The sequence below is a fragment of the Acidovorax sp. 35-64-16 genome, from assembly GCF_002281195.1.
GTDB classification, from domain to species: Bacteria; Pseudomonadota; Gammaproteobacteria; order Burkholderiales; family Burkholderiaceae_C; genus Acidovorax; species Acidovorax defluvii.
In genome coordinates, this window is the sequence record NZ_NCFM01000004.1 from 56,424 (window position 1) to 112,890 (window position 56,467).

Sequence of the window (56,467 nt, forward strand, 5' to 3'; positions counted from 1 at the left end):
TGGGCTATGAGCTGTTCAACCGCTCACGCACAGGCGCAGGGCATACGGCCGCCACCGATGTCATTTTGGTGTTCACCGCGCTCTCCCATGCCGGAACCGAAGAGCTGGTGGGCAAGAAGCTCATCTTCGTCAACTGCACCCATGAAAGCCTGGCGGGTGGTCACCTCGAACTGTTGGACCCCGACAAGGTCGTGCTCGAAATCCCCCCCTTGGGCCATGCCGCCAGCGCCGAGGTGGTGGCCCGCCTGCCCATTCTGGCGGGGTTGCGCGAACGCGGCTTTCACCTGGCGTTCAACCACACCGTGCTCGAATCCGCCTACGCGCCCTGGTTGCCGCTGGCCGACTACATCAAGCTGGATCTGTCGGTGCTCGCCCCCGACCAGCTGGCCGTGCTGATCAGCTATGCCGGCCGGCATTCGCAGGCCGAGCTGATTGCCGAGAAAGTGGAAACCGCGCAGCAATACGACATGGTTTCCAGCCAGGGCATTGATCTGTTCCAGGGCTACTGGTTCGCCCGCCCCGCGCTCGTCGAGGCCAAGCTGCTCCCGGCCTCGCAGGCCAGCATCATCCAGCTCATCAACCTGGTGCGCAAGCAGGCCAGCACGGACGACATCGAGGAAGTGCTCAAAAAAGACGCGGGACTGGCCTTCAACCTCATGCGGCTCATCAACTCCTCGGGCTTTGGCCTGAGCCGCGAGATCACATCCTTCCGCCAGGCAGTGATGCTCATGGGCCTGAAAAAATTGTTCCGCTGGGCGGCCCTGCTGCTGACCGCCTCGCGCTCCAGTGGCACGCCGTCGCCGGTGGGCCACACCGCCGTCGTGCGTGGGCGGCTGATGGAACTGCTGGCCCTGGAAACCCTGCCCCCTGAAGAGGCCGATCTGGCGTTTGTGGCGGGCATTTTCTCGCTGCTGGACGTGATGCTGAACATGCCCATCGAATCAGCACTCGGCCTGCTGAGCGTGCCCGATGAGGTCGCGGACGCCCTGCTGCGGCGCGAAGGCTTCCTGGGCGACCTGCTCACGCTCGCCGAGGCCTGCGAATCCAGCGATGACGCCGTGTTTGACCGTGCAGCGGGCACCCTGCACCTGTCCAGCCAGCAAATCAACTTTGCCCATCTGCAGGCACTGGCCTGGGCGGACCAGCTCACGGACTGACCTTGCGGGCAGAGCCTCCGGTCTAGAATGGGCCGGCCCCCCCGCAACACCCTTACCAGCGTATCCATGTCGAGCACCAACGAACAAGACATTCCGCAAGCCGAAGTGGCTGCCCCAGACGGCACAGAGACCGACAATCTGGCCATCATTGCACGCCAAGCCATCGTGGACGCCAACCGAGCAGTCTATGGTTACGAGCTGTTCGACCGCTCCACGGCGTCGGACTCACATACCGCTGCCAGTGATGCCGCACTGCTGTTCAATGCCCTGTCGTATGCCGGCACCGAAGCACTGGTGGGCAAGAAGACCGTATTCATCAACTGCACGCATGAAAGCCTCGCCGGCGGGCACCTGGAACTCATCCACCCCGACAAGGTGGTGCTCGAAGTGCCCCCACTCGCCGACAGCGCCACGGCCGAGGAAATTGAAGCCCGGGTGGCCACACTGGACGCCTTGCGCACCCGGGGTTTCCGGCTGGCGTTCGATCAACATGTGCTCAAGCGCAGCTATGTGTCGTGGTTGCCGCTGGCGGGCTTTATCAAGCTCGACATGCAGGCCTTCAAGCCCGAGTTGGCGGGCCCGCTGGTCAAATTTGCCGGCATGCACAGCCAGGCCACGCTGATTGCAGAAAAGGTGGAAACCCCCGAGCAATACCAGTTGATGGCGGATCTGGGGGTCAAGCTGTTCCAGGGCTACTGGTTCGCCAAACCCTCGCTGGTGAAGGCCACCACCATACGCCCGTCGCAGGCCACCATCATCCAGCTCATCAACCTGGTGCGCAAACAGGCCAGCACGGCCGAGATCGAAGACCTGCTCAAGAAAGACCCCACGCTGTCTTTCAACCTGCTGCGTTTCATCAACTCGTCGGGCTTTGGCCTGTCGTGCGAAGTCACGTCGTTCCGCCATGCCGTGATGATCCTGGGCCTCAAGAAGCTGTTCCGCTGGGCCGCCTTGCTCATGACCACGTCGCGCGCAGGCGGTCCCCCGCCGGCCGTGGGAACCACTGCGGTGGTGCGTGGTCGCCTGATGGAGTTGCTGGCCGCCGAGTTGCTGCCACCCGAGGAATGCGACAACGCCTTTGTGGTGGGCGTTTTCTCACTGCTGGATGTAATGCTGGGCGTGCCCCTGGAAAAAGCCCTGGAATCGGTGGCCTTGCCCCAACCCGTGACGGACGCACTGCTGCACGGCACCGGCGTTTTTGCGCCGTTTCTCGAACTCACACGCGCCTGCGAAAGCGGCGACGAGGCCGCATTTGCCAAGGCCGCCGAGTCCTTGCACCTGTCCAACCGCCAGGTCAACTGGGCGCACCTGCAAGCCCTCACCTGGGCGGAAACGCTGAACGAAGACTAATCCGGTCACCGTGCCGCCCACATCCAAAGGGGCGGCGCGCGCGGCGTGAAAGGCCCCGCTCCGAGGGAAAAAACGAAGCAGCTTTCGGCTGCCCGCCCCCCCAGAGTCAGTTGGCCTTGATGCCCGCGCTGCGGATGATGCGGGCGTTGCTCTCGGATTCCAGCGCAATCTGGCGGGCAAATTCGGCCGCCGTGCCGCCCGTGGGCACGTTGTCGGTGGCATCGAGCTTGCTGCGGATATCGGGCAGTGCCAGTGCCTTGTTCAGCTCGGCATTGAGCCGCTCCAGCACCGCAGCTGGGGTCTGAGCTGGCGCGTAAATGCCAAACAGCGATGACGTGTTGGCAGCAGGCAGGCCCAGCTCCGCCAGCGTGGGCACGTCGGGCAGGCTGGCCAGCCGCGCAGGGGCACCAACGGCCAGTGGCTTGAGCTTGCCCGCTTTCACATGCTGCTGCACCGCAGGGCCTGCATTGGTGGAAAGCACTTCAAACTGCCCGCCGAGGGCATCGTTCATCTGCTGGCCGCCCCCCTTGTAGGGCACATGGGTGATCTGCACCTGTGCGCTGGCCATGATCTGCTCGAGCATGATGTGGCCCAGCGACGCCGGGCCCGAGGTGGTCCAGCGGATCTCCCCCGGCTTGGCGCGCGCGGTGGCCAGCAGATCGCGAAAATCTTTCGCCTTGCTGGCCGGGGTGCCCAGCAACAGCACGGGCGAATACATGACACTGACTACGGGCGCAATGTCTTTTTGCGGGTCAAACGGCGATTTGCCCAGATGGGGGTTGAGTGCCAACGGGCTGATGGCGGCAAAGCCCAGGGTATAGCCATCGGGCGCTGCCTTGGCCACGGCATCCACGCCGATGCTGCCACTGGCGCCCGCCTTGTTCTCAATGACCACCGGGGTCCCCAGCTGCACCGCCAGCTTGTCCGCCAGCGCACGCGCCACCGTGTCGCTCACCCCACCTGCGGGGTAAGCGACGACGATGCGGATGGGCTTGGCGGGCCAGGCGGCCGGTTGGGATTGGGCATGGGCCAGTGGTGGCACCAGGGCGCTCAGGCACAGGGCGGCCAGCAGGCTGCGACGGCTTTTGAAGGGCATGACGGCTTTCGGTGTTCAGGGAAAGCTGCCGATTTTGGCGCAGATCGCGCGGGCCTGCCTGCACCGTTCAACCGTTATCCCCGCTGCCACCCCGTTACCGCCGTCACCCCCGGGGGTGGTGGCGTGAATGCAGCGCTTTCAGGCGCTCGCGCGCCACATGGGTGTAGATGGTGGTGGTGGAAATATCGACATGTCCCAGCAACAGCTGCACCACCCGCAGGTCGGCCCCATGGTTGAGTAGATGCGTGGCAAAGGCGTGGCGCAGCGTGTGCGGGGACAGCGGCGCGGCAATGCCCGCCACCGCCGCCCACTTTTTGACGATCATCCAGAACATCACGCGCGTCATGCCGGCGCCCCGCTGGGTGACAAACAGGTCCTCGGTCTGCTGGCCGCCCAGAATCATGCCGCGCGACTCCTGCAGGTAGCGCTCGATCCACAGTCGCGCCTCCTCTCCAAACGGCACCAGACGCTCCTTGCTGCCCTTGCCCATCACCCGCAATACGCCTTCATTCAGGCCAAGTTGAAAGGTCTTGAGCGTGACCAGCTCGGTGACGCGCAGGCCGCTGGCATACATCAGCTCCAGCATGGTGCGATCGCGCAGGCCCAGCGGCGTGCCCACGTCGGGCGCATTGAGCAGCGCCTCCACCTGTGCCTGCGACAGGGTTTTGGGCACGCGCAGCGGCTGGCGTGCCGCCTCCAGCCGCACGGTGGGGTCGGCGCTGATGCGGCGCTCACGCAGCGCCCAGTGAAAATACCGCCGCAGCACCGTCAGGCGCCGGTTGGCCGATGTGGCCCGCGTCTGGGCATGGCGCTCGGCAAAATAGGCCTGCAGGTGGTGCTCGGCCGTGTCATCCAGTGCCAGTGCGGGTTGCTGGCCAGCCAGCCAGGTGCCATACAGCGTGAGGTCGCGCCGGTAGGCGGCCAGCGTGTTGCGGGCCAGGCCGTCCTCCAGCCAAAGGGCGTCCACAAAGGTATCGATGGCGGTCAGGCTGGCAGCAAGCATCTAAAAACGATAGCACGTAAAAAAGCCGCCCGGACTGCGGGCGGCTGGCGTGGCAAGCCGCCGGATTATTCCAGCGTCAGCTTCTGCTTGGCCACCACGTCTTTGTACACCGCGTACTCGGCCTTGATCTGCGCGGCAAACTGGTCGGGGGTGTTGCCCACGATGATCGAGCCTGTTTCTTCAATGCGCTTTTTCACGGCCGGATCCTGCAGCGCCTTGCGCACTGCTGCGTTGACCTTGTCCACCACCTCCTTGGGCAGGCCCTTGGGCCCGACGATGCCGTAGTAGGCCATGCGGTTCACTGGCTCCAGGCCCAGTTCCTTGAAGGTGGGCACATTGGGCAGCGCCGCCACGCGCTCGGGTGCAGCCACCACGATGGGCACCAGGCGGTTTTCCTTGATGAAGGGCAGTGCTGAAGGCAGGTTGTCAAAAATCATGGGCACCTGACCGGCCACGGTGTCGTTCAGGGCGGGGCCTGCGCCACGGTAGGGGATGTGGGTCACGAAAGTGCCGGACAGATTTTTGTACAGCTCCATCTGCAGGTGGCCAATGCCGCCCGTGCCCGACGACGCGTATGAATACTTGCCAGGGGACTTCTTGACTTCGGCCACGAACGACTTGTAGTCTTTGGCCGGGAAGCTGGGGTGCACCGCAATGATGTTGGGTGTGGCGGCGATGTTGATAATGGGCGTGAAATCCGTCAGCGGGTTATAGGGCGTCTTCGGATTGATGGCCGGATTGGCCGCCGTGGTGGACACAGTGGCCACACCCAGCGTGTAACCATCGGGTGCCGACTTGGCCGTTTCGTTGGCGCCCACGATGCCGCCGCCGCCCGACTTGTTTTCCACGATCACGCTCTGGCCCAGTGCACGGCCCAGAGGATCTGCAATGACGCGAGCGATGATGTCGGTGGTACCACCGGGCGCAAACGGCACTTGCAGCTTGATGATCTTGTTGGGGTAGCCCTGTGCCGCGGCGCTGCCAGCAGCGGCCGCAAGGGTAAGAGCAAGCCATTGACGACGATGCATTCGGTTCTCCTTTGTGTGGATTGAAACCCGCCTATGGTATGCGCAACGCCGCACTCTCCGACCTGTGGATTCTCCCCATAGGGTCCAACCCGCACACAAACGCCCCTCGGGTATTCTCGGCTCCGTGAATTACGCCCAGCTTCTCCTTCCCGACTTCACCCTCATCCTTTTCGGCTACCTGGTCTGCCGATACACCGCACTCAACCGCTCCGTGTGGCAGCCCGTGGAGAGCCTCGTGTACTACCTGCTGTTTCCCGTGCTGCTGTTCCAGTCCATCGTGAGAAGCCCGGTGGACATTGGTGCCGCCTCGGGCCTGATCGGCGCGGGCCTGCTGTCGGGCCTGGCGGGCATTGCGCTGGCCTACAGCCTGCCGCACTGGCCGTGGCTGGGCAAGCGCATCGACGCCCGCGACCACGCAGCCAGCGCGCAGGTGGCGTTTCGCTTCAACTCCTTCATCGGTCTGGCGCTGGCCGAGCGACTGGCCGGCGCGCAAGGCCTTCTGATGATTGCCGTGCTGATCGGCGTGTGCGTTCCTTTGTTCAACGTGGCCGCGGTGTGGCCCATGGCGCGCCACGGCCAGCATGGCTTTGCACGCGAACTGCTGCGCAACCCCCTCATCATTGCCACCGCCTCGGGGCTGGCGGCCAACCTGCTGGGCTTTCGCATTCCCGACTGGCTGGAGCCCACCGTGGGCCGCATCAGCGCGGCCTCGCTGGCGCTGGGCCTGATGGCAGCGGGCGCGGGCATGCAGTTCGGCCTGCTCACGCGCAGCAAAACGCTCAGCACCGCCGTGCTGGCCATTCGCCACCTGGCGCAGCCGCTCATCGCATTTGCCATGGCGCAGCTGTTTGCACTCAACCCGGTGCAGACCACTGTGCTGCTGGCGTTCTCGGCCTTGCCCACGGCCTCCACCTGCTATGTGCTGGCGGCGCGCATGGGCTACAACGGGCCGTATGTGGCGGGGCTGGTGACACTGTCCACGCTGCTGGGCGTCGTCAGCCTGCCTTTTGCGCTGGGGTTTTTGCGATGAAGACTCAACCACTCCCACCCGAAGCGTACGGCCTCTCCCGCCCCTCGCACACTTCGCGCCCCTCGCGCCGGCGCGTGCTGGCGGCCGGCCTGGTGAGCGCGCTGCTGGCACCGCTTGCCGCCTGTGGCCGCAAAGCGCCGCGCGCCCAGCCCATTGCGCCCGGGGCCACGGTGCTGGCCCTGGGCGATTCGCTGACCTCGGGCGTGGGCGCATCACCCGACGCCGCTTACCCCGCCGTGCTGCAGCGCCTGACAGGCTGGAAAGTCATCAATGGCGGCGTCTCAGGCGACACCGCAGCACAGGCGCTGGAGCGACTGCCCGCGCTGCTGCAAACGCACAGCCCCGCGCTGGTGATCGTGAGCATTGGCGGCAACGATTTTTTGCGCCGCCAGAGCGCATCGGTCACACGCACCCACGTGCGCCAGATCTGCGAGCAGGCCCGCGCCAGTGGCGCGCAGGTGCTGCTGGTGGCCGTGCCCGAGCTGTCGCTGATGGCGGCGGCAGGCCGGTTGAGCGATCACGCCATGTACGAAGAGATTGCCAGCGCACTGAAGATTCCGCTGCACAGCAAAGGCTGGGCTGATGTGCTGGCCAGCGAGCACCTGCGCACCGACAGCGTGCATGCCAATGCGGCGGGCTATGCGCAGTTTGTGCAGGGGCTGGTGGTCACGCTCAAAACCACAGGGCTGCTGGCAAAGGGCTGATAACTCCTGTTTTTATAGCTGCTAGCGCTTATCCATAAAGGGCTATAGGCACTTTTCACTCAAAATCAAGCGCCCACGCCACATGTTCGCGCACCAGTTCGCTGGGGTCTTGCGCCCGTGACTGCAGCGCCGCGCGCACGGCCCCGTCACCCGTGGCACGCAGCGCGTTGCCCAGCGCCACGGCCACGTTGCGCAGCCAGCGCTCGTGGCCAATGCGGCGGATTGGACCGCCCTCGGTCATGCGCAAGAAGGTGGCCTCGTCCCAGGCAAACAGATGCACCAGCTGCTGGCCCGCCAGGCCCTTGCGCTCGTCAAAATCCGGCAGGCGGCTGACCTGCGCAAACTTGTTCCAGGGGCAGATCAGCTGGCAGTCGTCACAGCCATAGATGCGGTTGGCCAGCAGCGGGCGCAGCTCTACCGGTATTGGCCCCGCGTGCTCGATGGTGAGGTACGAGATACAGCGCCGCGCGTCCAGCCGGTGCGGCGCAATGATGGCCTGCGTGGGGCACACGTCGATGCAGGCGCTGCAGCTGCCGCAGTGCGCAGTGACGGGCTCGCTGGGCTGCAGCGCCATGTCCACGTAAATCTCGCCCAAAAAATACATCGAGCCCGCTTCTCGGTTGAGCACCAGCGTGTGCTTGCCGCGCCAGCCCTGGCCGCTGCGTGCGGCGAGTTCGGCCTCCAGCACCGGCGCCGAATCGGTGAAAACGCGGTGACCAAAAGGGCCAATGGCCTCGCCAATGCGGTCGCTCAGCTTTTGCAGGCGCGCACGCAGCACCTTGTGGTAGTCGCGCCCCCGGGCATACACCGACACAATGCCTTCTTGCGGGCGCGCGAGGCGGGCAAACTCCACGGCCTGCCAGCCGCCATGCGCCTGCATGGACATGTCGCGCGGCAGGTAGTCCATGCGCGCGGTGATCACGCTCACGGTGCCTGGCACCAGCTCGGCCGGGCGGGCGCGCTTGAGGCCATGCGCAGCCATGTAATGCATGTCGCCATGGAACCCTTGCGCCAGCCACTGCATCAATCCGGGCTCGGACGCAGACAAATCCACGCCCGCCACGCCAATTTGGGAAAATCCCAGCTCACGGGCCCACTCCCGCACTTGAGGAACGAGTTGACTGTTGCACCACATATCGGCCGGATTGTAGAAACCTCCGCCCCACAAGCCCCTGCCGACGGCGCGCGCGTGCTGAACTGGCGCAGCGAAGACGACACGGCGGCATGGGCCCGCACGCTGGCCGCGCAGCCCTTGCTGGCCAATGCCTTCCTCACGCTGCATGGCGATCTGGGGGCCGGCAAGACCACGCTGGTGCGCCACCTGCTGCGCGCGCTGGGCGTGCAGGGCCGCATCAAAAGCCCCACCTATGCCGTGGTTGAGCCACACGAGGCGCCGGGGCTCGCCCCTCACGCCACGACGGTGTGGCACTTCGACTTCTACCGCTTTGACGACCCGCGCGAATGGGAAGACGCTGGTTTCAGGGACATTTTTGCCAGCCCGGGCCTCAAGGTGGCAGAATGGCCAGAAAAGGCTGCGGCGCTTACTCCGCTTGCCGACCTTGCTATATACATTGAAGCAACTGACGAAACCGACAGGAAGGTCACGCTGCTGGCCCACACGCCCCTGGGCCGCAGCCTGCTGCAAGGAATGAACGCATGACACCCGACCCCGGCCCGCTGCACCCCTCCCTGCCGTCCGCCCCGTCGCGCCGCACGCTGCTGCAGGCTGGCAGCCTGGTGCTGCTGCTGGGCACACAGCAAATTGCGCGGGGCGCCACCATTTTGGCGGTGCGCGTGTGGCCGGCGCCCGAGTATTCGCGCGTCACCATCGAATCCGACGGTCAACTCACCACCAAGCAGTTTTTCGTTACCACCCCGCCCCGCCTGGCGCTGGACATTGAAGGCATCGACCTGAGCCCCGAACTGCGCGAGCTGGTGGCCAAGGTCAACCCCGACGACCCCAACATTGCCGGCATCCGCGCGGGCCAGAACACGCCGGGGGTGGTGCGTCTGGTGATTGATCTCAAGCAGGCTGCGCTGCCCCAGGTGTTTACGCTCCCGCCCGTGGCCGCCTACCGCCACCGGCTGGTGGTGGACCTGTACCCCGCAGAACCCGTGGACCCGCTGGAAGCCCTGATTGCCGAGCGCCTGCGGGATGCGCCCTCTGCAGCAACGTCCCCCACCGCATCCAAAGAGCCTGCAACGCCCGTCGTCCCCCGCTCCCGCGCACCGCAGCCCGCCACAGCCACAGCCCCCGCCGAGCCCGACCCGCTGGGCGAGCTGATGGCCCAGCGCGCCACGCGTGCGCTGCCGCCCGAGGCACCGCCCCCTGCTGCCCCAGTGGCGGTGGCCACTGCCGCAGCCCCGGCGCAGGCCAGCGCGCGCGGCACTGCCAGCACCCGTGCCAGCGCCACGCAGACCGACCGCATCATCATCGTGGCGCTGGACCCTGGCCATGGTGGCGAAGACCCTGGCGCCATCGGCCCGGCGGGCACCCGCGAAAAAGACGTGGTGCTGCGCGTGGCCCACCTGCTGCGCGACCGCATCAACGCCACCACCGTGGGCGGCAACCCCATGCGCGCCTACCTCACGCGCGACGGTGACTATTTCGTGCCCTTGGGCACCCGTGTCGAGAAGGCGCGGCGCGTGCAGGCCGACCTGTTTGTCAGCATCCATGCCGACGCATTCACCACGCCCGCCGCACGCGGCGCCAGCGTGTTTGCGCTGAGCCAGGGCGGTGCCTCCAGCACTGCGGCGCGCTGGCTGGCGAACAAGGAGAACCAGGCCGACCTGGTGGGGGGGCTCAACGTGCAGTCCAGAGACCGGCATGTGCAACGCGCCCTCCTCGACATGAGCACCACGGCGCAGATCAACGACAGCCTGCGCCTGGGCACGGTGCTGCTGGGCGAGATCGGCAACGTGGGCAAGCTGCACAAGCCCCGGGTGGAACAGGCCGGGTTTGCCGTGCTCAAGGCCCCCGACATTCCCAGCGTGCTGGTGGAAACCGCCTTCATCAGCAACCCCGAAGAAGAAGCGCGCCTGCGCAGCAACGCCTACCAGGTGCAGCTGGCAGATGCACTGATGCGCGGCATCTCGCGGTATTTCGCCAAAAACCCGCCGCTCGCCCGCAGCCGGTCGGTGTAAGGGCGTTTTTGCAATGTAATTTCGGCCACTTCACCCCGCTGAACAGGAGACACCCCCATGGCACTTACCCACACCCCTTCTGGCCAGGTCGTCAGTGTCCTTCCGCTGGGTGACCGGCTGGCACAGGCCACCTCCAGCGCCATCCTCAAGGCGGGCCAGCTCGAAGTCATGCGCGTGGTGCTGCCCGCCGGCAAGAGCATGCGCGAGCACCAGACCCCCGGTGAGATCACCGTGCAATGCCTGGAAGGCACGGTGCATTTTCAGTCTGGCGGCGCCACGCATTTGCTGCGCGCGGGCGATCTGGTGCACCTGCAGCCACGGGCACTGCACGCACTGACGGCGGTACAAGACGCCTCGCTGCTGGTCACCATCTGCCTGGTTGCGGGCTGACCGGGCCCGGGGGCCCGAGCCGCCGACACACGGGCTGCAGGCTGCAGGCTGCAGGCTGCAGGCCGCAGGCGGCCATGGGCTGGGCAATGTGGCCACCCCACGCATGCCTTGTCCTACACGCTCTGGCCGGAGGCTCCTACACCGCAGCCGCGAGCAGGGCGCGATAGTGGGCCCATGCCCTTGTGGCGGCCCTGACTGCACCTCCAGTCCCGGCTTGGCCACCCATCTTAAAAGGAACCCCTCCATGAATACCCGTCTTGTCCTTGCCTCCACCTTTTGTGCCGCCGCCCTTGCCCTGGGTGGATGCGCCTCCAATCCCACCAACACCCAGATCGGCACCGGCGTAGGCGCCGTGGTCGGGGGAGTTGCCGGAAACGCCGTGCTGGGCGGCACGCTGGGCACCGTGGGGGGTGCCGCAGCCGGCGCCCTCATCGGCCACGAACTCGGCGAAGACCGCGATCAACGCAAGCCACGCCGTTAATCCAGTCCTGTCAAAAGAGTGCCTGGCACGGGTTGATTCCGCGCCAGGCACTCTTTTTTTGTGGGGCAGTCAGGCCACGGTGGCCTTGCGGCCAGCTCGCCAGGCGCCAAAAATAGCGATCAGTCCGGGTATGAAAATCATGGCCCAAATGATCTTGTCCAGGTTTTCTTTCACCCAGGCAAAGTTGCCAAAAAAGTAGCCGGCAGAGCAGATTCCCAGCACCCACAGCAGGGCTCCGCCCACGTTGAAGGCGGTGAACTTGCCGCGCGACATCTCGGCCACGCCGGCCACAAAGGGCGCGAAGGTGCGAATGAAGGGCATGAAGCGCGCGATCACGATCGTGATGCCGCCATAGCGCTCGTAAAAATCATGCGCCTGCTGAAACGCCCGGCGGTTAAACCAGCGCGAATCCTCCCACTGAAAAACCTTGGGGCCGAAATAGCGCCCGATGGAGTAGTTGCACTGGTCGCCCAAAATGGCCGCCACCACCAGCAGCGTGCAGGCCAGCGGAAAATTCAGCAGCCCGGCACCGCACAGCGCACCCACGATGAACAGCAGCGAGTCGCCCGGCAAAAAAGGCATGACCACCAGCCCGGTCTCCACGAACACGATCAGAAACAGCAGCGCATACACCCAGGCGCCATAGCTGGTGACAAAGGCTTCGAGGTATTTGTCGACATGCAGGATGAAGTCGATCAGAAAGGTCACTAATTCCATGGGGGGTTCCGGCAACACAAAGGCAGCGCGCATTATCCCCACCGCCCGGCGCCGCCCGCCCGATGCCCCTGCAAGGCCCCGCCCTAAAATCGCCCGGGTGAACGACACCCTGCACTCCCCACCGCCCCGCCGCCCCATCCGCGACCTGCCCGACGAGCTCATCAGCCAGATCGCCGCCGGCGAAGTGGTGGAACGCCCCGCCTCGGTGGTGCGCGAGCTGGTGGACAACGCCCTGGACTCGGGCGCCACGCAGATCACCGTGCGCCTGCTGGCGGGTGGCGTGCGCCTGATTGCGGTGGAAGACGATGGCTGTGGCATTCCGCACGACGAACTGCCCATTGCCCTGCGCCGCCACGCCACCAGCAAGATCACCAGCCTGCACGACCTGGAAACCGTTGCCACCATGGGGTTTCGGGGCGAAGCGCTGGCCGCCATCGGCTCGGTATCCGAGATGGCGCTGTTGTCGCGCCCCGCGCACCAGACCAGCGCCTTCCTGCTCGACGCCCGCAGCGGCGAGCTGCGTCCGACAGCGCGTGGCACCGGCACCACGGTGGAGGTGAAAGAACTGTTCTTTTCCACCCCGGCGCGCCGCAAGTTCTTGAAAACCGATGCCACCGAGCTGGCCCACTGCGTCGAATCGGTGCGCCGCCACGCGCTGGCGCGGCCCGATGTGGGCTTTGCCATCTGGCACGAGGGCAAACTGGTCGAGCAGTGGCGCGCCACCCTGGTGCCGGGCGATGCCAACGTGCAGGACGCTTTGGCGCGCCGGCTGGCCGACGTGCTGGGCGACGACTTCGTGGCGCAATCGGTGGACGTGCGCCACACCGAGGGGCGCGTCACCGTCACCGGCCGCGCAGGCCTGCCCGACGCGGCGCGCTCGCGCGCCGACCAGCAATACTGCTATGTCAACGGCCGCTTTGTGCGCGACAAGGTGCTCACGCACGCCGCGCGCAGCGCCTACGAAGACGTGCTGCACGGCCACAAGCAGCCCGTGTATGCGCTGTATGTCGAGATCGACCCCGCACGCGTGGACGTCAACGTGCACCCCACCAAGATCGAGGTGCGCTTTCGCGACAGCCGCGAGGTACACCAGGCCGTGCGCCACGCGGTAGAGAACGCGCTGGCCGCCCCCCGCGTCGCCGCGCTGGCTGCCGCCGAGGCCGCGCACACGCCTGAAACGGCCACGGCGCAGAGCGCCACCGTCGATTTCAAGCAAAAACAGGCGCAAGCCCTTATGTGGCAAGCGCAAGCAGCTATTAAATTTGATGACCGAGGCCACCAGGTAGCAGACCTCCAAGCGCTGTGGGGGCCCCGAAAAGACAGCGAGACGGTGTGGCCCACCGGGCCGACTGCACCCGGGATGAACGCGCCGGGCGCAGCCTACGCGCCAGAGACGGGCACCCTGCGCACGCCGCTGACGCCCCCCGCATTCATCGCCCACCCCGCGGACATGCCTGCCCCGGGCAACGGCAGCGCTGCCGATGGAGCTGCCTGGCCGCTGGGCCGCGACGGCCAGGAGATCGCCTGGCCGCTGGGCCGCGATAGCCAGGAGATCGCTTGGCCCCTGGGCCGCGCGGTGGCCCAACTGCATGGCGTGTACATCCTGGCTGAGAACGCCCAGGGGCTGGTGCTGGTAGACATGCACGCCGCCCATGAGCGCATCGTCTATGAACGCCTCAAGGCCCAGGTGGACAGCGGCGCCCGCATTGCGAGCCAGCCGCTGCTGATACCCGCCACGTTCGCGGCCACGCCCGAAGAAGTGGCCACCGCCGAAGAATCGGCAGAGGTGCTGGCCACGCTGGGCCTCGAAGTGGTGCCCTTCTCCCCCAAGACGCTGGCGGTGCGCGCCGTGCCCACCACGCTGGCACAAGGTGACCCGGTGGAACTGGCCCGCAGCGTGCTGGCCGAGTTGGCTGCCCACGACGCCAGCACGGTGGTGCAACGCGCCCGCAATGAAATCCTGGGCACCATGGCCTGCCACGGCGCCGTGCGCGCCAACCGCAAACTCACCCTCGACGAGATGAACGCCCTGCTGAGGCAGATGGAAGTGACCGAGCGCAGTGACCAGTGCAACCACGGCCGCCCGACGTGGCGGCAGCTCTCGATGAAAGAGCTGGACGGGCTGTTTTTGCGCGGGCGGTAGTGACTCCTCGGGACGCCTGAGGTCACGGCCCCAACGGCCGACAGAGCGATCAAGCGACGCGCAGCGCTCGCACAAGCGCTGCCGAAAGCCAGCGCTCCCGCGCAAGCGGCCGCCAATCGTCCCACGTGCAGGCGCTGGGAGCATCCCCCTTGAGGGGATGGCGCGCAGCGCCTCCGGGGGGCTTCAGTTATCCCGCGCGGCCTTGGCGGTGTCGGGGAAGTCGCTGAACACGCCATCCACCCCCAGCGCATAAAACAGCTTGTACTCGGCCTTGGGGTCGCCCTTGAAGTCCGATGCCAGGCGCTTGGCCTCGCTGCGGAAGGTGTAGGCGTGCACGAACAGGCCGGCCGCATGCGCATTGGGCACCACAGCGGTGGCGGGCATCATCACGCGGTCGCGCTCGTCGATCTTGCCGTCGCCGTTCAGGTCGTCGGCCTTGGCGTCGTTGTTGGCGTCCACTTGCTTGGAAGGGATCAGGTAGGGCTTCCAGGGGCCGATGCCGTCGGCATAGGTTTTCACCTCTTTCAGGCCTTCGGGGGTAAGCAGGCTGGCGAAGGTGCGCTTGTCGCCGGCCACGGCAAAGTCGTAGGGCTTGTCGTAGGGCGCCACGAGCGACATGCTGCCGTCGGCCTTCACGTCGTCGGCATCCACCAGTTGCACCAGGCGGATCTGTGTCTTGCTGCGCAGGTATTTCAGGTTGGACACCTCGAAGGACTGCACGATCACAGGCGATGCCTTGGTGGTGTAGCCATAATTGGCCAGTGTGGCCAGCAGGCGGTCTTCGAGCTTCAGGCCCAGGTTGGCATGGTAAGTGGGGTGCTTGGTTTCAGGGTACACACCCACGGTGCGGCCGACCTTGCTGCCTTCGCTCTTGGCCAGGTCCAGCACCTCATCGAGCGTGGGAATCTGGAACTTGCCGTTGTACTGTGGGTCGCGGTCGGACAGGGGCTGAATGGCGCGCAGGGTCTTGATTTCGGCCAGCGTGAAGTCCGATGCGAACCAGCCTTCCTCTTCCACGCCATCGACCACCTTCTTGGTCTTGCGGCTGGCAAATTCTGCGCGGGTGGAGACATCGGTGGTGCCGGTGATGTTGGGCTCGTGGCGGGCGACGAGCACGCCATCCTTGGTGGCCACCAGATCGGGCTCGATGAAATCGGCGCCCATGTCGATGGCCTTTTTGTAGCCCTCGAGCGTGTGGTCGGGCAGATAGCCCGACGCGCCCCGGTGGCCAATCACCAGCGGCCGATCGCCCGTGAGCGTAGGGTAGCGCGCATCATCGCTGCCACCGCACGCAGCCAGCGCCGCGGCCAGTGTCAGACCCAGAACCCCGGCTCTTGCCGCTTGTTGTTTGTGCATGTTGTTCGTCCCTCTTTGGCGTAGTGAAAGCAGACCACTGTGGCGAGAAACGGTGACAAGCGCATGACATGGCAACGCACCAGAACCGACCGCCAGAGCGCACCAAAACAGCCCTTCAGCGCACCAAAAACTCGCACGGCGCGCGAAATGCCCCACGACTGTGCGCAGTTTGTGCATGAGCGCATGTGTTTTTGACATAATCCGTTGCTGCAACGCCGCATTCTTCGTTTTTTGCACAGAAAGCCCCTTTCCATGAAGTACGACTCCGTAGACAGCTTCCTTGCGCAGGTCGCGCAGCGCAACCCTGGTCAACCTGAATTTCTGCAGGCTGTCACCGAAGTCATGGAAAGCCTTTGGCCCTTCATTGAAAAGCACCCCCGCTACGCCGAACACGGCCTGCTGGAGCGTCTGGTTGAGCCCGAGCGCGTGGTGATGTTCCGCGTGTCGTGGGTGGACGACCATGGCACCGTGCAGGTCAACCGCGGCTACCGCATCCAGCACAGCATGGCCATTGGCCCCTACAAAGGCGGTCTGCGGTTTCACCCCTCGGTGAACCTGTCGGTGCTGAAGTTCCTGGGGTTCGAACAAACCTTCAAGAACGCGCTGACCACGCTGCCCATGGGCGGCGGCAAGGGCGGCTCCGACTTCGACCCCAAGGGCAAGAGCCCCGCAGAAGTCATGCGCTTTTGCCAGGCTTTTGTGTCGGAACTGTTCCGCCATGTCGGCGCCGACACCGATGTACCTGCCGGTGACATCGGCGTGGGCGGCCGCGAGGTGGGCTACATGGCCGGCATGTACAAGAAGCTCAGCAACCGTGCCGACTGCGTGTTCACGGGCAAGGGCCTGTCGTTTGGCGGCTCGCTGATCCGCCCCGAGGCCACTGGCTACGGCACGGTGTACTTTGCGCAGGAAATGCTCAAGACCCGCGGCCAGTCGTTTGACGGCAAGACCGTGTCGGTGTCCGGCTCGGGCAACGTGGCGCAATATGCAGTTGAAAAAGCCATGGCCCTGGGTGCCAAGGTCGTCTCGGTTTCCGACTCCAGCGGCACCGTGTACGACAAGGACGGGTTCACGCCCGAAAAGCTGGCCATCCTGATGGAAGTGAAGAACCACAAATACGGCCGCGTCAACGACTACGCCCAGCTGGTGGGTGCCGAGTTCCAGGCCGGCAAGACGCCATGGCATATCCCCGTGGACGTGGCCCTGCCTTGCGCCACGCAAAACGAACTCAACGCCGACGATGCCGCCACGTTGATCAAAAACGGCGTGCTGTGCGTGGCCGAAGGCGCCAACATGCCCTCCACCATCGAAGCGGCCAAAGCGTTTGAAGCCGCTGGCGTGCTGTACGCGCCCGGCAAGGCATCGAATGCCGGTGGCGTGGCCACCTCGGGCCTGGAAATGAGCCAGAACGCTGCCCGCCTGTCGTGGCCCGCCGAAGAAGTGGACGCCCGCCTGCTGCAAATCATGCAAGGCATCCATGCTGCCTGCCTGAAGTATGGCCAGCGCGCCGATGGCTCCATCAGCTACATCGACGGCGCCAACATCGCCGGCTTTGTGAAGGTGGCCGACGCCATGCTGGCACAGGGTGTGGTGTAAGCCACCCACGCGCATTCGCGCACCAGCATCAAGGGGCTTCGGCCCCTTTTTTTTGGCTGCGGCAGCTTGCAGGCTATGCTTGATGCTTGATACAAATTGCCACAAGTCACGGGATTCACAGTGGAAATATTCAGCTTTCTGAACGCCATGGTCGAGAAGGGTGGCTCCGACCTATTCTTCAGCGTGGGCGCGCCCGTCAATCTCAAGATCGAAGGCGTCACCCACCCCCTGAAAATGCCTGCGCTGCATCCCGGGCAAGTCAAGCAGCTGGCCTATTCGGTGATGAACGAAAAGCAGATCAGCGAGTTCGAGGCCAAGATGGAGATGAACCTCTCCATCTCGGCTGAAAACCTGGGGCGCTTTCGGGTGAATGTGTTTGTGCAGCGCGGCGAGACCGGCATGGTGGTGCGCTACATCAAGAGCAAGATTCCGCCGCTGGCGGCACTGGGCCTGCCGCCAATCCTTGAAAAGCTCGTGCTGCGCAAGCGCGGGCTGGTGCTGGTGACCGGGGCCACCGGGTCGGGCAAATCGACCACGCTGGCTTCCATGATCAACTACCGCAACGAAAACGTGACCGGGCACATCCTCACCATCGAGGATCCGCTGGAGTTTCTGCACGCCCACAAGCGCTCGGTGGTGAACCAGCGGGAAGTGGGTATCGACACCCTGTCGTATGAAGATGCGCTCAAGAACGCGCTGCGCGAGGCGCCCGACGTGATCATGATCGGCGAGATCCGCGACCGCCAGACCATGAAACAGGCCATTTCCTACGCAGAGACCGGCCACCTGTGCCTGTCCACGCTGCACGCCAACAATGCCAACCAGGCGATGGAACGGGTCATCAACTTCTTCCCCGAAGACGCGCACCACCAGTTGCTCCTGGACCTGAGCCTGAACCTGGCAGGCGTGGTGTCGCAGCGGCTGATTCCGGGTCTGCACGAAAAGCTGGTGCCGGCGGTCGAGGTGATGCTCAACTCGCCCTACATCGCCGATCTGATCGCCAAGGGCGAGTTTTCGGGCATCAAGGAGACCATGGGGCGCAGCACCGAAATCGGCATGTGCACCTTTGACCAGGCGCTGTACGCGCTGTACACGGAAGGCCGGATTTCGCTGGAGGAAGCCCTGCACAATGCCGATTCCCGCACCGATCTGGCCCTGCGTGTGCGGCTGGCAGCCGGCGTGAGCACATCGGATGCGGGGGAGCTGTCCATCGACACGTCCACGCCCCTGCAGTCGGCGTCCCGCCTGTCTTGAGCGGCCTCCAACACGGGTTGTGCCCGGGGCCTGGCAAGGCTTTGACTGCTGCCGGCATCTGCTACCCTCCAGCGCATGTCTGACGCTTCCAACGCCCCGGCACACACGGGTGCTGCGGCCATGCCAGCCTGGCTGGTCATTGGCCTGCTGGCGCTGCTGCTGGGCCTGCAGCCGGTCACCACCGATCTTTATCTGCCCGCGCTGCCCACGCTCAAGGCACAACTGCTGGCCAGCATGGCGCAATCGCAACTCACGCTCACGGCCTTGCTGCTGGCGTTTGGCTGCTCGCAGGTGGTTTGGGGGCCGCTGTCGGACCGCTGGGGGCGCCGCCCCATCCTGCTCCTGGGGCTGACCGCCTATGTGGCGGCCGCACTGGGCTGCGCCCTCGCGCAATCGATGGAGTCACTGATCTTCTGGCGCACCGTACAGGGCGCCGCCATGGGCGCCGGCGTGATGGGTGCACGCGCCGTGGTGCGCGACCTGTATGCCCCGGTGCAAGGGGCCCACGCCATGTCGCGTGCGCTCACGGGCCTGGGCATCATTGCGTGCCTGAGCCCGCCGCTGGGCGGCCTGCTGGCGGGGCAGCTGGGCTGGCGCGCCACGATGGCGGCACTGGCGTGCTTTGGCGGCATGGCGCTGCTGCTGGTCCTGCTGCGATTTGAAGAAACCCTGGCCCGCCCCAATCCGCAGGCCCTGCGCCCTGCGCACCTGGCGCGCACCTGGGGGCAGATCCTGCGCCACCCTACCTTTTTGGCCTACTCGGCCACCACGACCTTCACCTATGCGGGGCTGTTCACGTACCTGGCGGCCTCGTCGTTCACCTTCATCCAGGTGCTGGGCTGGAGCCCCACGGCCTATGGGCTGCTGCTGTCGTGCAACGCAGCGATGTACATCACCGGCACGGTGCTGTGCCGGCGCCTGCTGGTGCGCTGGGGGCTGCGCCGCAGCATTGCGCTGGCGGGCCTGCTCAGCGCCACAGGGGGCACGCTGATGGGTGTATTCGCGCTGGCTGGCGTACAAAACGGCTGGGCCTATGCCCTGCCGTTTCTGCTCTACCAGATCGCGCATGGCATCCACATGCCCTGCAGCCAGAGCGGCGCCGTGGGCCCCTTTCCGCATGCCGCCGGCACGGCCGCCGCACTGAACGGCTTTGTCATGATGCTGGTGGCGTTTGGGGTGGGCCAATGGCTGGGCCAGCGCATGGACGGCACGGTGCTGCCGCTCGCCTTGGGCGTGTGGTTCTGGGGCGTGTGCGCCGCCCTTGCCGCGTGGACACTGGTGCAGAAATTCGGGGAGCCGACCAAGGCATGAATACACCGCTACCCATCATCGCCATTGCCGGGCCCACGGCCTCAGGCAAAACGGCCGGCGCGCTGGCGCTGGCGGCCGTGCTGGCACCGCGCCTGCCGGTCGAGATCATCAGCGTGGATTCGGCCCTGGTGTACCGCAGCATGGACATTGGCACCGCCAAACCCACGCGCGCCGAGCTGGCCGCCGTGCCGCACCACCTGATCGACATCCGCGACCCGTTGCAGGCCTACAGCGCCGTCGAGTTTGTGCAGGATGCCGAGCGGCTAATGGCCGAGATCCGCGCGCGCGGCGCCCTGCCACTGCTGGTGGGCGGCACCATGCTGTATTTCAAGGCACTGTTTGACGGCATTGACGACATGCCCCCCGCCGACGCTGCCGTGCGTGCGCGGCTGGAGGCCCAGGCGTTTGACCAGGGCTGGCCCGCGCTGCACGCTGAACTGGCCCGCGTGGACCCCGCCACCGCCGCACGACTGGCGCCCGCCGACAGCCAGCGCATCCAGCGTGCGCTGGAGGTGTGGCATGTTTCGGGCCAACCCATCTCCCACTTTCACACTACAAAAAAGAGAGCTACTAGCGCAGACTCCATAAGCGCTACCGCCCTTTTTTCTTTGGAGCCCGAAGACCGCGCCTGGCTGCACGAGCGCATTGCACGGCGCTTTGACGCCATGCTGGCGGAAGGCTTTGTGGACGAAGTGCGCCAGTTGCGTGCGCGCGGCGACCTGCACCCCGACCTGCCGTCGATGCGCTGCGTGGGCTACCGCCAGGCCTGGGAAGCTCTCGATGCCCAAACGGCGGCCGGCCCCGAAGCACCGCTGGACCTGGCCGGGCTGCGCGAGCGCGGCATTGCCTCCACCCGCCAGTTGGCCAAGCGCCAGATCACCTGGCTGCGCAGCATGCCGCACCGCCACACCATTGCCTGCGACCAGCCCGATGCCACCGCCCGCCTGGTGCAGGCCGTGCTGCACCGCCTGGAGCGCACGGAGCACGGCGCGCCATGAACAGCGTTCTTCACGTCGAGGCCCTGGCCAAGCACTACGGCGGCACGCCGGTGTTTGCCAACGTGCAGTTCACGGTGCAGCCGGGGGAGTTTGTGGCCATCGTGGGCGACTCGGGCGTGGGCAAATCCACCCTGCTCAACTGCCTGGCGGGGCTGGACCACTGGGATGCGGGGCGCATCGTGCATGGCGACACCGACTTGGCGCCGCTGGATGAAGCGCAGCGCGCCCTGTGGCGGCGCGCCCATGTGGGGTTTGTGTTTCAGGCCTTTCATGTGCTGCCCCACCTCAGCGTGGCGCAGAACGTAGCCTTGCCGCTCATGCTGCTGGACCGCACCGAACCCGATCGGGTGCAGCACATGCTGGCAGCCGTGGGCCTGGCCGACCTGGGCGAGCGCCTGCCCCAGCAACTGAGCGGTGGCCAACTGCAGCGCGTGGCCATTGCGCGCGCCCTGGTGCACCGCCCCGGGTTGCTGCTGGCCGATGAACCCACCGGCAACCTGGACCCCGGAACGGCCGCGCGTGTGATGGACCTGCTGCTCGCGCAGACGCGCGAACACGATGCTTCGCTGGTGCTGGTCACGCACTCCGACGCCGCCGCCGCGCGCGCCGACCGGGTGCTGCGCCTCACAGCCGACGGTATCGCCAACTGAGCACGGCACCAGCCATGCCGAGCGACAGACAGTCGCCGGCCCCCGCTTATTCGATGGAGAGCCGCTGCGCGTTGCCGCCCTGCTTTTTGGGCAGCGTGAGCGTCAGCACGCCGTTGTCGTATTTGGCCTTGGCCTGCGCGGCATCCACATCGACGGGCAACTGAAAACTGCGCGCCACCGAGCCGAAATAGCGCTCGGAACGCAGCACCTTCTCGCCCTCTGTCTTCTGGTCATGCTGGCGCACCTCGGCGCGCAGGCTGACCACATTGCCGTCGATCGAGACATGAATGTCCTCCTTGGGCACACCGGGCACTTCGGCCTGCACGGTGTAGCCGCCATCGGTTTCCTTCACATCCACCTTGATCTGCGAGGGCGTCGGTACACCGTCGCCATGCAGTGGACGCACATAAAAGCCGGGGGCGATGTCCTTGAAGAAGTCATCGAACAAACTGCCACGTGTAACCAGAGAATTCATGGTGAAGCTCCTGAACGTAAGGGTTGGACAACCGGGCCGGCAAGGAAGAGCACCAGCCCCAAGTCCAACATACGAACAGGCTGGCCCGATTTCAAGAGCCGCTGCGGTTGCGTTTGATCTGTCTCAATGGCCTGCCCTGTCTGTGCTGGGCCGTCACAATCGGGTCATGCTTGCACTGCTTCGCACCTTCTCCTGGCAAGAGTTGCGCCACCATCCCTGGCGCAGCGCCGCCGCAGTGGCCGCCGTGATGCTGGGCGTAGCGCTGGCCTTTGCCGTGCATGTGATCAACACCTCGGCCCTCGATGAGTTTTCGCAGGCCGTGCGCGCCGTGAACGGCCAGCCCGATCTGGAGCTGCGCGCCATGCAGGGCCCGTTGCCCGAAGCGCTTTATGCGCAGCTGGCCAACCACCCGCAGGTGGCGCGTGCCAGCCCCTGGCTGGAGCTGTCCACCATGGCCCAGGTGGATGCCCCACCGACCACACAGCCCGCCACGCCACCAGCCACCGCACCAGCGGTGGCACCCGCGCCCGCACCCGCCCGCGTGGTGCTGCGGGTGGTGGGGGCCGATGCGCTGCTGCTGCCTGCCGTGGCGCCCGCGCTCATGCCCCGCGCGTTTGCCACCAGCGAGCGGCTGGCCATGCTGGCGCCGGCCACCGTGTTTCTCAACGCGGCGGCCTTGCAGGCCCTGGGCCTGGCGACAGATGGCAGTGGCCCGGCACAGCTGCAGCTGCAGGCCGGCCCGCACGGATCGCACACGGTGCGCGTGGCGGGCACCGTGGCAGCGGGTGGCGCGCCCCTGGCCGTGATGGACATCGGCGCGGCGCAGGACCTGTGGGGGCAAGGGGGTCGCCTCACCCGCATTGATCTGCAACTGCAACCGGGCGCCGACCGCACGGCATTTGCGCAGGCGCTGCAATCACTGCCCGGCTGGCCCGCCAACGCCGTGCTGGCCGAGCCTGGCGATGCCGTGCAGCGAATCGGCAACCTGTCGCGCGCCTACCGCGTCAACCTGACGGTGCTGGCGCTGGTGGCGCTGTTCACGGGGGCATTTCTGGTGTTTTCGGTGCTGGCGCTCAGCGTGGCGCAGCGCGCGCCCCAGTTTGCGTTGCTGGCGGTGCTGGGCGCCACGCCGCGCCAGCGCCTGGCGCTGGTGCTGGCCGAGTCGGCCCTGCTGGGGCTGGTGGGCAGTGCCGCCGGCATTGCGCTGGGCACGGCGCTGGCGGCCACCGCGCTGCAACTGCTGGGGGGCGACCTGGGTGGCGGCTACTTTGCCGGCGTACAACCGACGCTGCACTGGAGCGGCCCGGCTGCGCTGCTCTACGGCGCACTGGGTGTTGTCGCCGCGCTGGTGGGGGGCTGGTGGCCCGCGCGTGCCGCCCGCAATCTGCCGCCTGCGCAAACGCTCAAGGGTCTGGGCGCCACGGCTGGCCCAGGGGCAGGCGCTACTACGGGTATCATTTTGATAGCTGCTGGCGCTTTACTGGCAAGCGCTCCACCCATATTCGGCATTGCATTGGCCGCCTACGTCGCAATTGGCTTGCTGCTGGTGGGCGGCATTGCGCTGCTGCCCTGGGGCATGGCCTGGCTGTTGCACCGCCTGCGCCCGTTGGCGGCCAGCCATCTGCTGCTGATGCTGCCCCTGGAGCGCGCGCGCCGCATGCGCGGCACGGCCGCCATTGCGGTGGGCGGCGTAGTGGCCAGCTTGAGCCTGGCCGTGGCGCTGACGGTGATGGTGGCCAGCTTTCGCGGCTCGGTCACCCAATGGCTCGATGCGGTGCTGCCATCTCCGCTGTATGTGCGCTCGGCCCTGAGTGCGGCAGGGGGCGAATCGGCCCTGCTGCCGCCGGGGTTCGACGAAGCCGTGGCGCAGTTGCCCGGCGTGGACCGCGTGCAACCCCTGCGCATCGGCCCGCTACAGCTGGACGCCGCACGCCCCGCCCTCACGCTGATGAGTCGCCCGCTGGGCAGCGATCCCGCGCGCGCGCTGCCGCTGGTGGCTGCGGCGCTGCCCGTGCCCGAAGGCCGCATGGGGGTTTACATCAGCGAGGCGGTGGTGGACCTGTATGGCCTGCAGCCCGGCATGGAGTGGCCCGCACTTTCAAGGTCTTTTAGCCCTCTGAAGCATGATGGACAAGCGCAATCAGCTCTATTTTTTATAGCAGGCGTATGGCGCGACTATGCCCGCCAGTCGGGCACCGTGGCCATGGACCTGGCCGACTACCTGCGCCTGACGGGCGACACACGTGCCAGCGATCTGGCACTGTGGCCCCGCGATGGCACCGACCTGGCGCAGTTACAGCAGGCGATCCGCGCGCTGGCCGGGCCCGATGCTGGCACAGAGGCCCCCACGGAGGCAGGCGCAGCAGGGCTGGAATTTGTCTCGTCCGGTTCCATCCGCGAGCGCTCGCTGCGCATCTTCGACCGCAGCTTTGCCGTCACCTACTGGCTGCAGGCGGTGGCCATTGGTATCGGCCTGTTTGGTGTTGCGGCCAGCTTCAGCGCGCAGGTGCTGGCACGGCGCAAGGAGTTCGGTTTGCTGGCCCACCTGGGCCTCACACGCCGCCAGATTCTGGCCGTGGTAGCCGGCGAAGGCGCGGCATGGACCGGCGTGGGCGCAGCCGTGGGGGTGCTGCTGGGCCTGGCCGTGGCATTTGTGCTGGTGCACGTGGTCAACCCGCAAAGCTTTCACTGGACCATGGATCTGCGCGTGCCCGCAGCCCGCTTGCTGGCACTGTGCGCCGTGGTGGTGGCCTCAGGCACCCTTACGGCCTGGCTGGCGGGCCGGGCGGCAGCCGGACAGGATGCGGTGCTGGCCGTCAAGGAAGACTGGTAGGTCCGGCCGGATGCCCGCTAAACCCTACAACCGGCCCGAAAGCATTGAAAGACAATTCACGCCATGCCCGCGCAGCCCCCATTTTTTGAACCCCACGGCGGGGCCTGCGGCTCTGGCCACGGCACCCCGACCCACCAGCGCCGGTATGCCAGTCAAGCCTGACATGCCAGCCGCGCAGCTGCCCATGCCCCTCACACCGCCGCCCGGGCGCTTTGCCCTGTGCACGCGCCGCCAATGGCTGGCGCTGATCCTGGGGGCGGGCGCGGCCAATGCGCTGGCGCTGCCCGTGCGAACGCTTCAATTTCCGCGCGACCATGGCAGCCACCCGGACCTGCACACCGAATGGTGGTACCTCACGGGCCATGTGCATGCCGAGGGCAGGCTGTGGGGGTTTCAGGTGACGTTTTTCCGCTCGCGGGTGGATGCCACGCAAGGCATGCAGTCGGCCTTTGCGGCCAGGCAGCTGCTGTTCGCCCACGCGGCACTGACCGACATCCAGGGCCAGCGCTTGCACCACGACCAACGCATCGCCCGCGCGGGCTTTGGCGTGGCGCAGGCCAGCGAGTCCGACACGGCCGTCAAGCTGCGCGACTGGTCGCTTGCCAGAACCGCCCTGCCCGACGGCACCCAGCGTGCAGCGCCCGGCAGCGCTGGACAAAGCCCCATCACCAGCGGCAGCCGCTATCTCGCACGGGTCGAGGGCGACGGCTTCGGGCTCGACTTGCGCTGCGACACAGCCCAGCCGCCGCTGCTGCAAGGCCGGCAGGGCCTGTCCCGCAAAGGCCCTGAGGCTGCCCAGGCCAGCTATTACTACAGCCAGCCACAGCTGGCCGTGAGCGGCGCCATTGTGCTGAACGGGCGCAGTATGGTCATTGAAAGCAGCACCACCGACAACGACACCAACCGCGCCTGGCTGGACCATGAATGGAGCGATGCGCTGATGCACCCCGACGCCGTGGGCTGGGACTGGATAGGCATGAACCTCTACGACGGCAGCGCGCTCACGGCGTTTCGCTTGCGGCGCGCCGATGGCTCAACGCTGTGGACGGGTGGCTCGTTCCGCCCGGTGCGCCAGGAGACCCAGGTGTTTGCCAACAACACCGTGGTGTTTGCCGCAGAACGCCACTGGAGCAGCCCCTTGAGCGACGCCCGCTACCCGGTGCAATGGCTGGTGACAACCCCCGCTGGCCAGTTTGGTGTGCGTGCGCTGCTGGACGACCAGGAGCTCGACAGCAGCAGCTCTACCGGGGCGATTTACTGGGAAGGCCTGTCGGAGTTGCGCAATGGCGCGGGCGAAGCCGTTGGCCGGGGCTATCTGGAAATGACGGGATACAAAAAGCCGCTGCGCTTGTGACGCAACGGCCTATGGCTGCAAAAAATGGGCGACTCCGATCGATTCGGGCGAATCAGCCTTTGTTGCCCGCCTTGCGGCGAACCAGCCAGGCAATGATTTCGCCCATGATGCCGCGGCGGAATGCCAGCACGCAGATCACAAAAATCAGGCCCGTCACCATGGTGACCGACTCACCCAGCGTGTTGAACCATTCCACGCTGGTCAGCGTGGCCAGGAAGCTGCCGATTTCACCCAGCTTGTTCTCCAGCAACACCACCACGGCCGAGCCCACCAACGGCCCCGACAGCGTGCCAAGGCCACCCACCAGCGTCATCAGCACCACATGGCCCGATGCAGTCCAGTGCACATCGCTGAGCGTGGCAAACCCCAGCACCAGGGTTTTGAGCGAGCCGGCCAGCCCCGACAGCGCAGCCGACAGCACAAACGCCAGCAGCTTGAAGCGGTTGGTGTCGTAGCCCAGCGAAATGGCACGCGGCTCGTTTTCCTTGATGGCCTTGAGCACCTGACCATAGGGCGAGTGCACGGTGCGCACGATCAGCAAAAACGCCGCCACCACCACGACCAGCACCACGTAGTACATGGCCAGGTCATTTTGCAGATCAAACACACCAAACAGCTTGCCGCGTGGCACGCCTTGCAGCCCGTCTTCACCACCGGTAAAGGGCATCTGCAGGCAGATGAAGAACAGCATCTGCGCCAGTGCCAGCGTAATCATCGTGGAGTAGATGCCTGTGCGGCGAATGGCAAAGAAACCGACCACCAGGCCCAGCAACGCGCCGCTGGCCGTGCCCAGCAGCAGGCCGATTTCGGGGGTAAAGCCCCACACCTTCATGGACTGGCCTGCCACATAGGCCGAACCCCCCAGAAAGGCCGCATGGCCAAAAGACAGCATGCCGGTGTAGCCAAGCAGCAGGTTGAAGGCGGAGGCAAACAGCGCGAAGCACATCAGCTTCATCACGAACACCGGGTAGGCGCCCAGCAACGGCGCCACCAGCAGGCCGATGAACAACAGGCCGTAGCCAATAGCGGTAAGGTTCTTGGAATTCATGTGAACAGCCCCTTATTTTTCTTTGCCGAACAGGCCGGCGGGGCGAATCAGGAGAACGATGACCATGATGACAAACACCACGGTCGAGGATGCTTCGGGATAGAACACCTTGGTGAATCCTTCGACGATGCCCAGGCCCAGCCCGGTCAGGATGGAGCCCATGATGGAGCCCATGCCACCGATCACGACCACGGCAAACACCACGATGATGAGGTTTTGCCCCATCAGCGGAGACACCTGGTACACCGGCGCTGCCAGCACACCGGCAAAGGCCGCCAAACCGGCACCAAACGCATAGGTCAGCGTGATCATCAGCGGCACGTTGACACCAAACGCTTCCACCAGGCGCGGGTTCTCGGTGCCCGCACGCAGGTAGGCGCCCAACTTGGTCTTTTCGATCACATACCACGTGGCAATGCACACCGTGATGGAAGCCACAACCACCCAGGCACGGTAGTTGGGCATGATCATGAAGCCCAGACTGGTGGCGCCTTCGAGCAGCTCAGGGGTGTCATAACCCAGGCCCGAGACACCGTAGATCGAGCGAAAGATGCCCTCGATCAGCAGCGTCAGTCCCAGTGTGAGCAGCAGGCCATACAGATGGTCCAGCTTGTAGATCCAGCGCAGCAGCAGCCGCTCGATCAAAACCCCGAACACCCCCACCACCAGCGGCGCCAGCACCAGCATCAACCAGTAGTTGATGCCGAAGTAGTTCATGGCCATCCAGGTAATCACGGCCCCCATCATGAACAGCGCACCGTGCGCAAAGTTGATGACGTTGAGCAGGCCGAAAATCACGGCCAGCCCGAGGCTGAGGATTGCGTAAAACGAGCCATTGACCAGCCCCAAAAGGAGCTGACTCAAGAGACCCGGCAATGAGACACCAAAAATTTCCATGGCAGGCGGCAGAAGGCGGGGGGTCAGGTCAGGAGCTTATTTCCAGAGAGCGCACTTGCTCTCGGCCTTGGTCGTGAAGATCTGGTCGCCAGGAATCTTCTTGACGACCTTGAAGTAATCCCAAGGCTTGGTTGACTCGGAAGGCTTCTTCACTTGCAGCAGGTACATGTCGTGCACATAGCGGCCATCGGGGCGCAGCGTGCCGGAGGCGTAGAAGTCATTCATCGGCATGGCGCGCCAGGCGGCCATGACCTTGTCGGCATCCACGCTCTTGGCAGCTTCAACGGCCTTGAGGTAATTCATGGTGGCCGAGTAATCAGCCGCCTGAATCGATGTGGGCATGCGCTTGGTCTTGTCGAAGAAACGCTTGCCGAACTTGCGCGTCTCGTCGTTCAGATCCCAATACCAGCTGCTGGTGAATTGCAGGCCTTCGGTGTTCTTGAGACCCAGGCTGTGGATGTCGGTGATGAACAGCAGCAGGCCCGCCATCTTCATCGTCTTGTCAATGCCGAATTCCTTGGCGGCCTTGATGGCATTGATGGTGTCGCCACCCGCATTGGCCAGACCGAGAATTTGTGCCTTGGAGTTTTGCGCCTGCAGCAGGAACGAAGAGAAGTCCGATGCGTTGAGCGGGTGACGCACAGAGCCTGCAACCGTTCCGCCCTTGGCCTTGACGGCGGCAGAGGTGTCCGCTTCGAGTGCCTGACCAAAGGCATAGTCAGCTGTCAGGAAAAACCAGCTCTTGCCGCCCGCATCCACAATGGCCGAGCCGGTGCCGCGGGCCAGCGCCACGGTGTCGTAGGCGTAGTGCACGGTGTAGGGGGTGCATTGCTCATTGGTCAGGGCCGATGAGCCGGCACCACTGTTGACATAGACGCGCTTCTTTTCCGCAGCCACCTTGGCGGCAGCCAGCGCCGTGCCCGAGTTGGTGCCACCGAACAGCATGGTCACGCCCTGTGTGTCGATCCATTCACGCGCCTTGGAGGCGGCGATGTCGGCCTTGTTCTGGTGGTCCGCGCTGATCAATTCGACCGGCATGCCCAGCACCTTGCCGCCAAAGTCGTCGATGGCCATCTGGATCGCCACGGCACCGTTCTTGCCCTCCACGTCGGCATACAGGCTGGACATGTCGGTGATGAAACCGATCTTGACTTTGTCCTGCGCGTGGACGGCCGAAGTGGCCAGGCCGGCTGCGCCGAGCATCAGTGCGAGTGCCTTGAGCTTGTTTTTCATGAATGTCTCCTGTTGTGGTGATAAATGTTGCAAAAACACGGGACGTGGCAGTCCGCCCGCTCAGACGCCGAGAAGGTTGTTGAGCACCGGCATCTTTTCTTCCAGCTCGCTGGCGCCGAATTTCTCGACGATGCGGCCGTGCTCCATCACATAAAAGCGGTCAGCCAGCGGTGCAGCAAAGCGGAAGTTCTGCTCGACCATGACCACCGTGTAGCCGCGTTCGCGCAGCATGATGATCATGCGGGCCAGCGCCTGCACGATGACGGGCGCCAGGCCTTCAGAGATTTCATCGAGCAGCAGCAGCTTGGCGCCGGTGCGCAGGATGCGCGCCACGGCCAGCATCTGCTGCTCACCGCCCGACAGGCGCGTGCCCTGGCTGTGGCGGCGTTCGGCCAGGTTGGGGAACATGGCATAAATTTCATCAATCGACATGCCCTGCGTGCCCGTCTTGAGAACCGGCGGAAGCAGCAGGTTTTCTTCGCACGACAGGCTGGAGAAAATGCCCCGTTCTTCAGGGCAGTAGCCCACGCCCAGGTGCGCAATGCGGTGCGTTGGCATGTGGATGGTCTCCACACCATTGATCTTCACAGAGCCCTTGCGGGCGCCGGTGAGGCCCATGACAGCCCGCATGGTGGTGGTGCGACCAGCGCCGTTGCGCCCGAGCAAGGTCACGACTTCGCCGGGCCGCACCATGATGTCCACGCCATGCAGCACATGCGACTCGCCGTACCAGGCTTCCAGATGGCTGATTTCCAGCGCAGGGGTGTTGGAGGCAGTGGTGGCCATTTCAGTGGGCTCCCTGCAGTTGGCCATCGGTCGTGCCCATGTAGGCTTCCATCACTTGGGGGTTATTCGAAACTTCGGCGTAAGGCCCTTCTGCCAGCACGGCACCACGCTGCAGCACGGTGATGCAATCGGCAATGGTGGACACCACTTTCATGTTGTGCTCGACCATCAGGATGGTCCGGCCAGCCGAGACCTTCTTGATGAGTTGCGTGACGCGGTCCACGTCCTCGTGACCCATGCCCTGCGTGGGTTCATCGAGCAGCATGAGCTCTGGCTCCATGGCCAGCGTGGTGGCGATTTCGAGGGCGCGCTTGCGGCCATAGGGCAGGTTCACCGTGAGTTCGTCGGCCAGGTCTTCCAGGCCCACTTCGGTGAGCAGCTCCATGGCGCGGGCATCGAGCTGGCGCAGGCTGCGCTCGCTGCGCCAGAAATGAAAGGCGGTGCCCAGCTTGCGCTGCAGCCCAATGCGCACGTTCTCCATCAGCGTCAGGTGCGGAAACACCGCTGATATCTGGAACGAACGGATCACGCCGCGGCGCGCGATCTCAGCGGGCTTTTCGCGCGTGATGTCCTGCCCGTTAAAACGGATCAGACCCGAGGTGGGCTCCAGAAATTTGGTGAGCAGGTTAAAGCAGGTGGTCTTGCCGGCGCCATTGGGTCCAATCAGGGCGTGGATGGAGCCACGGCGCACCGACAGGGTCACGTTGCTGACCGCGGTGAAGCCTTTGAACTCTTTGGTCAGGCTTTGTGTTTCAAGAATGACGTCGCTCATTGCGCCTTGATCGCTCCATGGGGATGCTGAGGAAAGAGCCTTGCCGCAAGGTCTCGGAAGATGCGTTTTGTTGAGTTGCATCGTAAGTCCCGGCATGGGCACGCAGGTACTGGGACAAATGCCTATGTATAAATGCCTACGTAAGAACGCCCACCCCACCGCGCCAACACGCGTTTGCGCAACGGGCGTCGCAATGGTCCGTATGGAGCATTCAAGCGGGCGATGGCGCAGCTTCGGGTCACCAAATGGGGTGCCGCCTGCGGCTTCGTTTTTTGTCGGGTGGACGGGGTGCATCCGGCACCACCGGCCGCGGCCGCCGCTATGCACCACCCGAGCTGCCACCACCGTGTAAAAGCACAGGGCCCAAAAGGCACGCGTGCCCACTGTGCACCACCCTTCGGGGCAGCCTACACTGCCCTGATGGCAACATCTTCTCCCCTGCGCGCGCGCGGCGCTCCGCGCTCTCTGTCTGGCCTGCTTCCTTTTTTGCGGCCCTACCGCGCCCAGATTGGTCTGTCGCTGATTTTTCTGGTGCTGGCGGCGGGGGCCACGTTGGCGTTTCCGCTGGCATTGCGCAATCTGATCGATGGAGGCCTGATGGCATCCGACCATGGCGACCAGACGATGGCGCTGCGCGGGCATTTTCTGGCGCTGTTTGGCGTCGCCATCGCCCTCGGCATTTTTTCAGCGGCACGCTTTTACATGGTGAGCTGGCTGGGCGAACGAATCACCGCTGACCTGCGCAATGCCGTCTACAGCCATGTGCTGCGGCAAAGCCCGCAGTTCTTTGAAACCACGCAGACCGGCGAGGTTTTGTCGCGACTGACAGCCGACACCACGCTGGTGCAGACGGTGGTCGGTTCATCACTCTCCATGGGGCTGCGCAATGCCGTCATGGGAGTGGGCGCGCTGGTGATGCTGGTGTGGACCAACCCGTACGTGATGGCGGTTGTCCTATTGGTGTTGGTACTGGTGGTTTTGCCCAGCATGTGGATAGGGCGGCGCGTACGGCGCCTCTCGCGCGACAGCCAGGACCGCGTGGCCGACTCCAGCGCCATCGCGGCCGAGGTGCTCAATGCCGTTCCGGTGGTGCAAAGCTACACGGCCGAAGCGCGTGAGTCGGCTCGCTTTGGCAAAGCCACCGAAAACGCCTTTCTGACCGCCATCCGGCGCACACGTGCGCGCGCTTTTCTTGTGGCGTTCATCATCATTGCCAACGCCGGCCTGCTGCTGTGGGGCCTCTACCGGGGAACCCAGGCTGTGCTGGACGGACAAATGACAGCAGGCCACCTGGGGCAGACCGTGGTGTATGTCATCTTGCTGGCCGGTGCCGTGGCGGTGCTCGGCGAGGTCTATGGCGACCTGCTGCGCGCCGCAGGCGCGACAGAACGCCTGATGGAACTGATAGCGAGTGAGTCCCCCGTGGCAGAGTCTCGGGCGCCCCAACCGCTGCCCACGGGAAACCAAGGCCTTCGGGTGGACTTTGAAGCGGTTGATTTTCATTACCCGTCGCGGCCCGACCAACCGGCATTGCAAGGCTTCACGCTGCACCTGCAACCGGGAGAAACGGTAGCGCTGGTCGGGGCCAGCGGTGCAGGAAAAACCACCGTTTTTCAACTGCTCCAACGCTTCTACGACGTAGACCAGCGTGCCAATGGCGCGTTGCAAGGCCGCATTGCTCTCAACGGCGTCGAAATCCGGCAGTTGGCACTGGAGGAGTTGCGCGCCAACATTGGTACCGTGCCCCAGGACGCCGTGATCTTTTCGGCTTCTGCTTTCGACAATATCCGGTATGGGTGCCCCAATGCATCTACCGATGAGGTGATCGCTGCTGCCAAGGCGGCCTTCGCCCACGACTTCATTGAAGCCCTGCCGGAGGGATACTCCACCTTTCTAGGAGAGCGGGGTGTGCGCCTTTCTGGCGGACAACGCCAGCGCATCTCCATTGCGCGCGCGATGCTGAAAAATCCTCCCCTGCTGCTACTGGATGAAGCCACAAGCGCGCTCGACGCGGAAAGCGAACGCATGGTGCAGGCCGCACTGGAGATGGCCATGCAGCGACACACCGGCCAGCGGACGACACTGGTGATTGCGCACCGTCTCGCCACAGTTCAAAACGCTGACCGGATCGTGGTGCTGGAAAATGGACGCATCGTCGAACAGGGTACCCACGCCGTGCTGCTGACGCAGGGCGGTATCTATGCGCGTCTTGCAGCACTGCAATTCACCGTATGACCGACTCCGTAGTGACAGCAGTAAGATCGATGCGAAAGGGCCAGCGCAGCCGCACGGCGTGGCCTTATTGCAAGGTTTCTTTGGCTGCCTCTGGCAACAGGAGTGGCAGAACCGCAATGCCTTCGTCGAGCAACTGCAGGGTCTCGTCGGGTGACGCCTGGCCCCGAATCGCCCGCTCTTCAACCTCTCCGCGGTGGATGCGCCTGGCTTCTTGCGCAAATTGTGGACCTACGTCTTCTGTGGTGGCCATGATCTTGCGCGCCAGCGACAACCATGCCGCCTGACGATCAGCGCCAGACGCGTCGACAGTGCTGCTTGCCACCGACGAATCCGCAACGACGGGTGTGGCAGTGGATTGCCGAGCACCCAGATTCAGCCTGGGCGCACTCAGTCTTTTGGAAATGTGGACGTCAGCGCACAACGGGCACTGCACGAGCGAATCGCGCAGCTGCCCCTGAAAATCTTCTTCCGAGGCGAACCACCCCTCAAATACGTGGCCCTGCTGACAATGCAGGTCAAGCACCTTCATGAAGGCAGTCTCTTTGAACCGTGGTCAATCGTGGCGACGCAGCAGATAGCGGTAAACAAAACCCGGAAATGCCAGCGTAAGAAACAAGGTTCCAGTAACGGCATAGAACTCCCACCCCTGTGGTGCAATCTGCCCGGCACGCCGTTCCAGCAGAAGGGCAATGCCGCCGACCAGAAAGTACAGCACCACCAGCTCAACAAGACGAACAATCAACGCCTTCTTGGTCTGGGCCAAGGGCCCGACCACCATCATCCGGTGGTTGATAAACGGCAGGTTGGCCGCGATGAACGCGGCCACGATGACAAGCCAGATCGATCCAGTTTGAGACACAGAAGTACTTTGATTGGGTTCAGGTGGCCAGGGCACGCACGATGGCATCTGCACACAGGGCCATCAAACCACCGGGCAACAAGCCGAGCACCAGCACCAGTGCACCGTTGACAGTCAACACCACGCGAACATCCAGGGGCGCAGACACGCTGGTTGCCGTCAGAGGGGCATCAAAATACATGACCTTCACGACGCGCAGGTAGTAGAAAGCGCCAATCAACGACATGAGGACAGCAAACACCGCCAACGCAATGTAAAGCCCCTGTCCGGACGCCACCAAGGCCTGCAAGACAGACAGCTTGGCATAGAAACCCACCAGCGGTGGAATGCCGGCCATGGAGAATAGGCAGACAGCCATCACGCCCGCATACAGGGGGCTGCGCTGATTGAGACCCGCCAGATCTGCGATTTCTTCGCTCTCAAAGCCTTCACGGGCCAGCAGCAAAATCACGCCGAACGCTGCCAGGGTTGTAAGGACATAGCTCACCACGTAGAACATGGCGGAGCTGTAGGCGCTCTCAACGGCAGCGGCATCCACATTGCCGTTGATGACACCCGACAACAGGCCCAGCAAGACAAAACCCATCTGAGAAATGGTGGAGTAAGCCAGCATGCGCTTCAGATTGGTCTGGGCAATGGCTGCAAGGTTACCCACCAGCAGCGAGCCAATGGCCAGCACTGCCAGCATCTGCTGCCAATCGATGGCCAGTGGTAACAAACCGTCCACCAAAAGCCGAATGGTGATTGCAAACGCAGCAAGCTTGGGCGCGCCACCAATCATCAGCGTGACTGCAGTGGGGGCACCTTGATAGACATCGGGAATCCACATGTGGAAAGGCACCACGCCCAGCTTGAAAGCCAGACCTGCCACCACGAAGACCAATCCAAACACCAGCACCTGGTGGCGGATCTGGCCAGAATTGACGGCCTTGAACACTTGCCCGATATCCAGGGATCCCGTGGCACCGTAAAGCATCGACAAACCATAAAGCAGGAACCCGCTTGCCATGGCCCCCAGCACAAAATACTTCATGGCAGCTTCCGTTGCCATGGCGTTGTCGCGACGCAATGCCACCAGCGTGTAGCTGGACAGGGTGAGCAGTTCCAGGCCCAGGTAAATCACGAGGAAGTTGTTACCGGAGATCATGATGAACATGCCCAGCAAAGCCAACATCGACAGGGTGAACAACTCGCCACCGCGCAGCATTCCACGATCGGCGGCATAAGGACGGCCGTAAACCAGCGTCACCATCACTGCCACAGTGGCGAAGCACTTGAGCCAGTTGCCCATCGCATCACTGACCACCATGTTGCCGAAACCATAGAACGTGTTTCCACTGCTGGCGTACACACCCTGCAGAACAGCAACCACTGCCAGCGTGAGCATGGTGAGCACATAGGTGCCGGTACGGCGAGGACTGTGAACCCCCAGGTCCACAAGCATGATCACGCAGGCCATGGCCAACAGCACGATCTCGGGGTAAATGGCAAGCCAGCTGATGTTGTCAATCATCTCGAATCTCTCAGTTCAGTCTGGTCAGTTCAGCTTGGACAGGGCCACATGCTTGAGCAACTCCGCCACGGAGGTGTCCATCACGTCGGTGAAGGGGCGTGGATAAAGGCCCATGGCCAGAACAGCCAAAGCCAGCAATGCCATCACCAAGAATTCACGGCTGTTGATGTCTTGCAGTGCCTTGACATGGTCGTTACCCACGGGACCCAGATAAACACGTTTGAACATCCAAAGCGTATAGGCTGCACCGAAAATCAGTGCTGTGGCAGCTGCAACACCAATCCAGAAGTTGGCCTTCACTGCGCCAAGGATCACCATCCACTCGCCCACAAACCCGGCGGTTCCTGGAAGCCCGCAGTTGGCCATGGCAAACAGCAAGGCAAATGCCGTGAAGTTGGGCATGGTATTGACCACGCCGCCATAGGCGGAGATTTCTCGCGAGTGCACTCGGTCGTAAAGAACACCGATCGAAAGAAACATGGCACCGGAAACAAAGCCGTGCGCGATCATCTGCACCAGACCACCCGAAACACCCAGATCGTTGAAGATGAAAAAGCCGAGCGTCACAAAACCCATGTGTGCAACGGACGAATAAGCCACCAGCTTCTTCATGTCTTTCTGAACCATGGCCACCAGACCGACATAAATCACGGCCACCAGCGACAACGCGATCATCAACCACGCCCATTCCCGGGAAGCATCCGGGGCAATCGGCATCGAGAAGCGCAGGAAACCGTAGGCGCCCAGCTTGAGCATGATGGCCGCCAAGACAGCAGAACCGCCTGTGGGGGCTTCCACGTGCACATCAGGCAACCAGGTGTGCACAGGCCACATAGGCACTTTCACAGCAAAGGCCGCAAAGAATGCGAAGAAAAGCATCGTCTGCGCCGTGGAGCTGAGGGGCAACTTGTGCCACGCCGCAATATCAAAACTGCCACCCGACTGGTTGTACAGAAAGATGAGCGCAATCAGCATCAGCAGCGAGCCGAGCAGCGTGTACAAGAAAAACTTGAAAGCTGCGTAAATCTTGTTAGGTCCGCCCCAGATGCCAATGATCAGGTACATCGGAATCAGGGTTGCCTCAAAGAACACATAGAACAGCAGGCCGTCGAGTGCGCAGAACACACCAATCATCAATCCTGAAAGGATCAGAAAGGCACCCATGTACTGGTTGACCCGCTCAGTAATCGACTCCCAGGAAGCGATCACCACAATGACCGTGATGAAGGCGGTGAGGGGCACAAACCAGAAGGAAAGGCCGTCCACACCCAGGTGGTAATGGACGTTAAAACGTTCAATCCACGTGGTCTTCTCTACAAACTGCATGGCAGCAGTGCCCAGCTTGAAGCCGTCATACAGAGGCAGCGTTACCAACAAGCCGATGACAGCGCCAATCAGGGCGATCCAGCGGACAGCACGGGAATGTTCATCCCGACCCACCGCCAGCAGCAGAACACCAAAAACGATTGGCGTCCAGATTGCAAGACTCAACAAACCCATTTTGTTCTTTTCCTTATTTGATGAGCTGCAGGAAATAGTCGCGCCAGACAAACCAGGTCATCAGCGCAAACACCCCCAGAATCATCACGAGGGCATAGTGGAAGATGAAACCCGTCTGCATCCACCGCACCACACTGGAAACCCAGCGAACCAGCTTCCATGAACCGTTGACCATGGCACCGTCGATGATGGCCTGATCTCCCACCTTCCAAAGACCGGTGCCCAAGGCACGTGCACCACGCGCCAGGATGTTTTCGTTGATCCAGTCGAGGTAGTACTTGTTTTCCAGCAACGCATACAGGGGCTGCACTCGCGCCTTGATGGCCGTTGGCAATGCGGGATTGACCATGTACATGTAATAGGACAGCCCAACACCCGCCAACGCCAGCCAGAACGGCGCTGTCTGCAGCCCATGCAGGGCCATGCCCATGGGACCGTGGAAGATCTCGGCCAGCTTGGCCATCGCGGGATGCTTGACTGCATCCACAAAAATCACATCCTTGAAAAAATCTCCAAACAGCATCGGCTGGATGAACATGAAGCCCACCACGACTGAAGGAATCGCCAGCAACACCAGGGGCACGGTAACCACCCATGGCGATTCGTGCGGTTCATGGTGGTCATCATGACCGTGGCCATGGTCGCCCGCATGGTGTGCGTCTGGATTCTGGTCATAGCGTTCTTTGCCGTGAAAAACCAGAAAGTACATGCGGAACGAGTAAAACGCCGTGATGAACACCCCGGCCAACACCGCAAAGTGTGCAAAACCTGCAGCCGGAAGTTGACTGAAGTGAACCGCTTCAATGATGCTGTCCTTGGAGTAGAACCCCGAGAACAGAGGTGTGCCGATCAGTGCCAAAGAGCCAAGCAACGAGGTAATCCAGGTAATGGGCATGTACTTGCGCACGCCCCCCATCCAGCGGATGTCCTGGTTGTGGTGCATGCCCATGATGACCGAACCAGCACCAAGGAACAAAAGCGCCTTGAAAAATGCGTGGGTCATCAAGTGGAACACCGCCACAGAGTAAGCCGATGCCCCCAGGGCCACCGTCATGTAACCGAGCTGCGACAAGGTGGAGTAAGCCACCACACGCTTGATGTCATTCTGAATGATGCCCAGAAAGCCCATGAAGAGCGCAGTGATCGCACCAATCACCAAAATGAAGTTGAGTGCCGTATCCGACAGCTCGAACAGCGGCGACATGCGGGCCACCATGAAAATGCCGGCCGTCACCATGGTCGCCGCGTGAATCAAGGCGGAGATGGGAGTTGGGCCTTCCATGGAATCAGGCAACCACACATGCAGAGGGAACTGGGCGCTTTTACCCATTGCGCCGATGAACAGGCAGATGCAGATGACCGTAATGAGCATCCAGTCGGTGCCGGGGAACGCAAGCCCGCCCAGCTCGGCGGTCTTGCCAAACACCTCGGCGTAATTGAGCGTGCCAGCGTAGGCCGCGATCAGGCCAATGCCGAGGATGAAACCGAAGTCACCCACGCGATTGACCAGAAAGGCCTTCATGTTGGCGAAGATGGCAGAGGGCTTATTGAACCAGAAGCCGATCAGCAGATAGGAAACCAGGCCCACCGCTTCCCAGCCAAAGAATAGCTGCAGCAAGTTGTTGCTCATGACGAGCATGAGCATGGAGAACGTGAACAGCGAGATGTAGGCAAAGAAACGGTTGTAGCCGTCATCCTCTTCCATGTAGCCAATAGTGTAGATGTGCACCATGAGCGACACAAAAGTGACTACCACCATCATCATGGCAGTAAGGCTGTCCACCAGGAAGCCCACCTCCATCTTGAGGCCTCCTACGACCATCCAGGTGTACAGCGTCTCATTGAAGCGCGCACCATCCAGTGCCACGCTCTTGAGCGTCATGGCAGACAGGATGAATGCAACCAACACGCCCAGGATGGTCAGCGTGTGGCTGAGGCGACGACCAATCCAGTTGCCGCCAAACGTGGTACCAAATATACCGGCCAGCAATGCGCCTGCCAGCGGTGCCAAAGGAACCGCCAAAAGCGTTGAAGCAGAGAGGGTTTGACTCATTCTTGAGAACCTTGGGAATGTGGGCGACTCAACCCTTGAGGGTGTTGAGATCTTCCGCGTTGATGCTGGAGTTATTGCGGAACAGCAGCACCAGAATGGCCAGACCAATGGCCGACTCGGCAGCCGCCACTGTCAGGATGAAGAACACGAAAACCTGACCGTGCATATCGCCCAGATAGTGCGAAAACGCCACGAAATTCATGTTGACCGCCAACAGCATCAACTCAATCGCCATCAGCAAGACAATCAGATTCTTGCGATTCAGGAAAATACCGATCACTGCAAGGGCGAACAGCATGGCGCCCAGTGAAAGAAAATGGCCCAGCGTCAATGTCATGCTTTTTTCTCCTCGCCCGCAGGCTCGCTGGCGACTTCTGGGCCAGGCTTCTGGGTTGCCGCCAGCTTGACCACTTGCAGACGATCACGCGCCCGCACCCTGACCTGCATCGAGGGGTCGATCGCCTTGGTGTCCTTGCGTTGGCGCAGCGTCAAAGCAATGGCGGCAACCATGGCCACGAGCAAAATGACAGCGGCAATTTCCACGGGATACAAATATTCCGTGTAGAGTAATTTGCCAAGCGTCTTGGCGTTGGAGTAAGGGACCACCTGCCCCGCGGCATCCAGCACCACCGCTGCAGCCTTGGGTTCGTCCATACCACGGAACCCTCCAATGACCACCGCTGCCATTTCCAGGGCGATCAAGGCACCGACAAAGGCGGCCAGTGGAAAATGCTTCCAAAACCCCTTGCGGATCGTGTCGATGTGGATGTCGAGCATCATCACTACGAACAGGAACAGCACCATGACTGCGCCCAGATACACAAGGACCAGCACGATGGCAAGGAACTCCGCCTTGAGCAGCAACCAGATTGCCGCAGCCTGCGAGAAGGCAAGGATGAGGTGCAGCACCGCATGCACTGGATTGCGCGCAGTAATCACCCGGAAGGCTGCAAACAGCAGCACTACCGAGAAGAGATAGAAAAAACCAGTCTTGGCGTCCATGAATCGGGTCTTTGTATAAAGTCTGGCCTAAGGGATTCGCAGCAGTAGCGCGTTAACGGTACTTGGCGTCAGCGGCCTTGGCCGCAGCAATTTCACCCTCGTAGCGGTCACCCACCGCCAAAAGCATGTCTTTGGTGAAATACAGGTCGCCGCGCTTCTCGCCGTGGTATTCGAGGATGTGCGTCTCAACAATCGAATCCACCGGGCAACTCTCTTCGCAAAAGCCGCAGAAGATGCACTTGGTCAGATCAATGTCGTAGCGCGTGGTGCGGCGTGACCCATCGTCACGGACATCGGATTCGATGGTGATGGCCATCGCAGGGCAAACGGCTTCGCACAGCTTGCAGGCAATGCAACGCTCTTCACCGTTGTCATAGCGACGCAACGCGTGCAACCCCCGAAACCGTGGTGACAAGGGCGTCTTTTCCTCAGGGAACTGCACCGTCACCTTACGGCGAAAGGCATAGCGCCCAGTCAGGGCCATGCCCTTGAGCAGCTCCACGAGCATGAAGCTCTTGAGAAAGTCTTTGAACGAAAAAGGTGCAGCAGCAGCAACAGCAGTCATTTGTGTCCCCGCTTATTTCCAGATATTCCAAGGCGAGAGCAACCACCCGCCAACAATGAGCAACCACACCAGCGTGACCGGAATAAAGATCTTCCAGCCCAGACGCATGATCTGGTCGTAACGGAAGCGGGGGAAAGTCGCCCGGATCCAGATAAACATCGACACCACCACAAAGGTTTTGAGGCCCAGCCAGATCCAGCCCGGAATCCAGTTGAACAATGCGCTGTCGATTGGCGAGAGCCAGCCCCCCAGGAACATCAGCGCAGCCAGGATGGACACCAGCCACATGCTGGCGTATTCGGCAAGGAAGAAGATGGCAAACCCCATGCCGGAGTACTCCACCATGTGCCCGGCAACAATCTCGGCTTCGCCCTCGACAACGTCGAAGGGATGGCGGTTGGTTTCTGCCACACCAGAAATCAGGTACACGAGGAAAATCGGCAGCAATGGCAACCAGTTCCAAGACAGAAAGACCAGTCCCTTGTCGGCTGCCATGCCACGCCCCTGCCCCATCACGATCTCCGTGAGGTTCATGCTGCCAGACACCATGATTACCACCAGGAAGCAGAACCCCATGGCAATTTCGTAGCTGACCATCTGCGCGGAAGCTCGCAAGGCGCCCAGAAATGCGTACTTGGAGTTGGATGCCCATCCAGCGATGATCACGCCGTAGACTTCAATGGACGTGATGGCCATCACCAGCAGCAAACCCGCGTTCACATTGGCCAACGCAACATCCGGGCCAAAAGGAATCGCAACCCAGGCCGCCAATGCGGGCATGATCGCCATGACCGGCCCCAGCACAAACAAACCCTTGCTGGCAGCGGTAGGCTGGATGATTTCCTTGGTCAGCAGCTTGAGCGCATCCGCAATGGGCTGCAGCAAGCCCATAGGGCCGACACGATTCGGACCATGGCGAACCTGCATGAAACCCAGCAACTTGCGCTCCCAAAGTGTCAGGTAGGCAACAGCCCCCATCAACGGCGCCAGAATGACCACTATTTTCAAAAGAATCCAGAGAACCGGCCAGACGATGGCTGTCCACCAGCCGTAGCTCAACAGATTCAGACCTGCGTTGTGGATAGCATCAATCATGCCGCGACTCCTTCCTGCGTGCGACGAGCATCCGCCGTCAGTTGCAATGAAGTGGCCCGACGCACGATTCCATCCAGCTGGTAGATGGATGCCACTGCCGGCTCACCGGTCGCAGGACTTGCCGCCTGTGGCAGCAAAGCTTGGGCGTTACTCAGCTGTACGGACGAAACTTCAGCGATGCCACCCGCCGGTGTGTTGGTTGCCCGGGCCAGTACATCCTGAGATGTCTCGAAATCAAAGCCCGGAACATTCAAAAGGTTGGCGAGCACTCGCAACACCTTCCAGGCAGGCCGGGTTTCACCCAACGGCCGGACGACCGCATGGAAACTCTGCAACCGGCCTTCGGCATTCACAAAACTGCCCGAGGTTTCAGTAAACGGGGCAATTGGCAGCAGTACGTCGCTGAAAGCCATGTTGGCCTTGAAGGGACTCAGGGTGACAACCATGTCGGTATTGGCAAGCGCCTGACAGGCCGCGTCACCGCCAGCAGAGTCAAAGGCAGGTTCCGTGTTCAAAAGAATGGCGGCCTTGAGGCTCCCTGCGAGCATCTGACCTGCATTGTGGCCGCCATTGACGGGCACTGCGCCAGCGTACTGCGCTCCGACCGTGTTGGCAGCCTCGGTCAGATAGCCCACCGTGGCACCGGTGTGCTCTCCGATCCACTGCGCCAGTGCCAGCAAACGGCTGGCACTCGCATGGTGGGCGGCTGCGTTACCGAGCAATATTGCCTTGCGCTCGCCGCCCAGCAGCGAGCGAGCAATAGCCAAGGCAGAATCGCCCACCTGAACCGTGTCGTCAGGAGCCTGCACGCCCTTTTCCTGGGCGACCGCTGCGGCTACGCCGGCCAGCGCCTGCTCCCATGCGCCAGACGCCAGCACCAAAGAGTGCGCGACAGGCATGGCCCAGTCAAAAACTTCTGAATTGATAGCGCTGACAGCACAACCATGGCGCGCTGCCTGACGAATCCGCTGTGCAAACAGCGGGTGGTCCTTGCGCAGATTGGAGCCCACCACCAGCACACGCTGCAAGGTGGACAAAGACGCAATCGACGTTCCCAGCCAGCGAATCCCGGAGGGAGCGGGGAATTCGGCATTGCGAAGTCGATAGTCAATGTTTTCACTACCTAGCCCACGCACCAGTGCGCCGGCCAGATAGATTTCTTCGAGAGTGCTGTGCGGACTGACCAAAGCACCAATGGCGCCAGCACCGTGGTCGTTGCGAACGCATCGCAACCCATTGGCAACGTACTCCAGTGCCGTCTGCCAGTCCACTTCGCGCCATGTTCCGCCCTGCTTGAGCATGGGCTGGGTCAGGCGCTCGTCGCTGTTGAGTGCTTCATACGAAAAACGGTCGCGGTCTGCAATCCAGCATTCGTTGACTGCCTCATTTTCAAAAGGCACGACACGCATGACCTTGTGATTCTTGACCTGGACAATCAGATTGGCGCCTGTGGAATCGTGCGGGCTGACCGACTTGCGGCGTGAGAGCTCCCAGGTGCGGGCGCTGTAGCGGAACGGCTTGCTGGTCAACGCACCTACCGGGCAGATGTCGATCATGTTGCCCGAGAGCTCGGAGTCGATCGTTTCCCCCGTCACGGTGGTGATCTCGGCGTGCTCGCCGCGATGAATCATGCCCAGTTCCATCACGCCGGCCACTTCCTGGCCAAAGCGCACGCAACGTGTGCAGTGGATACAACGCGACATCTCTTGCATAGATATCAGCGGGCCCACATCTTTAACTGGTACTACGCGCTTTTCTTCTTCGTAGCGGGACGACGATGCTCCGTAGCCCACCGCCAGATCCTGCAACTGACACTCACCCCCCTGGTCACAGATGGGGCAATCCAGCGGATGGTTGATGAGCAAAAATTCCATGACCGACTTTTGCGCCTGAATGGCCTTGTCGGTCTTGGTTCGCACCACCATACCCTGCGTGACTGGCGTGGCACATGCGGGCATGGGCTTGGGCGCCTTTTCAACGTCCACCAGGCACATGCGGCAACTGGCCGCAATCGAGAGCTTCTTGTGGTAGCAGAAGTGGGGTATGTAGGTGCCGGCCTTTTCGGCAGCATGCATCACCATGGAACCCTCGGTGACTTCTACCTTCTGACCGTCCAGTTCAATTTCAACCATATGCTTTTCTCGCGATCAGGCAGAGGGTGCAGCCTGAGGGGTCTTGTTCCGGATCAACGCTTCGAACTCGGGACGGAAGTGCTTGATCATGGCGCGTACGGGCATCGCTGCCGCGTCGCCCAGGGCGCAGATGGTGCGCCCCATGATGTTGCTGGCAACGGAATCCAGCACATCCATGTCGGCGGGACGCCCGTCGCCGCGGTGAATGCGGTCCACCAGGCGCCAGAGCCAACCCGTACCTTCCCGGCAAGGGGTGCACTGCCCACACGACTCATGCATGTAGAAATATGACAGGCGCTTGAGCGACTCCACCATGCAGCGCGAGTCGTCCATTACGATCACCGCCCCAGAACCCAGCATGGAACCGGCCTTGGCAATCGAGTCGTAGTCCATGGTGCATTCCATGATGATGGATGCCGGCAAAACGGGAGACGAAGAACCACCAGGAATCACCGCCTTGAGCTGGCGACCCGTGCGCACACCGCCAGCCAGCTCAAGCAGCTTGGCAAACGGCGTGCCCATGGGCACCTCGTAGTTGCCGGGCCGTTCCACATCGCCACTGACCGAAAAGATCTTGGTGCCACCGTTGTTGGGCTTGCCGCACGCCAGGTAGGCAGCTCCGCCGTTGCGAATGATCCAGGGCACCGCAGCAAATGTCTCGGTGTTGTTGATGGTGGTGGGCTTGCCGTACAGGCCAAAACTGGCCGGAAACGGCGGCTTGAATCGTGGCTGGCCTTTCTTGCCTTCCAGGGATTCGAGCAGGGCGGTTTCCTCGCCGCAGATGTAGGCACCAAAACCGTGGTGCGCATGCAGCTGAAAGCTGAAGCTGCTGCCCAGAATGCCATTGCCCAGGTAGCCTGCAGCACGCGCCTCTTCCAGAGCTGCCTCGAAGCGCTCGTACGTCTGGAAGATTTCGCCGTGAATGTAGTTGTAGCCCACGCTGATACCCATCGCGTAAGCAGCAATGATCATGCCCTCAATCACGATGTGCGGGTTGTACATCAGGATGTCGCGATCCTTGCATGTACCCGGCTCACCCTCGTCAGAGTTGCACACGAGGTATTTTTGCCCCGGGAACTGCCGGGGCATGAAGCTCCACTTCAATCCCGTGGGAAACCCTGCACCGCCGCGCCCCCGAAGTCCGGACTCCTTGACGGTCGCAATCACCTGATCCTGCGTCAGACCTTCGCCGCCATTCGCGCCCAAAATGGTGCGCAGGGCTTGGTATCCGCCACGGGCTTCATAGTCCTTGATGCCCCAGTTGGAACCATTCAGGTCGGCATAAATCTGTGACGCGATATGCCGGTCATGGAAGCAGGTTTCGACACCTGCGGCCTGAAATTGTGCAAGTACCTGGGCAGCTGTAGTCATTGCTTTGCCTCCGCCGCACGCAGGTTGTCCACCAGCTGGTCGAGCTTGTCGTTGCCCATGAAGCTGCACATACTGCGATCGTTCACCAGCATCACGGGTGCATCGGCGCAGGCGCCAAGGCACTCGCACTGCTGCAGGGTGAACATGCCGTCTGGCGTCGTTTCGCCCATGGAAATACCCAGCTTGTGCTCAAGATGCTCCAGCGCCTTGCCACCATCACGCAAGAGGCATGGCAGGTTGGTACAAACGTTCAGCTTGTATTTGCCCACCGCTTGCTGGTTGTACATGTTGTAGAACGTGGTGACTTCGTGCACGGCGATCTGCGGCATACCAAGATATTCGGCAATGCCGGCTTCGCTGGCCTCGCTCACGTATCCCTGTTCCTGCTGCACGATGGCAAGGCAGGCCATCACGGCAGATTGCTTCTGCTCCGCCGGGTACTTGGCTACTTCGCGCGCAAATCGCGCTTTGGTCGCTTCGGTAATCATCGATCAATCTCTCCGAACACGATATCCATGGTGCCGATGATGGCAACCACGTCGGCCAGCATGTGGCCACGGGCCATTTCGTCCAGCGTGGCCAGATGCGCGAAGCCAGGGGCACGGATCTTCAGTCGATAAGGCTTGTTGGCACCGTCACTCACCAGATAGATGCCAAACTCGCCCTTGGGATGTTCGACCGCGGCATAAGCCTCACCTTCGGGAACATGGAACCCTTCGGTGAACAGCTTGAAATGGTGGATCAACTCTTCCATGTTGGACTTCATGGATACGCGATCGGGCGGAGCGATCTTGTGGTTGTCCGTAATCACCGGGCCCGGATTGACGCGCAGCCAGTCGACGCACTGCTTGATGATGCGATTGGACTCGCGCATTTCCTGCATGCGGACCAGATACCGGTCGTAGCAGTCGCCGGTTTTGCCAACCGGAACATCAAAGTCCATTCGGTCGTACACATCGTACGGCTGGGTCTTGCGCAAGTCCCACGCAATGCCCGAGCCCCGCAGCATGGGCCCGGTCATACCCAGGTTCAGCGCGCGCTCGGGTGGGACCACACCAATGCCCACGGTGCGCTGCTTCCAGATGCGGTTATCGGTGAGCAGGGTTTCATACTCATCCATACAGCCCGGAAAGCGCTGCGTGAAGTCGTCAATGAAATCCAGCAACGAACCTTTGCGATTGTGGTTCATCGCCTCAAGCGCCTTGGCATTCTTGATCTTGCTGACCTTGTACTGAGGCATGCTGTCCGGCAGATCGCGGTACACACCACCAGGACGGAAGTAGGCCGCATGCATGCGCGCGCCCGACACTGCTTCGTACATGTCGAACAGGTCTTCGCGCTCGCGGAAGGTGTAGATCAGGATGGTGGAGCTGCCGCAGTCGTTGCCGTGCGAACCGAGCCACATGAGGTGATTGAGCAGGCGCGTGATTTCAGCAAACATCACCCGGATGTATTGCGCACGCAGCGGCACCTCGATGCCCAGCAGCTTTTCAATTGCCAGGCAATAGGCATGCTCGTTGCACATCATCGAGACGTAATCGAGCCGGTCCATATAGGGAAGTGACTGGATATAGGTCTTGTGCTCGGCCAGCTTTTCGGTGGCGCGATGAAGCAGACCAACGTGCGGGTCGGCGCGCTGCACCACTTCGCCGTCCAGTTCCAGCACCAAGCGCAACACACCGTGCGCGGCCGGGTGCTGCGGACCAAAGTTCAGGGAATAGTTCTTGATTTCCGCCATGATGGATCACATGAGTCGCCCAGCGGCTCAGTGCAGGCCTCCGTACTTGTCTTCGCGAATGATGCGGGGCGTGATTTCTCGCGGCTCGATGGAAACTGGCTCATAAACCACTCGCCGCTGCTCGGCGTCGTAGCGCATCTCCACATGTCCGGACAGCGGGAAATCCTTGCGGAAGGGATGACCAATAAACCCGTAGTCGGTCAGGATGCGGCGCAAATCGTTGTGACCATCGAAAACGATACCAAACAGGTCGAACGCCTCGCGCTCAAACCAGTTGGCCGAATTCCACAACTCGGTGACCGAGGCCACCACCGGAAAATCATCGTCCGGACAAAACACCTTGACGCGCACGCGCTGGTTGAGACTGACAGACAGCAGATGCGACACCACACAATAGCGTGCACCTTCGTTCACGGCATCTGCATAGGCCGAGTAATCCACCCCACAAAGGTCGATCAGCTGCTCAAAACGGCAGCCATCGGCATCGCGCAACACACGCATGGCATCCAGGTAATCAGCAGCGGCAACCACCACGGTCACCTCGTCCAGAGCCACCGTGATCTGCCGCACCTTGGCACCCAGCGCCGCAGCAATGTTGTCTTTGAGTTTTTCAGGCCGAATGGCAACTGCAGTCATCATCAACCCTTCAGACACGAGCAATGGTGTTGGTGCGGCGAATCTTCTGCTGCAACTGGATGATCCCGTAGATCAACGCTTCGGCCGTGGGTGGGCAGCCAGGCACATACACATCGACCGGCACGATACGGTCGCAGCCACGCACCACGGAATAACTGTAGTGGTAGTAACCACCGCCATTGGCGCACGACCCCATCGACAGCACCCACCGGGGCTCCGACATCTGGTCATATACCTTGCGCAGGGCAGGAGCCATCTTGTTGCACAGGGTGCCCGCCACAATCATCAGATCGGACTGGCGCGGGCTGGCGCGAAACACCTCGGCGCCAAAACGACCAATGTCGTAGCGCGCAGCGGCCGCGTGCATCATCTCGACCGCACAGCACGCCAAACCAAAGGTCATGGGCCACAGGGATCCGGTCTTGGCCCAGTTCACCACGGAGTCGTAACTCGTGGTGATGAAGCCTTCCTTCATCACGCCTTCAATCATTGCATCAGTCCTTGTTGCAGCCCGTTCATTCCCAATTCAGGGCGCCTTTTTTCCACTCGTAGGCAAAACCCACGACAAGGATGGTGAGGAAGATCACCACGGCCACAAAGCCGGTCACCCCCACCTCCTGCAGCGAGACAGCCCAGGGGAAAAGAAAGGCGATTTCCAGATCGAACAGAATGAAAAGAATGGCCACGAGGTAATAGCGCACATCGAACTTCATGCGCGCATCTTCGAAGGCTTCAAACCCACATTCGTAAGGGGAATTTTTTGCGGCGTCCGGGCGATTGGGGCCCAGCACATATCCTAGAACCAGCGGCACTATACCTACAGCAATGCCAACCAGGATAAACAAGAGGACGGGGAGGTACTGTTCGAGATTCATCTGGAGGATGTGCTCACCGCTGTGGCCTAGCCTGCAAGAACCCTGGCCGGGTCATACAGGCTGGCCTATGTTTTGGTGCCGTCGGCGAGACTCGAACTCGCACAGCTTTCGCCACTACCCCCTCAAGATAGCGTGTCTACCAATTTCACCACGACGGCTGTTTTTTTATCTGGATGGCATGAGGAACCTTGCGGTTTTGGCTTCCCAGACAATCCGGGATTCTACTCCGGAAAAACCCTTCCCCAGAGCCTGAAACCCAATTTAGTGCAGATTATTTCGTCGGGATCTGGCCGGCACCCGAAGCAGCAGCCGCAGGTGCGGGCACCGCTGCATTAGAACCAGCAACCGCAGGCCCATTTACCGGCGTAGCGGGAGCCACAGCGGCTGGCGTTTCCAGCACGCTGCCCGAACCGGTGGGACGCGCGTTGCCAAAATAGGCCAGCGCTAGCGTTGCCACAAAAAACACCGTTGCCAGCACGCCCGTGGTGCGCGAAAGAAAGTTGGCACTGCCACTGGCGCCAAACAGGCTACCCGAACTGCCACTGCCAAACGCTGCCCCCATGTCTGCGCCCTTCCCATGCTGAACCAGTATCAGGCCAATCATGCCCAGAGCCGTCAGCATCTGCACACCCAAAATCACATTCACAAGCACGTTCATTCTCTGTTTACTCCTAATTTGATAGCTTGAAGCGCACGCCCTTATTGGGCTGCAGCAATAATTTGCAAAAAGTCTTGGGCTTTCAAGGCCGCGCCGCCAACCAAGCCACCGTCGATGTCCGGTTGTGCCAGCAGTTGCGCGGCGTTGGCCGCGTTCATGCTGCCGCCATACAGCAGGCGAATCCGGTCTGCGTGTTCACTGGCTGCTGCCAGCTGGGCACGCAAAACGGCATGCACTTGCTGGGCCTGCTCTGGCGACGCCGTGCGCCCTGTTCCAATCGCCCAGACGGGTTCATAAGCCACCACGATTTCGCTGATGCAGTGGCCATTGAGGTGTATCACCGCCGCCAACTGGCGCTTGACGACCACCTCGGTTTGTCCGGCTTCGCGCTCGGCCAGGGTTTCGCCCACACATACGATGGGCGTGATGCCCTGCGCCAGCGCCCGTTGCGCCTTGACGGCCACCACGGTATCGCTCTCGCCGTGGTACTGGCGCCGCTCCGAGTGCCCCACCAGCACATACCGCACGCCAAACTCCTTGAGCATGGCCGCCGATGTCTCGCCCGTGTAGGCACCCATCTCATGCACCGAGACATCCTGTGCGGCCAGCGCCAGCGCAGACCCCGCCGCGATGCCCGCCACCTGGGCCAGATACGGTGCCGGCACGGCGACCGCCACATCACAGGCGGGTTGCCCCATGCCGGCGACAAGGGCCCGCACCAGTGCCTCGTTGGCAGCCAGGCTGCCATTCATCTTCCAGTTTCCAGCGATGAGTTTCTTTTTCATGATGACCACGTCAAAACAATCTTGCCTGTGTGCTGGTTGGATTCCATCAGCGCATGGGCCTGCGCCGCATCCGCCGCCGCAAAAGTGCGATAGATGACGGGGCGAACCGTGCCCGCCGCAATCAGGGGCCAGACATGCTCGCGCAGCGCGCGCGCAATGGCTCCCTTGAACGCCACGGGGCGTGGACGCAGGGTGGAGCCCGTAATGGTCAGCCGGCGCCGCAGCACCAGGCCCGCATTGAAGGCGCTCTTGACACCGCCCTGCACGGCGATGATGACCAGGCGGCCATCTTCGGCCAGGCACTCCACCTCACGCGCCACATAGTCGCCGGCAACCATGTCGAGCACCACATCCACGCCTTTGCCGGCAGTGATGCGTTTTGCTTCCTCGACAAAATCCTGGGTCTTGTAGTTGATGGCGTGGTGCGCGCCCAGTGCCAGGCAGGCTGCACATTTTTCATCGCTGCCCGCCGTCACGATCACCGTGGCACCCATAGCGCGCGCCAACTGAATGGCGGTAACGCCAATGCCGCTGGTGCCGCCCTGCACCAGCAGGGTTTCGCCTGCCTGCAGGCGACCCCGGTCAAACACATTGCTCCACACCGTGAAGAAGGTTTCGGGCAGAGATGCCGCCTCAATGTCGGAAAGCCCCGCGGGCACTGGAAGGCACTGCTCGACAGGCGCCACGCACCACTCGGCGTAGCCGCCACCAACCACCAGCGCGCAAACGCGGTCGCCCACCTGCAAGCCGGCGCGCAACAGGGCCGCCGCATCGCCGCTTTCGACAACACCCGCCACCTCCAGCCCCGGCAGATCGGTGGCGCCAGGTGGAGGCGCGTAATGCCCCAGGCGTTGCAGCACATCGGGCCGATTGATACCGCTCGCACTGACGCGAATCAGCAACTCGCCCTCCCCCGCCTGGGGCTTGGGGCGCTCGCCCAGGCGCAGCACATCGGCGGCGCCAAAGGCAGTGATTTCTACAGCGCGCATACAGGAATCCTTCGCACGTCAATCTGAATGATTTTGGCCGCTAGCGCTTGATGGATAAGCGCCAGCAGCTCTTATATCAATAGCAGATCAATCAACCGTTCAACTGGCCTGCGCTGCCTTCGGAAGGCACCGCTTGCTGCTGCTGCTGTTGCTGCTGATCGGCGGACTGGCGATCACGACCGCCATCACGGCGCTCGCCACCGCGCTCGCCACCACGGTCACCACGCTCAGCCGGTGCGGGACGATCGCTGCCGCCAGCGGGACGCTCGGCCAGGGCCTTCATGGACAGCTTGACGCGGCCCTTTTCGTCGGTTTCCATGACCTTGACCTTGACGATCTGGCCTTCGGTCAGGTAGTCGCCCACGCGCTCGACACGCTCGTGCGCGATCTGGCTGATGTGCAGCAGGCCGTCCTTGCCGGGCAGCAGGTTGATGAGGGCGCCGAAGTCCAGGATCTTGGTGACCGGGCCTTCGTAGATCTTGCCGATTTCGACTTCGGCCGTGATCTGCTCGATGCGGCGCTTGGCTTCGTCGGCCTTGGCGTTGTCGGTGGCGGCGATGGTGATGGTGCCGTCTTCCTCGATGTTGATCTGGCAACCGGTTTCTTCGGTCAGCGCACGGATCACGGCGCCGCCCTTGCCGATCACGTCACGGATCTTCTCGGGGTTGATCTTCATGGTGTACAGCTTGGGCGCGAAGTTGCTCACTTCGGTCTTGGCTTCGCCCATGGCTTCCTGCATCTTGCCCAGGATGTGAATGCGCGCTTCCTTGGCCTGTGCCAGGGCAACCTGCATGATTTCCTTGGTGATGCCCTGGATCTTGATGTCCATCTGCAGCGCCGTGATACCGGCGGTGGTGCCCGCCACCTTGAAGTCCATGTCGCCCAGGTGATCTTCATCGCCCAGGATGTCGGTCAGCACGGCAAAACGGTTGTCTTCCTTGATCAGGCCCATGGCGATACCGGCCACATGCGCCTTCATGGGCACGCCAGCGTCCATCATCGACAGGCAGCCGCCGCAGACCGAAGCCATCGACGACGAGCCATTGGACTCGGTGATTTCCGACACCACGCGCATGGTGTAGGGGAATTCTTCCTTGGTTGGCAACACCGCCACCAGAGCACGCTTGGCCAGACGGCCGTGGCCGATTTCGCGGCGCTTGGTGCTGCCCATGCGACCCACTTCGCCCGTGGCAAAGGGAGGCATGTTGTAGTGCATCATGAAGCGGTCTTCATATTCGCCGGCCAGCGCATCAATGCGCTGTGCATCGCGCTCGGTGCCCAGCGTGGTCACCACCAGCGCCTGGGTTTCGCCACGCGTGAACAGCGACGAGCCGTGCGCGCGGGGCAGCACGCTGCTGCGGATTTCGATGGGGCGCACGGTGCGCGTGTCGCGGCCATCGATGCGGGGCTCACCGGCCAGGATCTGGCTGCGCACAATGCGTGCCTCGATGTCGAACAGCATGCCTTCGACCTTGACGCTGTCGAATGCAACGCCGTCTTCCTTCAGGTCGGCCATGACCACGGCATAGGCTTCGCGGCAGGCGTGCGTACGGGCCTGCTTGTTGCGGATCTGGTAAGCAGCGCGCAGCTTGCCTTCGGCCAAGGCAGTCACCTTGGCGATGAGCGGCTCATCCTTGGCGGGCGCCTTCCAGTCCCACATGGGCTTGCCGGCTTCACGCACCAGATCATGAATGGCATTGATGGCCACATTGCCTTGCTGGTGACCGAACACCACGGCACCCAGCATGATTTCTTCGGACAGTTGCTGCGCCTCGGATTCGACCATCAGCACGGCCGCTTCGGTGCCAGCCACGACCAGGTCCATCTGCGAGCTCTTGCGCGCCGTCTGGCCGGGGTTGAGCACGTATTCGCCATTGATGTAGCCCACGCGTGCAGCGCCGATCGGGCCATTGAACGGAATGCCCGAGATGGCCAGCGCTGCGCTGGTGGCAATCAGGGCGGCAATGTCGGCATCGACTTCAGGGTTCAGCGACACCGTGTGGATAACCACATGCACGTCGTTGAAGAAACCTTCGGGGAACAGCGGGCGGATCGGGCGGTCGATCAGCCGGCTGGTGAGGGTTTCGTGCTCGCTGGGCTTGGCTTCGCGCTTGAAGAAGCTGCCGGGAATCTTGCCCGCAGCGTAGGTCTTCTCGATGTAATCCACCGTCAGCGGGAAGAAGTCTTGCCCCGCCTTGGCCACCTTGGACGCCACCACCGTAGCCAGCACCACGGTGTCGTCGATGTTCACCAGCACGGCGCCGCCGGCCTGGCGGGCGATTTCGCCCGTTTCCATGATGACGGTCTTGTCACCCCATTGGAAAGTCTTGGTGATTTTGTTGAAAATGCTCATGTTCAGCTCCTGTTTTAATAGCTGGCAGCGCTCTGCCAGATTGGCTTGGAGGGCAATTCAGAACACGATGCCATTCCAGTGAACTTGCCTGCCACCAGTGTGGGATCAAGGCCATTGGAATGACACAGCTTCGCTCTGTTTTGCGGCTCCGAAGTAAAAAACGCCTGAGCTAGCGGACTAACCCAGGCGTTTTGACATGCAAATCAGATTACTTGCGCAGACCCAGCTTGGCGATCAGTGCGGTGTAACGGTCGGCGTCCTTTGCCTTCAGATAGTCCAGCAGCTTGCGACGACGGCTCACCATGCGCAGCAGACCACGGCGACCGTGGTGGTCCTTGGCGTGCGTCTTGAAGTGAGGGGTCAGTTCGTTGATGCGGGCCGTCAGCAGGGCCACTTGCACTTCTGGGCTACCCGTGTCGTTGGCAGCGCGTGCGTTGGCCTTGACAACTTCGGCCTTGATAGAGGATGCGATCATTGATTTTTCCTTGATGGAGACCCGCAGCGAAGCCGCAGGTCAATAGTTTTTACTTGCGCCAGCGGCTGGAACGGCCATAGGCGTGCGTCTTGCACCGTGCAAAACCCGCAAATTATAACCCGAGCCAGTTTTTTAGCCGCCCCACCCCCTGCACCAGGCGCTGCGGGTCTTTGGAGGCAAAGCACCAGCGCAGCCAGCCCTGCGCCTCATCGCCAAAGGCGTTGCCGGGCGCCAGGCCCAGCCCCGCTTCAGCCACCAGGCGTTTGGCGGTGGTCAGCGAATCACCATGCCCCGGCAGGCGAAAGAACGCATACATGCCACCGCGCGCGCTGGCCACCTCCACGCCGGGCAGCGCCTGCAACAGCGGCACCAGGGTGTCGCGGCACTGCTGCAGGTGCGCCACCACGCGTGGCGTGATCTGGTCAGCATGCTGCAAGGCGGCAATGCCCGCCCGCTGTGTGAACACGCTGGTGCACGAGGTATTGAACTCCACCAGCTTGCCCATGTGGTGCGTCATCGATGGCGGCATCACCAGCCAGCCCAGGCGCCAGCCCGTCATCAAAAAGCTTTTGGAAAAGCTGTGCACCACCACAAGTCGGTCCTCAAGCTCGGCAATATCCAGAAAACTGGGGGCGCAACCATTGGCGGTGGGCTCGTAATACAGGCGTTCATACACCTCGTCGGCCAGGATCCAGGTGCCCGTGGCACGGCAATGCGCCAATATGGTTTGTTGCTCCTGCGCGGTTAGCGTCCAGCCCGTGGGGTTGTTGGGCGCATTCACCACCAGCAACCGCGTGGCCGGGGTGATGGCCGCCAGCAACTCGGGCATGTCCAGCGCCCAGGCGCCGCCCGGCTGGGGGCGCAGCGACACGCAGCGCAACGTCGCCCCCATGATCAGGGGCTGCGCCGTCAGGTTGGGCCACACAGGCGTGACGGCAACCACCTCATCGCCCGCATCCACCAGCGCCTGCACCGCCAGCATCAGCGCATTGACGCCGCCCGACGTGATGGCAATGCGGTCAGCGCCCACAGGCCGGTGCAACCGGCTGGTGTAGGCCGCCACTTCGGCGCGCAACTCGGGCAAGCCCAGGTTGTGCGCATAAAACGTTTCGCCGCGCTGCAGCGAGTCGATAGCCGCCTGGCGCACCACATCGGGCGTGCCCTCGTCACTCTCGCCAAACCAGAAGGCCAGCACATCGCTGCGCCCCATGCCAGCGTTGGCGACTTCACGGATACGGGATTCTTCGAGGTTCAGCAGAGCTTGGCGCATGGCAGGATGGGCGTGGAAAATGACAACGCCGCATCGTAAAGGATGCCGACCGCAGACCACCCAACCAACCTGCCAGCCATGGAGCACTCATGCATAGCAACAATTGCGACAAAAGCCTGCACAACCCACGCACCCAAGGCACAGGCGGTACAGGCGCCGCCGCCATCCTGTGTGCCTGCATAGCACTGGGCCTGCTGGCGCCCTCCCCCAGCGCGCAGGCCGCGCCCCAAAAGGGTGCCGCCGAAACAGGGGCCAGCACCCCCACCAAAAAGAAGGGCTCCATCAAAGTGAAGCACCAGCGCAGCCCATCAGAAGAAAGCACCGCCGAGCGCGACCGGCGCCTGTACAGGGAATGCAAAGGGTTGCCGAATGCGGGGGCGTGCCTGGGGTACACGCGGCGCTGAATCGACGCGCAAACTACGTCCAGTTAACCACTGGTCGGGTCGACCCCGCCACTCATCCGCGCACGCTGGTCAACAGGCATCTGCCCACTACCATGGGTTACATGCCTTTCTTTTTGTCTGCTCACTGCGCCACGCACCTGCCGCCACGCACTCGTCCCCATCGGCAAGCGCGTGGTTTTACGCTACTTGAAGTCATGGTGGTAGTAGCCATCATTGCCGTGCTGGCGGCGATAGCGGCACCCAGCTTCACACCCCTGATCGAGCGTTGGCGCGTGCGACAAGCGGTGGAAGGACTGCAATCCACACTGTACTTCGCGCGTTCTGAAGCCATCAAACGTGGGGGCAACATCACCATCCGAAAAGAACCCACAGGCTCCAACGGTTGCGCGCTGGCATCCGGCACCAACAGTTGGGACTGTGGCTGGTTCGTCTTTGTGGACACGAATGGCAATGGCGCACAAGACTCGGGCGAAGAACTTCTACAGCGTTTCGCCACACCACCGAACATAGAAGTCACGCGCACCAGCGGCGGCGCCAACATCAAACTCAACCGCTGGGGCTTGGTCGATGGCACCTGGCTGGGCTTCAGCCTGGTACCGCTGAACAAAAACCTCTCCGACCCTGCCGCCCGCGGCGTCTGCATGAGCTCCGGGGGGCGTATCAGAGTCATTACCGATCTCCCATGCACCTCCGGCTAAAACACATGCAGAACACATCCAACCCAAGCCAGCGCGGCATCACGCTGATCGAATCGCTGGTCGCCATCGTCATCGCCGCACTGGGCATTCTGGGCATTCTGGGCATGCAGATGCGCACGCTGACGGATACCCAAACCTCCGTGCGCCGCGCACAGGCCATCCGCCTCATTGAGGACTTGAGCGAGCGCATGAAGGTCAGCCCCAACGCACTACTGAGCCTCAAAGACTACGAGTCTGGTTACGACACGAAGGGAAGCGCCCTGACTGCATCCGACTGCGCCAGCACAACCTGCACCCCGGCTGAGCAAGCGAAGTACGACCTGAAGCAATGGAAAACAACGGTTGAGCAAACACTTCCGGGTGCTCAGGCGAGCATCTTTCTCGCCCCCGGCGAAACCACTGAGACCAACCGCCGCCAGCTCGGCGTAATCATCGCTTGGCGTGAAAACGAGCGC

54 protein-coding genes and 1 tRNA gene (2 of these 55 only partly in view) are annotated in these 56,467 nt (G+C 62.6%); 20 read left to right on the top strand and 35 right to left on the bottom strand.

The genetic code is table 11. From position 1 onward, the window contains the following. Together B7Y64_RS04725 and B7Y64_RS04730 are read left to right on the top strand one after the other, a co-directional pair. Positions 1-1,157, top strand: the 3' portion of a protein-coding gene (locus B7Y64_RS04725) for an HDOD domain-containing protein (RefSeq protein ID WP_291325651.1). 106 nt of this gene lie to the left of the window's left edge; 1,157 of the gene's 1,263 nt are visible here — the last part of the coding sequence; the start codon falls outside the window, past its left edge; its stop codon occupies positions 1,155-1,157. A 66-nt stretch (positions 1,158-1,223) separates the two neighbouring features. After that, positions 1,224-2,507, top strand: a complete 1,284-nt coding sequence (locus B7Y64_RS04730; RefSeq protein ID WP_114656883.1) for an HDOD domain-containing protein — start codon at positions 1,224-1,226, stop codon at positions 2,505-2,507. A 106-nt stretch (positions 2,508-2,613) separates the two neighbouring features. On the opposite strand, the gene B7Y64_RS04735 is transcribed toward B7Y64_RS04730, so the two are convergent. The 3 genes from B7Y64_RS04735 to B7Y64_RS04745 all read right to left on the bottom strand — a co-directional run bounded on the left by B7Y64_RS04735 (position 2,614) and on the right by B7Y64_RS04745 (position 5,634). Then, positions 2,614-3,603 (bottom strand): tripartite tricarboxylate transporter substrate binding protein, encoded by a 990-nt coding sequence (locus tag B7Y64_RS04735; RefSeq protein ID WP_291325652.1) that lies wholly within the window; start codon positions 3,601-3,603, stop codon positions 2,614-2,616. Positions 3,604-3,706: 103 nt separating this feature from the next. Continuing rightward, positions 3,707-4,606: a site-specific tyrosine recombinase XerD gene (gene xerD / locus B7Y64_RS04740; protein ID WP_291325654.1), complete on the bottom strand. Its 900-nt coding sequence runs from the start codon at positions 4,604-4,606 to the stop codon at positions 3,707-3,709. Positions 4,607-4,671: 65 nt separating this feature from the next. Next, a complete protein-coding gene (locus B7Y64_RS04745) occupies positions 4,672-5,634 on the bottom strand; it encodes a tripartite tricarboxylate transporter substrate binding protein BugE (protein WP_291328447.1) in 963 nt (320 codons plus the stop codon). Positions 5,635-5,758: 124 nt separating this feature from the next. Between B7Y64_RS04745 and B7Y64_RS04750 the strand changes: the two genes are divergently transcribed. Both B7Y64_RS04750 and B7Y64_RS04755 read left to right on the top strand, forming a co-directional pair. After that, complete coding sequence (locus B7Y64_RS04750; RefSeq protein ID WP_291325658.1) at positions 5,759-6,664, top strand: AEC family transporter; 906 nt, start codon at positions 5,759-5,761, stop codon at positions 6,662-6,664. After that, positions 6,661-7,368: a GDSL-type esterase/lipase family protein gene (locus B7Y64_RS04755; RefSeq protein ID WP_291325659.1), complete on the top strand. Its 708-nt coding sequence runs from the start codon at positions 6,661-6,663 to the stop codon at positions 7,366-7,368. The genes B7Y64_RS04750 and B7Y64_RS04755 overlap by 4 nt, the downstream gene beginning before the upstream one ends. Before the next feature lie 55 nt (positions 7,369-7,423). Here the strand turns inward: B7Y64_RS04755 and queG are convergent, their stop codons facing one another. After that, positions 7,424-8,503 (bottom strand): tRNA epoxyqueuosine(34) reductase QueG, encoded by a 1,080-nt coding sequence (gene queG / locus B7Y64_RS04760; RefSeq protein WP_291328450.1) that lies wholly within the window; start codon positions 8,501-8,503, stop codon positions 7,424-7,426. Positions 8,504-8,512: 9 nt separating this feature from the next. On the opposite strand from queG, the gene tsaE reads away from it, so the two are divergent. The 4 genes from tsaE (at position 8,513) to B7Y64_RS04780 (ending at position 11,383) form a co-directional block, all read left to right on the top strand. Next, positions 8,513-9,028, top strand: coding sequence for a tRNA (adenosine(37)-N6)-threonylcarbamoyltransferase complex ATPase subunit type 1 TsaE (tsaE, locus tag B7Y64_RS04765; protein ID WP_236637200.1), 516 nt, complete (start codon positions 8,513-8,515; stop codon positions 9,026-9,028). Further along, on the top strand, positions 9,025-10,512 hold the full coding sequence (locus B7Y64_RS04770; protein WP_291325660.1) for an N-acetylmuramoyl-L-alanine amidase: 1,488 nt from the start codon (positions 9,025-9,027) through the stop codon (positions 10,510-10,512). Before tsaE ends, B7Y64_RS04770 begins: the two co-directional genes overlap by 4 nt. Before the next feature lie 57 nt (positions 10,513-10,569). Then, a complete protein-coding gene (locus B7Y64_RS04775) occupies positions 10,570-10,902 on the top strand; it encodes a cupin domain-containing protein (protein ID WP_024814506.1) in 333 nt (110 codons plus the stop codon). A 244-nt stretch (positions 10,903-11,146) separates the two neighbouring features. Beyond that, the gene (locus B7Y64_RS04780) at positions 11,147-11,383 is read left to right on the top strand and encodes a glycine zipper 2TM domain-containing protein (protein ID WP_024814505.1); all 237 of its coding nucleotides are present in this window, start codon (positions 11,147-11,149) and stop codon (positions 11,381-11,383) included. Positions 11,384-11,452: 69 nt separating this feature from the next. Here the strand turns inward: B7Y64_RS04780 and B7Y64_RS04785 are convergent, their stop codons facing one another. Further along, positions 11,453-12,100: a DedA family protein gene (locus B7Y64_RS04785; RefSeq protein ID WP_024814504.1), complete on the bottom strand. Its 648-nt coding sequence runs from the start codon at positions 12,098-12,100 to the stop codon at positions 11,453-11,455. Positions 12,101-12,197: 97 nt separating this feature from the next. Between B7Y64_RS04785 and mutL the strand changes: the two genes are divergently transcribed. Then, complete coding sequence (gene mutL, locus B7Y64_RS04790) at positions 12,198-14,243, top strand: DNA mismatch repair endonuclease MutL (RefSeq protein ID WP_291325661.1); 2,046 nt, start codon at positions 12,198-12,200, stop codon at positions 14,241-14,243. Positions 14,244-14,426: 183 nt separating this feature from the next. Here mutL and B7Y64_RS04795 read toward each other — a convergent pair whose 3' ends face one another. Continuing rightward, a complete protein-coding gene (locus B7Y64_RS04795) occupies positions 14,427-15,599 on the bottom strand; it encodes a glycerophosphodiester phosphodiesterase (RefSeq protein WP_291328452.1) in 1,173 nt (390 codons plus the stop codon). A 252-nt stretch (positions 15,600-15,851) separates the two neighbouring features. On the opposite strand from B7Y64_RS04795, the gene gdhA reads away from it, so the two are divergent. From gdhA to B7Y64_RS04820, 5 genes are all read left to right on the top strand, one after another. Beyond that, positions 15,852-17,195: an NADP-specific glutamate dehydrogenase gene (gdhA, locus tag B7Y64_RS04800; RefSeq protein ID WP_291328454.1), complete on the top strand. Its 1,344-nt coding sequence runs from the start codon at positions 15,852-15,854 to the stop codon at positions 17,193-17,195. 120 nt (positions 17,196-17,315) lie between these two features. Beyond that, complete coding sequence (locus B7Y64_RS04805) at positions 17,316-18,449, top strand: PilT/PilU family type 4a pilus ATPase (protein ID WP_291325422.1); 1,134 nt, start codon at positions 17,316-17,318, stop codon at positions 18,447-18,449. A 75-nt stretch (positions 18,450-18,524) separates the two neighbouring features. Beyond that, complete coding sequence (locus tag B7Y64_RS04810; protein WP_291325424.1) at positions 18,525-19,760, top strand: multidrug effflux MFS transporter; 1,236 nt, start codon at positions 18,525-18,527, stop codon at positions 19,758-19,760. Continuing rightward, positions 19,757-20,758 carry a tRNA (adenosine(37)-N6)-dimethylallyltransferase MiaA gene (gene miaA, locus B7Y64_RS04815; protein WP_291325426.1) on the top strand — a complete coding sequence of 334 codons (1,002 nt, stop codon included), beginning with the start codon at positions 19,757-19,759 and terminating at the stop codon, positions 20,756-20,758. Before B7Y64_RS04810 ends, miaA begins: the two co-directional genes overlap by 4 nt. Further along, the gene (locus B7Y64_RS04820; RefSeq protein ID WP_291328456.1) at positions 20,755-21,408 is read left to right on the top strand and encodes an ABC transporter ATP-binding protein; all 654 of its coding nucleotides are present in this window, start codon (positions 20,755-20,757) and stop codon (positions 21,406-21,408) included. Before miaA ends, B7Y64_RS04820 begins: the two co-directional genes overlap by 4 nt. A 46-nt stretch (positions 21,409-21,454) precedes the next feature. Here the strand turns inward: B7Y64_RS04820 and B7Y64_RS04825 are convergent, their stop codons facing one another. Next, positions 21,455-21,883, bottom strand: a complete 429-nt coding sequence (locus tag B7Y64_RS04825) for an Hsp20/alpha crystallin family protein (protein WP_024814496.1) — start codon at positions 21,881-21,883, stop codon at positions 21,455-21,457. A 166-nt stretch (positions 21,884-22,049) separates the two neighbouring features. Between B7Y64_RS04825 and B7Y64_RS04830 the strand changes: the two genes are divergently transcribed. Continuing rightward, positions 22,050-24,716: an ABC transporter permease gene (locus B7Y64_RS04830; RefSeq protein ID WP_291328460.1), complete on the top strand. Its 2,667-nt coding sequence runs from the start codon at positions 22,050-22,052 to the stop codon at positions 24,714-24,716. Positions 24,717-24,900: 184 nt separating this feature from the next. Next, positions 24,901-26,070: a carotenoid 1,2-hydratase gene (locus B7Y64_RS04835; RefSeq protein WP_291328489.1), complete on the top strand. Its 1,170-nt coding sequence runs from the start codon at positions 24,901-24,903 to the stop codon at positions 26,068-26,070. A 52-nt stretch (positions 26,071-26,122) separates the two neighbouring features. Here the strand turns inward: B7Y64_RS04835 and B7Y64_RS04840 are convergent, their stop codons facing one another. From B7Y64_RS04840 to B7Y64_RS04860, 5 genes are read right to left on the bottom strand one after another with little or no spacing between them, the layout of a single operon-like run. Further along, entirely contained in the window at positions 26,123-27,118 is a 996-nt protein-coding gene (locus B7Y64_RS04840; RefSeq protein ID WP_291324026.1) for a branched-chain amino acid ABC transporter permease, read from the bottom strand. Between the two features lie 12 nt (positions 27,119-27,130). Further along, on the bottom strand, positions 27,131-28,015 hold the full coding sequence (locus B7Y64_RS04845; RefSeq protein ID WP_024814492.1) for a branched-chain amino acid ABC transporter permease: 885 nt from the start codon (positions 28,013-28,015) through the stop codon (positions 27,131-27,133). A gap of 36 nt (positions 28,016-28,051) precedes the next feature. Beyond that, positions 28,052-29,248 (bottom strand): ABC transporter substrate-binding protein, encoded by a 1,197-nt coding sequence (locus B7Y64_RS04850; RefSeq protein ID WP_291324025.1) that lies wholly within the window; start codon positions 29,246-29,248, stop codon positions 28,052-28,054. A gap of 60 nt (positions 29,249-29,308) precedes the next feature. Beyond that, positions 29,309-30,034, bottom strand: coding sequence for an ABC transporter ATP-binding protein (locus B7Y64_RS04855; RefSeq protein WP_024814490.1), 726 nt, complete (start codon positions 30,032-30,034; stop codon positions 29,309-29,311). Position 30,035: 1 nt separating this feature from the next. Beyond that, on the bottom strand, positions 30,036-30,806 hold the full coding sequence (locus B7Y64_RS04860; protein WP_111865408.1) for an ABC transporter ATP-binding protein: 771 nt from the start codon (positions 30,804-30,806) through the stop codon (positions 30,036-30,038). Between the two features lie 420 nt (positions 30,807-31,226). Between B7Y64_RS04860 and B7Y64_RS04865 the strand changes: the two genes are divergently transcribed. Next, positions 31,227-33,041 (top strand): ABC transporter transmembrane domain-containing protein, encoded by a 1,815-nt coding sequence (locus B7Y64_RS04865; RefSeq protein WP_291324024.1) that lies wholly within the window; start codon positions 31,227-31,229, stop codon positions 33,039-33,041. Positions 33,042-33,105: 64 nt separating this feature from the next. Here B7Y64_RS04865 and B7Y64_RS04870 read toward each other — a convergent pair whose 3' ends face one another. From B7Y64_RS04870 to B7Y64_RS04980, 23 genes are all read right to left on the bottom strand, one after another. Further along, positions 33,106-33,570, bottom strand: coding sequence for a DUF1178 family protein (locus B7Y64_RS04870; protein WP_024814487.1), 465 nt, complete (start codon positions 33,568-33,570; stop codon positions 33,106-33,108). Between the two features lie 24 nt (positions 33,571-33,594). Beyond that, the gene (locus B7Y64_RS04875; RefSeq protein WP_024814486.1) at positions 33,595-33,900 is read right to left on the bottom strand and encodes a DUF2818 family protein; all 306 of its coding nucleotides are present in this window, start codon (positions 33,898-33,900) and stop codon (positions 33,595-33,597) included. 19 nt (positions 33,901-33,919) lie between these two features. After that, positions 33,920-35,413 (bottom strand): NADH-quinone oxidoreductase subunit NuoN, encoded by a 1,494-nt coding sequence (gene nuoN / locus B7Y64_RS04880; protein WP_024814485.1) that lies wholly within the window; start codon positions 35,411-35,413, stop codon positions 33,920-33,922. A gap of 24 nt (positions 35,414-35,437) precedes the next feature. Beyond that, positions 35,438-36,913: an NADH-quinone oxidoreductase subunit M gene (locus B7Y64_RS04885; RefSeq protein ID WP_114655403.1), complete on the bottom strand. Its 1,476-nt coding sequence runs from the start codon at positions 36,911-36,913 to the stop codon at positions 35,438-35,440. Between the two features lie 13 nt (positions 36,914-36,926). Further along, positions 36,927-38,966, bottom strand: a complete 2,040-nt coding sequence (nuoL, locus tag B7Y64_RS04890; protein ID WP_024814483.1) for an NADH-quinone oxidoreductase subunit L — start codon at positions 38,964-38,966, stop codon at positions 36,927-36,929. Between the two features lie 28 nt (positions 38,967-38,994). Further along, positions 38,995-39,303, bottom strand: coding sequence for an NADH-quinone oxidoreductase subunit NuoK (gene nuoK / locus B7Y64_RS04895; protein WP_024814482.1), 309 nt, complete (start codon positions 39,301-39,303; stop codon positions 38,995-38,997). Further along, positions 39,300-39,968, bottom strand: a complete 669-nt coding sequence (locus B7Y64_RS04900) for an NADH-quinone oxidoreductase subunit J (RefSeq protein ID WP_291324023.1) — start codon at positions 39,966-39,968, stop codon at positions 39,300-39,302. The genes nuoK and B7Y64_RS04900 overlap by 4 nt, the downstream gene beginning before the upstream one ends. A gap of 52 nt (positions 39,969-40,020) precedes the next feature. Beyond that, complete coding sequence (gene nuoI, locus B7Y64_RS04905; RefSeq protein WP_024814480.1) at positions 40,021-40,533, bottom strand: NADH-quinone oxidoreductase subunit NuoI; 513 nt, start codon at positions 40,531-40,533, stop codon at positions 40,021-40,023. Positions 40,534-40,545: 12 nt separating this feature from the next. Next, on the bottom strand, positions 40,546-41,628 hold the full coding sequence (gene nuoH / locus B7Y64_RS04910) for an NADH-quinone oxidoreductase subunit NuoH (RefSeq protein WP_024814479.1): 1,083 nt from the start codon (positions 41,626-41,628) through the stop codon (positions 40,546-40,548). Continuing rightward, positions 41,625-43,760 (bottom strand): NADH-quinone oxidoreductase subunit NuoG, encoded by a 2,136-nt coding sequence (gene nuoG / locus B7Y64_RS04915; protein ID WP_291324022.1) that lies wholly within the window; start codon positions 43,758-43,760, stop codon positions 41,625-41,627. The genes nuoH and nuoG overlap by 4 nt, the downstream gene beginning before the upstream one ends. A gap of 15 nt (positions 43,761-43,775) precedes the next feature. Next, positions 43,776-45,131: an NADH-quinone oxidoreductase subunit NuoF gene (gene nuoF, locus B7Y64_RS04920; RefSeq protein WP_024814477.1), complete on the bottom strand. Its 1,356-nt coding sequence runs from the start codon at positions 45,129-45,131 to the stop codon at positions 43,776-43,778. Next, positions 45,128-45,619 carry an NADH-quinone oxidoreductase subunit NuoE gene (gene nuoE, locus B7Y64_RS04925; protein WP_024814476.1) on the bottom strand — a complete coding sequence of 164 codons (492 nt, stop codon included), beginning with the start codon at positions 45,617-45,619 and terminating at the stop codon, positions 45,128-45,130. Before nuoE ends, nuoF begins: the two co-directional genes overlap by 4 nt. Next, positions 45,616-46,869, bottom strand: a complete 1,254-nt coding sequence (locus tag B7Y64_RS04930) for an NADH-quinone oxidoreductase subunit D (RefSeq protein WP_291324021.1) — start codon at positions 46,867-46,869, stop codon at positions 45,616-45,618. The genes nuoE and B7Y64_RS04930 overlap by 4 nt, the downstream gene beginning before the upstream one ends. 27 nt (positions 46,870-46,896) lie before the next feature. After that, positions 46,897-47,505, bottom strand: a complete 609-nt coding sequence (locus B7Y64_RS04935; RefSeq protein WP_291324020.1) for an NADH-quinone oxidoreductase subunit C — start codon at positions 47,503-47,505, stop codon at positions 46,897-46,899. Positions 47,506-47,515: 10 nt separating this feature from the next. Beyond that, a complete protein-coding gene (locus B7Y64_RS04940; protein ID WP_007849129.1) occupies positions 47,516-47,995 on the bottom strand; it encodes an NADH-quinone oxidoreductase subunit B family protein in 480 nt (159 codons plus the stop codon). A gap of 25 nt (positions 47,996-48,020) precedes the next feature. Further along, entirely contained in the window at positions 48,021-48,380 is a 360-nt protein-coding gene (locus B7Y64_RS04945) for an NADH-quinone oxidoreductase subunit A (RefSeq protein ID WP_114655407.1), read from the bottom strand. Between the two features lie 73 nt (positions 48,381-48,453). Continuing rightward, positions 48,454-48,538 (bottom strand) — tRNA-Leu (locus tag B7Y64_RS04950). Positions 48,539-48,651: 113 nt separating this feature from the next. Continuing rightward, positions 48,652-49,038, bottom strand: coding sequence for a preprotein translocase subunit SecG (secG, locus tag B7Y64_RS04955; protein WP_291324019.1), 387 nt, complete (start codon positions 49,036-49,038; stop codon positions 48,652-48,654). Between the two features lie 41 nt (positions 49,039-49,079). Beyond that, positions 49,080-49,823, bottom strand: a complete 744-nt coding sequence (gene tpiA / locus B7Y64_RS04960; protein ID WP_035240947.1) for a triose-phosphate isomerase — start codon at positions 49,821-49,823, stop codon at positions 49,080-49,082. Then, positions 49,820-50,812 carry an NAD(P)H-quinone oxidoreductase gene (locus B7Y64_RS04965; protein ID WP_291324018.1) on the bottom strand — a complete coding sequence of 331 codons (993 nt, stop codon included), beginning with the start codon at positions 50,810-50,812 and terminating at the stop codon, positions 49,820-49,822. Before B7Y64_RS04965 ends, tpiA begins: the two co-directional genes overlap by 4 nt. 91 nt (positions 50,813-50,903) lie before the next feature. Further along, complete coding sequence (gene pnp / locus B7Y64_RS04970; RefSeq protein WP_291328463.1) at positions 50,904-53,165, bottom strand: polyribonucleotide nucleotidyltransferase; 2,262 nt, start codon at positions 53,163-53,165, stop codon at positions 50,904-50,906. A 208-nt stretch (positions 53,166-53,373) separates the two neighbouring features. Further along, positions 53,374-53,640, bottom strand: a complete 267-nt coding sequence (gene rpsO / locus B7Y64_RS04975) for a 30S ribosomal protein S15 (protein WP_005793232.1) — start codon at positions 53,638-53,640, stop codon at positions 53,374-53,376. Positions 53,641-53,752: 112 nt separating this feature from the next. Further along, on the bottom strand, positions 53,753-54,910 hold the full coding sequence (locus B7Y64_RS04980; protein WP_291325300.1) for a pyridoxal phosphate-dependent aminotransferase: 1,158 nt from the start codon (positions 54,908-54,910) through the stop codon (positions 53,753-53,755). Positions 54,911-54,999: 89 nt separating this feature from the next. Between B7Y64_RS04980 and B7Y64_RS04985 the strand changes: the two genes are divergently transcribed. The 3 genes from B7Y64_RS04985 to pilV all read left to right on the top strand — a co-directional run. Further along, positions 55,000-55,314: a hypothetical protein gene (locus B7Y64_RS04985; protein WP_291325298.1), complete on the top strand. Its 315-nt coding sequence runs from the start codon at positions 55,000-55,002 to the stop codon at positions 55,312-55,314. 101 nt (positions 55,315-55,415) lie between these two features. Then, positions 55,416-56,012: a GspH/FimT family protein gene (locus tag B7Y64_RS04990; RefSeq protein WP_291328465.1), complete on the top strand. Its 597-nt coding sequence runs from the start codon at positions 55,416-55,418 to the stop codon at positions 56,010-56,012. 5 nt (positions 56,013-56,017) lie between these two features. Beyond that, positions 56,018-56,467: the 5' portion of a type IV pilus modification protein PilV gene (gene pilV, locus B7Y64_RS04995; RefSeq protein ID WP_291328467.1), read on the top strand. Its footprint extends 189 nt past the window's final position; only the first 450 of its 639 coding nucleotides appear in the window; the start codon lies at positions 56,018-56,020; the stop codon falls past the right edge of the window.

Coding starts and splice junctions, on each gene's coding strand:
- B7Y64_RS04730 (WP_114656883.1), top strand. CDS start 1,224: ATGTCGAGCACCAACGAACAAGACATTCCGCAAGCCGAAGTGGCTGCC.
- B7Y64_RS04735 (WP_291325652.1), bottom strand. CDS start 3,603: ATGCCCTTCAAAAGCCGTCGCAGCCTGCTGGCCGCCCTGTGCCTGAGC.
- xerD (WP_291325654.1), bottom strand. CDS start 4,606: ATGCTTGCTGCCAGCCTGACCGCCATCGATACCTTTGTGGACGCCCTT.
- B7Y64_RS04745 (WP_291328447.1), bottom strand. CDS start 5,634: ATGCATCGTCGTCAATGGCTTGCTCTTACCCTTGCGGCCGCTGCTGGC.
- B7Y64_RS04755 (WP_291325659.1), top strand. CDS start 6,661: ATGAAGACTCAACCACTCCCACCCGAAGCGTACGGCCTCTCCCGCCCC.
- queG (WP_291328450.1), bottom strand. CDS start 8,503: ATGTGGTGCAACAGTCAACTCGTTCCTCAAGTGCGGGAGTGGGCCCGT.
- B7Y64_RS04770 (WP_291325660.1), top strand. CDS start 9,025: ATGACACCCGACCCCGGCCCGCTGCACCCCTCCCTGCCGTCCGCCCCG.
- B7Y64_RS04775 (WP_024814506.1), top strand. CDS start 10,570: ATGGCACTTACCCACACCCCTTCTGGCCAGGTCGTCAGTGTCCTTCCG.
- B7Y64_RS04780 (WP_024814505.1), top strand. CDS start 11,147: ATGAATACCCGTCTTGTCCTTGCCTCCACCTTTTGTGCCGCCGCCCTT.
- B7Y64_RS04785 (WP_024814504.1), bottom strand. CDS start 12,100: ATGGAATTAGTGACCTTTCTGATCGACTTCATCCTGCATGTCGACAAA.
- B7Y64_RS04795 (WP_291328452.1), bottom strand. CDS start 15,599: ATGCACAAACAACAAGCGGCAAGAGCCGGGGTTCTGGGTCTGACACTG.
- gdhA (WP_291328454.1), top strand. CDS start 15,852: ATGAAGTACGACTCCGTAGACAGCTTCCTTGCGCAGGTCGCGCAGCGC.
- B7Y64_RS04810 (WP_291325424.1), top strand. CDS start 18,525: ATGTCTGACGCTTCCAACGCCCCGGCACACACGGGTGCTGCGGCCATG.
- miaA (WP_291325426.1), top strand. CDS start 19,757: ATGAATACACCGCTACCCATCATCGCCATTGCCGGGCCCACGGCCTCA.
- B7Y64_RS04820 (WP_291328456.1), top strand. CDS start 20,755: ATGAACAGCGTTCTTCACGTCGAGGCCCTGGCCAAGCACTACGGCGGC.
- B7Y64_RS04825 (WP_024814496.1), bottom strand. CDS start 21,883: ATGAATTCTCTGGTTACACGTGGCAGTTTGTTCGATGACTTCTTCAAG.
- B7Y64_RS04830 (WP_291328460.1), top strand. CDS start 22,050: ATGCTTGCACTGCTTCGCACCTTCTCCTGGCAAGAGTTGCGCCACCAT.
- B7Y64_RS04835 (WP_291328489.1), top strand. CDS start 24,901: ATGCCCCTCACACCGCCGCCCGGGCGCTTTGCCCTGTGCACGCGCCGC.
- B7Y64_RS04840 (WP_291324026.1), bottom strand. CDS start 27,118: ATGAATTCCAAGAACCTTACCGCTATTGGCTACGGCCTGTTGTTCATC.
- B7Y64_RS04845 (WP_024814492.1), bottom strand. CDS start 28,015: ATGGAAATTTTTGGTGTCTCATTGCCGGGTCTCTTGAGTCAGCTCCTT.
- B7Y64_RS04850 (WP_291324025.1), bottom strand. CDS start 29,248: ATGAAAAACAAGCTCAAGGCACTCGCACTGATGCTCGGCGCAGCCGGC.
- B7Y64_RS04855 (WP_024814490.1), bottom strand. CDS start 30,034: ATGGCCACCACTGCCTCCAACACCCCTGCGCTGGAAATCAGCCATCTG.
- B7Y64_RS04860 (WP_111865408.1), bottom strand. CDS start 30,806: ATGAGCGACGTCATTCTTGAAACACAAAGCCTGACCAAAGAGTTCAAA.
- B7Y64_RS04865 (WP_291324024.1), top strand. CDS start 31,227: ATGGCAACATCTTCTCCCCTGCGCGCGCGCGGCGCTCCGCGCTCTCTG.
- B7Y64_RS04870 (WP_024814487.1), bottom strand. CDS start 33,570: ATGAAGGTGCTTGACCTGCATTGTCAGCAGGGCCACGTATTTGAGGGG.
- nuoN (WP_024814485.1), bottom strand. CDS start 35,413: ATGATTGACAACATCAGCTGGCTTGCCATTTACCCCGAGATCGTGCTG.
- B7Y64_RS04885 (WP_114655403.1), bottom strand. CDS start 36,913: ATGGGTTTGTTGAGTCTTGCAATCTGGACGCCAATCGTTTTTGGTGTT.
- nuoL (WP_024814483.1), bottom strand. CDS start 38,966: ATGAGTCAAACCCTCTCTGCTTCAACGCTTTTGGCGGTTCCTTTGGCA.
- nuoK (WP_024814482.1), bottom strand. CDS start 39,303: ATGACATTGACGCTGGGCCATTTTCTTTCACTGGGCGCCATGCTGTTC.
- B7Y64_RS04900 (WP_291324023.1), bottom strand. CDS start 39,968: ATGGACGCCAAGACTGGTTTTTTCTATCTCTTCTCGGTAGTGCTGCTG.
- nuoI (WP_024814480.1), bottom strand. CDS start 40,533: ATGACTGCTGTTGCTGCTGCTGCACCTTTTTCGTTCAAAGACTTTCTC.
- nuoH (WP_024814479.1), bottom strand. CDS start 41,628: ATGATTGATGCTATCCACAACGCAGGTCTGAATCTGTTGAGCTACGGC.
- nuoG (WP_291324022.1), bottom strand. CDS start 43,760: ATGGTTGAAATTGAACTGGACGGTCAGAAGGTAGAAGTCACCGAGGGT.
- nuoF (WP_024814477.1), bottom strand. CDS start 45,131: ATGACTACAGCTGCCCAGGTACTTGCACAATTTCAGGCCGCAGGTGTC.
- nuoE (WP_024814476.1), bottom strand. CDS start 45,619: ATGATTACCGAAGCGACCAAAGCGCGATTTGCGCGCGAAGTAGCCAAG.
- B7Y64_RS04930 (WP_291324021.1), bottom strand. CDS start 46,869: ATGGCGGAAATCAAGAACTATTCCCTGAACTTTGGTCCGCAGCACCCG.
- B7Y64_RS04935 (WP_291324020.1), bottom strand. CDS start 47,505: ATGACTGCAGTTGCCATTCGGCCTGAAAAACTCAAAGACAACATTGCT.
- B7Y64_RS04940 (WP_007849129.1), bottom strand. CDS start 47,995: ATGATTGAAGGCGTGATGAAGGAAGGCTTCATCACCACGAGTTACGAC.
- B7Y64_RS04945 (WP_114655407.1), bottom strand. CDS start 48,380: ATGAATCTCGAACAGTACCTCCCCGTCCTCTTGTTTATCCTGGTTGGC.
- secG (WP_291324019.1), bottom strand. CDS start 49,038: ATGAACGTGCTTGTGAATGTGATTTTGGGTGTGCAGATGCTGACGGCT.
- tpiA (WP_035240947.1), bottom strand. CDS start 49,823: ATGAAAAAGAAACTCATCGCTGGAAACTGGAAGATGAATGGCAGCCTG.
- B7Y64_RS04965 (WP_291324018.1), bottom strand. CDS start 50,812: ATGCGCGCTGTAGAAATCACTGCCTTTGGCGCCGCCGATGTGCTGCGC.
- pnp (WP_291328463.1), bottom strand. CDS start 53,165: ATGAGCATTTTCAACAAAATCACCAAGACTTTCCAATGGGGTGACAAG.
- rpsO (WP_005793232.1), bottom strand. CDS start 53,640: ATGATCGCATCCTCTATCAAGGCCGAAGTTGTCAAGGCCAACGCACGC.
- B7Y64_RS04980 (WP_291325300.1), bottom strand. CDS start 54,910: ATGCGCCAAGCTCTGCTGAACCTCGAAGAATCCCGTATCCGTGAAGTC.
- B7Y64_RS04985 (WP_291325298.1), top strand. CDS start 55,000: ATGCATAGCAACAATTGCGACAAAAGCCTGCACAACCCACGCACCCAA.
- B7Y64_RS04990 (WP_291328465.1), top strand. CDS start 55,416: ATGCCTTTCTTTTTGTCTGCTCACTGCGCCACGCACCTGCCGCCACGC.